The organism is Vibrio injensis, from assembly GCF_001895205.1.
In the GTDB taxonomy this organism is placed as follows: Bacteria; Pseudomonadota; Gammaproteobacteria; order Enterobacterales; family Vibrionaceae; genus Vibrio; species Vibrio injensis.
The window spans coordinates 1-57,671 of record NZ_BDJF01000025.1 but is presented as its reverse complement, the minus strand read 5'-3'; the positions used below and the strand labels follow the sequence as shown (position 1 = coordinate 57,671).

Below are 57,671 nucleotides of genomic sequence, written 5' to 3'. Positions count from 1 at the left end.
TGACGACAAAAATCGAAACGGTCATTAACGCTTGCTCTGCTACGGACATCATTCCCCACAGTTCATGCAGTGCTACACCGGGTAGAATGGCACTTAATGGTTCCGCTCGGTATTGGTTAATTTGTCTTTGGAGTGCAAAGGTTTGAATTTTTGAATGTAAACCGAGTAGCATTGCCGTGATTTGCTGTGGTTCAAATTCACGCTGCTTTAACTCTTCTTTGCTTGGGGTATTACCTAAATTTGCCCCAGACTCCCAGCCAACATGGATTGCTTCAATCGCTTCCAGTGAAACGTGGACGGTTTTATCTACCGGCGTGCCGGTTGGCGCTAAAATGCCGACGACAGTAAAAGGCAGATTATCGTGTCGACTGAAGCCGACATCGCTAATGCCATGAGCGATAATGATCTCACTGCCTAAGTGATAACCGAGTTGTTTGGCGACGTCGGCACCGAGTACGGTCTCAAATAAGCCAGAAAACTCTCTACCTTGAGCAAAAGTAAGTGGTTGCTTACTACCATAACGAAAATGTTCAAAGTAATTATGATTAGTGCCCATAACACGAAAACCACGGTGCGAATCACCTAGCGAAATAGGAATTGCCCACTTTACGGCGCGATGCTGGCTAAATTCTTGATAGCTTTTCCAATCAATATTATTGGTCGCATTACCAATACGAAACACGGAATAAAGCAGAAGGTTCACTTGTCCAGAACGGCCTCCGACAATCAGATCGGTGCCTGAAATAGTATTGGCAAAGCTGCTCTTCGCTTGAGTGCGTATGCGCTCAACCCCCATTAATAGAATGACGGAAATCGCCACAGTAAGAATGGTTAATAAAGCGGTAGTTTTACGATTCAGTAAGCTTTTCCACGCTAACTTGGTGACTACGCTCATGCCACACCTCGTGCTTGATTAATAGTAGGTAAGTACACACTTCGTTCAAAAAGTTTCTCTAAAGTTGGATCATGGCTGACAAACACTAATGTTGAGCCGACACGATTGGCTTCATCTAATAACAGTTCGATAAAGGCACTGCGGTTATCGTAATCGAGTGCGGAAGTTGGCTCATCAGCAATCAGCAGTGGTGGATCGCCAATCAATGCTCTTGCTGCGGCGACGCGTTGTTGTTGACCGATACTTAATTCCGTCACCGGCTTATTAAGCAGTGTGTCACTGAGCTTCAGTTGAGCGAGTAACTGTTTGGCTCGATCGCGGATATCTCCCGAGACGTTAGCGCGGCGATGAGCTGAAAATTGACAGGGTAGGATGACGTTATCAATCACTGACAAGTAAGGTAATAAGTTAAATTGTTGGAAAATATAACCAATATTGTCAGCGCGAAATTTATCTCGTTGGCGAGATTTGAGTTTAGCTAAATCATGACCGAGCAAGTGGACATGGCCTTGAGTGGCGGTATTAATTCCGGTCAGTAAGCTTAGTAAGGTGGATTTACCACAACCACTTGGCCCCTTTACAAAAAGATGTTGCTTGGCAAGCACACTCAAAGCATCAATATGGAGGGTTGGTTGAGGATTATTTGGCCACTGAAATTGTACATCGCTAAGGTCAATTACCGGAGTGGCGCTTGGCAGCGGTTGGCTGTTCATCACTTATCCTTATTTGATGGAAAATCGGGTAAGCCATGCTTACCCGATTGGGGCGTGAACGCTTACATCAGATGATGCATTTACAGTGACAGACGAGTTTGTTGCTTGGTCAGCTCAACGGCAGTTTGTGTACGCTCGGTGAGTAAATTGACCAGCATTTTTTCCGTGCTTGGGAACAAGGCGAACCATTCCGTGTTGATTTGAGTGAGGGCGCCAACATTTTCACATTGATAGTGATACTGCGCAGTAAATTCACCGTGTTGATGATCATGATGCTTATGATCGTGATGGTCATGGTCATGGTCATGTTTATGATCGTGTTTATGATTGTGCCCGTGATCATGATGAGCATGATCGCTGTGGTCGTGGTTATCTTTACCACCGCTTAAGGTGTGGCTAACATGAGTTTCTTCCAATTGGCATTTCGCTGCCGAGCTTAAGGTAAACAATGATTCTGCTTGTCCTAAGATATCTAATGCTCGATTCAGTGCCTGAACTTGGCTTTCGTTTTGTGGCGCGTGCTCAAAACCCACCACATCTGCGCCTGGAGCGGTAATTTCAATCAGCAAATCCGTACCATCTTGAGCGACGTTAAGTTCTACTTGCCCATGAACATGAGCATCGTGTTGACGAAACTCTTGATGAGCAAACGCAGCGGTCGATAATACGGCAGAAATACTTAAGGCAAGCAAAGGTTTAGTTAGCATAATGTTGATTCCATAATCTAGAGAGAGTAAATATAGGGTTAATGAAGATATCGAACTTTTCAACGCTTCGGTGGTGAGCGTGCTACATAAGTAATGTAGTCGAGTATCAAACAAAATGGGCTAACGATGACAGGCATAAAACCCTGTGCTGGCCAGATAGGGATGATCAGAGTGGTATACTCAAGACCATGTTTCACAACAGAAAACAGCTGACAATGATGATCAGTATGTTGAGTTGGATGAATGTCTAATTGATGATTTATCACGGCGATATTGAGCCACAGCACCAACAATACGGCCAGTATACTGACTGTGTTGATCGATAGACGTAAAGGCTGCGGTTTGACCATCATCTTATACCCAATACAACAAGAAGATTGTTATAGTATAACAATCTTCTTGTCTGGCAAGTCTTAAGGTTATTTTTCTAGTTGTTGTTGAATGAGTGATAATACGTTTTGAATAGCATCGTTATTTAAAGCGCCTTCTTGGACAAATTGTACGATCCCCTGTTTATCGAGCACGATGATCGCTGATGAGCGGTTTTGTAACTGCCAACTTTGTGCCACGATACCTGCTTGGTCAAGGACAATCGACGACCAAGGAAAATCGGTTTTGCTGCTTTGAGCTGATGATTTTACAAACGAGCCAGTTCCCCAGACAGCATCATTTTGGTTAATGATCGTCGTCGTTTGATAATCTTCGCTCGGAAAGGCCGCCGCTGTCAGTGCGGTCATCAGTGGTGCATTCATCTCTTTGGCGGCACTTCGTCCGGCTAGAGCTTGAATGACACGAACCTTGCCGGGTAATTGAAGACTACTCCATGGTACAAACTGAGTGTCTTTACCTTCGAGTACCACTTCGCCATATTTTGCAACGTCGACGGCTGGCAGTGGTTGACCCACTACTATGTTGTGGGCTGATGCGATGAAACTGTGAGTGGCGATTAGTAGGGTAAGCAGTATTTTTTTTATCATGGTAAGTCCATTTTAGTAAATAAGTGGTTTAAGTTGATGGTGTACCGATATGCAAGAACCGCATTGTGTTCTTGAAATTGGTAATTGCTGTTATTAACGTATGGACTAAAATTATAGAGCAAGAACGCATGTTTGCCTTTTTTGATCTCTAAATAAACCCCTATCGCCTGACCAAACTCACTAAACTTGATATTTTTTGTCTCGCCAAATTCAGGATGTAAAGGTTGAGTGATTTGATAGTTACCGCTCAGATTAAGATAACCCAGCCCGACACCGATCCCCGTTTTTACTTGCCATTTTTCTGGTTGGTGGCGATTAAAATGGTAAAAAAATAATGGCATTGCATACAGTGCATAGCCTGATATCTTGGTATCAAGATTGGTTAATTGATCGTTTTGATGGAGCGTTTGTCGGTTAACTTTGACTAGGTTACCATCCAGTTGAAATTGTACGCCCAACGAACTTTGCTCTGATAAATAGTAGCCTTTAGATAAAAGAGAGACTGTTGGAGAAAGAGCAAGCTTATTACTCATTTGTGCAATGTTCTGATCGGACTCGTCGCGCACATCAATATTGTTGGTCGTTAATTGTAGGCCCAGATTGAGCTCAATAGCACAAACTGGCAAGCTACAACAAAGAGTAAAAATGATGCTCGTTTTTAAATAATTGATCATAAGAGAATGCTCTTTCATCATTCAATGAGCCAATGATAAGCTCGCTTCGCTTATCGTGCTAAAGCGAGCGTTAAATTAGTCAGTTGGATTATTACTTACAAGAAGCACACTCCTGTACCACCAAGGCCACAATATCCTTGTGGATTTTTAGCCAGATATTGCTGGTGGGAACTTTCTGCAAAATAATAGTCGCCAGCAGGAGTAATCTCGGTGGTGATTTCCGCTTTATTGTGTTCGCTTAGCAAAGCTTGATATTCTGCGCGACTTTGTTCGGCTACTGTTTGTTGTTCATCGGTGTAAGTATAGATCACCGAACGATATTGAGTTCCTAAATCATTACCTTGGCGCATACCTTGGGTTGGGTCGTGATTTTCCCAGAAGGCTTGCAACAATGATCTCAAAGGTAACACCTTAGGATCGTAGATCACTCGAACGACTTCTGCATGACCAGTTTGACCAGTACAAACTTCTTGATAGGTTGGGTTTGGAGTAAAACCACCAGCGTAGCCGACAGAAGTCACAATAACACCTTCTAAACGCCAAAATAAACGCTCAGCTCCCCAAAAACAGCCCATTCCAATCAGTAATTGCTCTTGTCCTAGGCTCGGCTTGATGCTTAGCGGAATATGATAAATAAAATGTTTGTCTTCAAACTCGATCGGAGTCACGCGGCCAGGTAAAGCCTGATCCGCTGATATAAGTGAAGATTTGTTGAGCATAGCCATTCCTTATTAGTAATAGTCAATGGAACGTTGAGTGAAATTCTGTGTCTCATTGATACGATTTTTTATTCCACATCGGATGCGATTGATCCAGAGTATTTCTCTGAGCTATTGGCATTGATGATCGGATAACGTTCGTTGTTCGTCTCGCTTACCGAGATAGATTGACCGCGATATCTGCGTGTAATCTATTGGTGTGTGAGCAATTATCCTACAGACTTCTTATCCTATAGTCGGTATGATTTAAAGTCTATTAACCTGCATTGCGGTAAGGCGCTTAACCACTATTTAACATGAGATCACTCCCATTCTATGTACTATTCGCGACGTTATTCTTTTCCTGCACCGTGCTGGCGAAAGTCGATTTAACCATTCGAGGATTAAGCGGCGACTTAAAAGATAACGTCGATGCTTATCTGTCTTCAATATCGACCAGCGATTACTCGACCCAGTTACGATTTCAGTCACGCCTAGAACAAAGGATAACCGCTGCATTAAATGCACTGGGTTATTATCAACCGACGTTTGTTTTTGAAGTCACGGAACCGGATAAAGCGATGACGGTGCATGTTTCTCCCGGAGAAGTGGTGCGTTTAGCGTTGGTTGAGATTGTGATTGAGGGAGAAGCGCAGCAAGATGCAGATTTTGCTCGAGTGATTGAACGTAGCGGCCTAAAGGTGGGTGAGACACTCAATCACAGCCAATACGACAGCCTTAAATCCTCTTTGCGTAATTTAGCGCTCCAAAAGGGGTATTTCGATGGCGATTTTCAGTTAAGCCGATTGGAAGTGATTCCCGATCTGCATCAAGCGTTTGTTCGTTTACATTTTGATAGTGGCATTCGCTATCATTTTGGCGCTACGTCGATCTCTGGGAGCCAAATTGAAGAGGTTCGTGTGCGCTCACTGCAACCGTTTAAACAAGGTGATCCTTATTTAGTCTCACAAGTTGGTCAATTTAATCTTAACTTAGCCAATACGGATTGGTTTTCATCGGTGTTTGTTAAACCTGATTTAGAGCAGTTAAATCCCGATCAGCGTGAGTTACCTATGGTGGTTGCTTTAGCGCCCAAAGCGCGTAATCAACTAGAAACGGGTATTGGTTATTCAACCGATGTTGGCGTAAGAGGATCATTAAAATGGAAGAAGCCGTGGTTAAATGAATATGGCCATAGTTTTGATAGTAGTCTATCGATATCCGGTCCTGAACAGAGTATTACCGCAGGGTATAAAATTCCTCTCGAAGATGTGCTTCGGCAGTATTATCGTATCCAATATGGGATGAAGCATGTCGATAATCGAGATACCGAGAGTTTAGAATCTAATCTTGCTTTAGAGCGTCATTGGTTACTTGATAGTGGCTGGCATAGGACAGTATTTTTACGTTATCTGATAGAAAGCTATGAGCAGGGCTTACAAGATGACGGGGCGCAATTTTTAATGCCAGGCATCACTTATACGCGTACCCGTACGCGGTTGAATCGCTCGTTATTAACCTGGGGGGATAAGCAAACCATCACCTTAGAATACGCCGATCCTTCAGTGATTTCGGAAACGCGAGTTACGCGAGTGCAAGCTGGTAGCTCTTGGATTCGTAGTTTAGGCGATAATCATCGTGGCCTCTTTAGAATTGACGGCAGTGCCAACTTCGCCGAAGAATTTGATAAACTTTCTCCCTCACTGCGTTTTTTTGCTGGTGGAGACAACAACTTACGTGGCTATGGCTATCAATCTATTTCACCGCGGGATGCCAGTGGCTCGTTAACCGGGGCGAAATACATGGCCACCAGCTCGTTGGAATATCAATATCGGCTAGGTGGTAACTGGTGGGCTGCGCTATTTGTCGATTATGGTGATGCTTTTAATGACACCCCTGATTGGAAAACGGGGACTGGATTTGGTTTGCGTTGGGTATCACCAGTGGGCCCGCTGCGACTTGATTTTGCATGGGGATTAGATTCTGAACCCGGCGACCGATTTAAACTGCACTTTACGTTAGGGCCTGAATTATGATTAAGCGAGCGATGAAATGGACCGGTTGGTTATCCGCAAGCTTGGCAGGCATCGTCACACTTCTGTTGCTGTTATTTGCTGGGTTGTTTTTTACCAACAGTGGCTTAAATGTCTTGGTGTGGGGCGCTCAGAAAGCGTTAGCCGATTTCTCGGTTCAATCGACCCAAGGAGCTATTTTCCCCCGTTTCTCACTGTATGGTGTTGAATATCAAGATCCATCGACTTCCGTTGATTTACAGCTTGAACAACTAACGCTCGCGGTGAATGCGAACTGCTTACTCGAACCGATGATCTGTATTAATGAGGTGATTGTCTCGGGATTGCAGTTTAATTTGGAATCTATTGCCGATTCAACGAATCAATCGGCAGAGACGGCATCAGCGCCAGTGACCACGATTTCTACACCAGTGCCGATCAAATTGGGCCGATTAACCTTGAATAATATTCAGCTTAATCTGCTTGGCAATCAGATTAACTGGCAGCACTTTACGACCAGTGGCGCACTACAAGGCGATCGATTAACGATCGATCGCACGTTATGGCGAGGTGTACGCATTGCGTTGGCTGAGGAACAGGCGGAGCCGTCGGCTGCGACGAGCGCTTCTTCATCCGATGCGCTGCCGATAAGCTTACCTGAGGTTATTATTCCACTGCGAGTTGAGTTGAGTCGCTTTGAGTTACACGATTTTCTCCTCCAGCAAGCCGATCCGATTGCCGTTAATCAACTGGTGGTACAAGCACAAGCATTTCAGTCTCAAGTTAACTTAAAGAACCTAGTTCTTGATATGCCAGAGCTGGACGCATCTTTGACTGGGCGTGCGACTTTGCGCGGTGATTATCCTTTGAATTTCACTCTTCAGTCATTGCTTAAGTTACCAGAGGCTAAGGGACAAACATTACAATTAAAGGCTTCAGGCAGCGTGGCCGATCTCGCTTTGGAGGCGCAACTTGCCGGACTGGCACAGGCTCAGTTGCAGGCGAAATTAAAACCGCTACAACCCGAGCTGCCTTTTGATATCACGGTGCAGCAGCTAAAAGCGCAGTGGCCGCTGGTCGGTGAAGGCGATTATTTTGTGCAAGCGCCTTTACTAAACGCACAAGGTATTCTCGATGATTATCAGCTAGCCATCGATACGACGTTTTCAGGGCTTGATATCCCTGAGATGACGTTGTCAGTACAGGGACAAGGTTCATCAACTCAGATAGCTTTACGCTCACTGCTTTTGAAGACTTTGAATGGTGAGATTGAGGGTGAGTTGCAAGCGCACTGGCAGCCAAGTATTGATTGGCAAGCCAAGCTTAACGTTAGGCAAATTAACCCTGGTTTACAATGGCCTGAAGCATCAGGGACGATCAGCGGTCAACTAGTAACTTCTGGGAAATTGACTGAGCAAGGTGGTTTTGAGATTGCCCTGCCGTTATTGGCTATTCATGGTGATCTTCGTGGTTATCCGTTAGATATTAAAGGACAACTCAACGCCGCTGATCCGCGTGGTAAAGGGGAGTATCGCGTCTCTACCTCTGGATTAACCTTCGCGCACGGACCGAATCTCTTGACCGCCAAAGGTCAATTAGACCAACAGTGGCAAATGGATGTGGCTTTATCGTTAAAAGATTTAGCGAAAACAGTGCCGGATTTATCGGGGCAAGTAGCAGGTCACGTAACGTTACGTGGGCAACTGACAGAGCCAGATATTCAGCTGGATTTGCGCGCAGATCAGCTGGCTTGGTTAAACGAGGCAACGATTCGCGAATTATCGTTAGTTGGCCAGTTAACACCGCTGCCTTTACCACAAGCAGATTTACATCTCTCGATGACGGATGTCCGTTACCAAGAGCAGAGCATAGAATCACTGCTATTGTCGTTGAATGGTCAGCAAGAGCAACATCATTTGACGTTAGAGGTTAAATCTCCCCTTGTGTCTAGCCAACTGGCGATATCAGGACGGCTTACCGAGTCGACCAATTGGCGTTGGGATGGCCAGCTTGAACGTATGAATATCGAGTCCATACAAGGGCCATGGCAGTTGAGTCATGCTACGGATATCAATGTTGACCTCGACCAAGCTCGTGCGATGATAGCGCCGCACTGTTGGTTACAAGCGGATGCCTCTCTGTGTCTTGAAGAAAGCGCCAGTGTAGGGGATAGCGGTGCAGTTCAACTCGCTATCAACCATTTCCAATTCAGTCAAATTCAAGGATTACTGCCACCAGAAACCCAGATAAAGGGGGAACTGAATGGTCAGTTATCGGCTCAGTGGTCAGCACAGGCGGCACCACAAGTAAAACTTTCTGTTACCTTACCAGCAGGTGAAGTCCAGCAGCATTTGTCACAACCGATTATTTTAGGATGGGATGCGATGCAGCTTAATGCTGAATTAGCCAATAATTCCTTACAAGCGGACTGGTCGTTGCAGGTGACAAATAATGGTCAGTTTTCTGGTCATGTACAGATCCCAGATGTCACCGCAGAAGAAAAACAGTGGCAGGCCGGATTAAAATTGACCCCTTTTCATCTTGATTTTCTGCAACCATTCGTCGGTGAATTTAGTCAAGCGGATGCGACGATCACGGCGGATTTAAGTTTGCAAGGAGCCATGCTTCATCCACAGGTGCTGGGTAATATTGAGTTAACAGGGTTGCAGCTTAAAGGTGATATCTCTCCAGTTGATATGGATTCGGGCCAAGTTACGATAGACTTTTCTGGTTACCAAGCGGCGCTGCATGCACAAATTGGTACGCCAGAGGGTTTGCTGAATGTCACCGGTGATGCTGATTGGCACAACATGGCTGAGTGGCGAGTTAACAGTCGAGTGTTTGCTGATTCGCTGTTAGTGGATATGCCGCCGATTGTAAAAATGAAAGTGATCCCTGATTTAACCTTAACCATGCAACCAGATGTGGCACAAGTCTCGGGTTCTATCCATCTTCCTTGGGGACGGATTACGGTCGAAGAGTTACCTCCAAGCGCTATCGAGGTGTCTAAAGATCAAGTCATATTGAGTAAAGATTTACAGCCTTTAAGTGAGCAAAGTCGTTTACCACTGCGCATTGAAACGGATGTTGAGATCGTAATTGGTGACGATGTTCGTCTGAGTGCTTTTGGCTTAGAAGGCGGGCTACGAGGCCGGTTGAATGTCACGCAGCGCGATCGTGGGCCATTGGTGATTGGTGAAGTCAATATTTTACAAGGACAGTATCGCTCATTTGGCCAAGATCTACAGATCCAAGAAGGTAAAATTTTAATGAATGGCCCAGTCGATCAGCCTTTTGTATCGATCAAAGCGATTCGTAATCCAAATAATACCCAAGATGGTGTCATTGCTGGTATCCAAGTAACTGGGCCCGCTGATGAGCCGATGATCACCATTTTCTCTGAGCCCGCGATGCCACAAGCCAATGCTTTATCTTATTTATTGCGCGGGCAAGATATTGATGGTGAAGCTGGCGGTAATGCGATGACCATGACGCTGATTGGGCTAAGCTTAGCTCAAAGCGGTAAAGTGGTAGGTCGAATTGGCGAAGAATTTGGTGTACAAGATCTGCAATTGGATACTGCCGGTTCGGGGGATGATGCACAAATTACGGTGAGTGGCTATATTTTACCTGGTTTACAAGTTAAATATGGGGTAGGAATTTTCAACTCTGTCGGTCAATTTACCATTCGTTATCGTTTAATGAGGGACCTCTATTTGGAAGCGGTCTCTGGAGTCGATAGTGCGATTGATTTGCTCTATCGCTTCGAATTTAACTAAGGAGGGTATGCTATTGTCTCTAGTGTTTGTCTATGGCACCTTACGACAAGGTGAAAGCCATCACGATTATTTAAGCGAAAGTAAGCTCTTAGGCTACTTTGAAACACCGCCAAGCTATGCGTTACACGATCTTGGCCCCTATCCGGGATTGATTGCTGGTCAGCAATCAATCAAAGGGGAAGTGTATCAAGTCGATGAGCGCACATTAGCAAAACTTGATGTATTAGAAGATGTTCCCGTTGAGTATCGACGCGAAACCATTGATACGCCTTATGGCATCGCTTGGATATACATTTATCAAGAGGCTTCGCGGCTTGATTCTGAAATTGAATCTGGCGATTGGTGCCAACGTATTTAAGCCGTGTTTTCTCAATGAAAAAAGCCAGCAATGCTGGCTTTTTGAGCTTATTCATCCTGACTTAATCAGGGAAAATGAGCATTATTTTTGCTGTGCACGCTCGTAAGAAGAAAGGATTTCAGCACGCGCAGAAGCGGCATCTTCCCAACCTTCTACTTTCACCCATTTACCGCTTTCTAGCTCTTTATAACGCTCGAAGAAATGGGTGATCTGAGCTTTCAGCAGTGCTGGAATATCATTCACATCTTGAATGTGGTCGTACTCTTTAGACAGCTTAGAATGTGGAACGGCGATGACTTTGGCATCTTCACCTGACTCATCACTCATCTTCAAAACACCCACTGGACGACAACGAATCACAGAACCTGGGATCAATGGGTAGGGTGTTGGAACCAATACGTCCACTGGGTCACCATCAAGAGATAGCGTGTGGTTCACATAACCGTAGTTACATGGGTAGAACATAGGCGCAGACATGAAACGGTCAACGAATACCGCACCAGAATCTTTATCTACTTCGTATTTGATTGGGTCAGCGTTCGCTGGGATCTCAATCACTACGTAGATATCATCTGGCAGGGATTTTCCTGCTGGCACATTATTTAAGCTCATTACGGTTTCCTTTTTGGTTAGCCGGATTTTAAAAAGTGTCGCTCATTATTATGCAAACTGCACGTCGGTGCAAAACCGACGTGCAGAAAAAGGCGAAGTTTACCTGTAAAAAGCCGGATACCCAAGTAGCAGTGAGTAACTCGATGGGCTTTTAGCGCTTACATACTTTAAGCATCAGCGCTATTGGTTAGATTTGTTCTATGGTTGTTCGATATTTATCGACCACGCTCAGTCCGTTGAGTCTGATTCAGATGACTATTCATCTGGGTAGGTTTCAAGGAACTGAGAGACTTTTTCAACCATCTGTTTTGAACCAACAAAAAACGGCACGCGTTGATGTAACTCGGTAGGTTTGATATCAAGGATACGTTGTCTGCCATCTGTCGCTAAGCCGCCCGCTTGCTCAATCAATAGTGCCATCGGGTTGCATTCATACAGTAAACGCAGCTTGCCGTTGGGGTGGCTTTGAGTACTTGGGTAAAGATAGATACCGCCTTTGAGCAAGTTACGATGAAAGTCGGCGACTAATGAGCCAATATAACGTGAGGTGTAAGGGCGATTATCTTCCGGTACGCTCTCTTGGCAGTATTTAATGTATTTTTTAACGCCGGTTGGAAAACGAATGTAGTTACCTTCGTTGATAGAGTAAATTTTGCCCTGCTCTGGAATACGCATATTTTCATGAGAGAGACAAAATGAACCAATCGAAGGGTCATAAGTAAAACCATTGACACCATTGCCTGTGGTGTACACCAACATGGTTGAGGAGCCATAAATTACATACCCAGCAGCAACCTGTTTATGACCAGGCTGAAGGAAATCTTCTGCGGTTGGTGGTCCACCTACGGGAGAGATACGGCGATAAATTGAGAAAATGGTTCCAACAGAAACGTTGACATCAATATTCGATGAACCATCGAGTGGATCCATTAACACGACATATTTCGCATTTTGGTTAAGCTCTTTATTGAAGGCGACTGCCTCATCTTCTTCTTCACTGGCAACACCGCAGACTTGATCGCGCGCTTCTAAAGCCGCTTTAAACTTATCGTTAGCGTAGACATCCAGTTTTTGTTGCTCTTCACCTTGAATATTATCGTTACCCGATGCGCCAGTAATATCGGCTAATCCAGCTTTGTTGATTTCTCGGTTAACGATTTTGGCTGCAAGACGAATGGACGCAAGTAAAGAGGAGAGTTCACCGCTTGCATGGGGAAAGTCGTGTTGTTTTTCAACAATAAACTCACCAAGGGTGCGCATCTTCGACATGTTATTTCCTTAACACTTATTGGTTCTGGGGGAGAAAGGTAACGCGAAAGAGTAGGGTCATCAGCGTTGGTGTTCTTACTCCTTGAGAAGAAAGCAAATTTAGCTACCTTTTCAAGGTGTTTCGTTATAGCGGTGATTTTAAATCCTAGAACTTTTTACGAGTAATAAACTAACTGCTGAAGATCTCAATTTAGATGTCGACTTTCGATAAATTACATTGTGGCGATTTTCGGTACTCGCTTTTATGGTATGGATCAGGATAATGGTTAGGCAGATAAACAGCACAAGTGAGATCAGGTTGATGCATATTCATATTTTGGGGATTTGTGGCACTTTTATGGGGGGATTGGCGATGCTTGCTCGTCAGTTAGGCCATAAGGTAACGGGCAGTGATGCCAATGTCTATCCACCAATGAGTACGATGTTATTATCCCAAGGAATTGAAATTATTGAAGGTTTTGATCCGAAACAATTAAGTCCACATCCTGATCTGGTGGTGATTGGTAACGCGATGAGTCGTGGAAACCCTTGTGTTGAGTATGTTTTGAATCACAATTTACGTTATACCTCGGGACCGCAATGGCTGCACGACTTCTTATTGCAAGATCGCTGGGTTCTCGCGGTAGCGGGGACGCATGGCAAAACCACGACTGCCAGTATGTTAACGTGGATTTTAGAGCAGTCTGGCTATCAGCCCGGTTTTCTTGTCGGTGGCGTATTAGGCAACTTTGATCTCTCAGCTCGCTTGGGAGAAAGCATGTTTTTTGTGGTTGAAGCCGATGAATATGACAGTGCTTTTTTCGATAAGCGTTCTAAGTTTGTTCATTATCACCCAAGAACGTTGATCCTGAATAACTTAGAGTTTGATCATGCGGATATTTTTGATGATCTTGAAGCGATCAAGCGTCAGTTCCATCACTTAATCCGCACTTTACCGGGTAATGGACGAGTATTGGTTCCCCAGCAAGACTCTGCCTTAGCGGACGTGTTGAGCCGAGGATGCTGGAGTGAACGAGAATTTATTGGTCAACAGGGGCAATGGTTGGCTAAAAAACATAACCCACAAGGCTCACAATTTTCGGTGTATTTTCAAGATCAACGAGTGGGCGACGTCGAGTGGTCATTGATTGGTGATCACAATGTAAATAATGCCTTAATGGCGATTGCCGCCGCGCGACATGTGGGAGTTACACCTGATTTAGCTTGTCAGGCACTAGCAAGCTTTATCAATACCAAGCGGCGTTTAGAGCAAAAAGGACAGGAAAACGGCGTGACCGTCTATGACGATTTTGCTCATCATCCGACGGCGATTGAACTAACTTTGGCTGGCTTACGTAACAAGGTCGGCAGTGAAAAAATTATCGCTGTCGTCGAACCCCGCTCTGCCACTATGAAATTAGGTGTTCATAAGGGCACACTGGCGGCATCACTCGCGCAAGCTGATTCAGTCTATTTTTTTCAGCCTGATGAATTAGCGTGGTCGGTTGATGAAGTTGCGCAGCAATGCACCTCACCCGCTTATGTGAGCAATAACATCGATGACTTAGTTGAGAAAATTTGCGCAGCAGCCAAACCGGGCTCGCACATTTTAGTGATGAGTAATGGTGGTTTTGGCGGTATACATAATAAGTTACTCGCCACGCTTAAAAAGCGAGCTCAGTAACGTTTAGGGTATTCAATAACAGTGACCGATTTAACAACACATAACCAAGCCATTACTTTGGCCTGGACAGGAGCCTCTGGCGCACCCTATGGACTGCGTCTTTTAGAATGTTTACTTGCCAGTGAGCATACCGTGTATTTGCTTATCTCATCCGCTGCCAGAGTGGTATTAGCGACGGAGCATGGTTTGCAATTGTCTAGTCAACCCCAAGCGGCGCAGCAGCAGTTGGTTAAACTGTTTAATTGCGATCCGAATAAACTGATCGTCTGTGGTAAAGAAGAGTGGTTTTCCCCCGTGGCTTCAGGCTCTGCGGCACCGAAAAAAATGGTGGTTTGTCCTTGTTCGGCGGGCAGCGTCGCTGCTATCGCTCATGGCATGTCGGATAATTTGATTGAGCGTGCTGCAGATGTGGTGCTCAAGGAACGAGGGCAACTCCTGTTGGTGGTTCGCGAAACCCCGTTCTCTACCCTGCATTTAGAGAATATGCACAAATTGTCGCAAATGGGCGTTACTATTATGCCAGCAGCGCCCGGTTTTTATCATCAACCTAAATCGATCGATGATTTGGTTGATTTTATGGTAGCCCGCATTCTCGATCATCTAGGAATCGAACAAGGACTGGTGCCGCGCTGGGGTTATGATCAGCGTTAAGTAGCTTCTTTTATGTTTTAGCATTACAATCTTACTCACTCATCGGGGAGCCAACCATTCATAACCGAATGGCGCTGAGATCAAGCCATGCTTGGGACCCGCATTAGTCATTTGACCATTAAGGGATGCTGACTAAACACCTGAACCAGATAATACTGGCGTAGGAATTGAGCAGGAGACTAGAAACAGACTCATGGATGCTGTCTCACTCTTCCTCAAGCCTGTGCCGCTCACCATGGAGCGCAAGCCTTGAATAATCAATACTCTATCATCGCATTAACCAGTCTATTTTTTTCTTCTATTGCGCTTGCCGCGCCAACCACGACGACCGATAAACCGACCTTGACGGTGTATACCTATAGTTCTTTTATCGCTGATTGGGGACCAGGCCCGGTGATTAAAAAAGCGTTTGAAGCCGAGTGTAACTGTCAACTGAACTTAGTTGGTTTGGATGACGGCGTATCGATTTTAAATCGCTTACGTCTTGAAGGTCGTCATACTAAGGCCGATGTTTTGTTGGGTCTGGATAACAACTTGATGACGGAAGCAGAACAAACAGGACTGTTAGCCCCTCATTCCGTCGATTTATCAGCGCTAACGTTGCCGAATGGTTGGAATGATGAGACCTTTATTCCTTATGATTATGGCTATTTTGCGTTTGTGTATAATCAGCAAACCTTAACTCATCCACCGCAGAGCCTAAGAGAACTTGTTGAACAGCGCGATGACTTGACGATTATTTATCAAGATCCACGGACCTCAACCCCAGGTCAGGGATTGCTACTATGGATGAAGTCGGTTTACGGGGATCAAGTGGCCAATGCATGGCAGCAACTGGCGAAAAAAACCGTCACGGTGACCAAAGGGTGGTCGGAAGCTTATTCGATGTTTTTAAAAGGAGAGGCCGATATGGTGCTCTCTTATACGACTTCTCCGGCTTATCATAAGATGGCTGAAAATGATCATCGCTATACCACGGCTAATTTTGCCGAGGGTCATTATATGCAGGTTGAAGTTGCGGCTAAGGTGAAGAGTAGCCCAAATCCAGCGTTGGCGGCTCAATTTATGCAGTTTATTGTCAGTGATGATTTCCAATCAGCTATTCCAACCACCAACTGGATGTATCCAGTGACCAATGTGGCTTTACCGGAAGCTTTTTCTGAGTTACAGCAACCCAGCCAATCATTGACCTTTAGTGCCAAAGAAGTGGCGGCACAGCGTCGTCATTGGATTCGTGAGTGGCAACACGCATTGACTTTTTAATCGATGATCTTATCAACGACACCTAAATTAGGTATAGGGGTCGCAGCGTTGGTTGCGGCCCTCGTTATTAGTGCATTGGCCGCTTTGTTGTGGCAAGCCCCTTCTTTTGCTATTGATCAATTATGGCAGGATGCTTATTACCGACACGTTACTTGGTTTAGCTTCTACCAAGCTTTTTTATCGACGCTACTGAGTGTAGGACTCGCTATTCCTGTCGCCCATGCATTGAATCGTCGCCGTTTTAAAGGCAAAGATTTACTGCTCAAGCTGTTTGCGATGACCTTAGTCTTGCCCGTTTTAGTGGGGGTATTTGGTTTACTCGCGATTTACGGTAATCAAGGATTATTAGCTAAAATACTTGGCTATTGGCAGATCCGTCTGCCTTTTTCGATTTATGGTTTAAACGGAATTTTATTGGCCCATGTGTTTTTTAATTTACCTTACGCCAGTCGATTATTGTTGCAAAGCTTAGTAGCTATTCCACTCGAGCAGCATAAGTTATGTGCTCATTTAGGTATGAACAGTTGGCAAAAATTTAAATGGGTTGAGTGGCCAAGGTTACGCCAGCAATTGCCTCATGTGGCGAGCTTAGTGTTCATGCTCTGTTTCACCAGTTTTGCTACTGTCATGGCCTTGGGGGGCGGACCGAAAGCCACAACGATTGAACTGGCGATTTATCAGGCGATTAAGTTTGATTTTGATTTGGCTACGGGGGCACTGTTAGCTATTTGGCAGATGTTATTGTGTGGATTGTTATACTTTTCGATGCAATGGTTTAGTCGTTGTTTGCCCGCAACTCAAGGAGGGGATTATCCAATTCAAGTCTGGGGTGGTGATACACGACTAAAACAACTCTGGGATGGAATGTGGATCGGTTTGGTGATCCTATTGGTGATTCCTCCGCTATTGATGGTGGTATTGAGCGGTTTAAATACCCACCTATGGCAGGTTTTGAGTAGTCAGGAGTTTTGGCTTGCTACTGCCGCTTCTTTTCAAGTAGCCAGTGTGACGGGAGCGATAGCGTTACTTTCGGGATGTGCAATTGTTATGACAAGTCGTCATTGGCGAATCAATCAACAACCTATTAAAGCCAATAGTATTGAATGGATTGGCACCATTATTCTGGTTACACCTGGCTTGGTGATCAGTACCGGGTTGTTTTTGTTGCTACGTCAAACGGTCGATATCTTTAGCATGGCCTATTGGTTGGTGGTTATCGTCAATAGTGTTATGGCTCTGCCTTATGTGATTAAAACCTTATCACAACCGATGCTGCATCTGGCCCAGCAATATCATTTACTGTGTGCCAGTCTTGGTTTGAGAGGCTGGCAGCGTTTGCGACTGATTGAGTGGCGAGCGCTGAAAAAACCATTTGCCCACGCTTTCATCATTAGCTTTTTAGTGTCAATGGGTGATTTGAGTGCAGTGGCGCTATTTGGTAGTCAGCAGTTTCGCACTCTTCCGTTGTATTTATATCAATTGATGGGCAGCTATCAGATGCAAGCGGCGGCAGTATTATCACTGGCTTTATTAGTTTTTAGTGTCGGACTTTATTACGGCGTTGAGCGGTTATTACAGATTAAACAGAGAGAATAAGTCATGCTAAACGTTGTAAAGCTCACTTACCAATATCAAGATGAGTGTTTCACGTTTGATTTAACCATTAAACAAGGCAGTATTACGGCTTTAATGGGGCCGAGTGGAGCAGGGAAATCAACACTGCTTAGTTTGATTGCCGGTTTTATCGAACCACTGAGTGGTCAGATTGAGGTCGCAGGGGATTCTGTGCTTGGTAAATTACCGCATCAGCGACCTTTCGCAATGTTGTTTCAAGACCACAATTTATTTAATCACCTCACCGTCTGGGACAATATTGCCTTGGGTTTGAACCCGAGTCTTAAATTAACCGATATCGAACAGCAACAAGTGGTTGAGGCAGCAAGGCAAGTGGGGCTTGAGGCACTTGTAACGCGTTTGCCGGAGCAACTTTCTGGTGGACAAAAACAACGGGTAGCCTTGGCTCGATGTTTTGTACAATCTCATCCGATTTGGTTATTGGATGAACCGTTTTCGGCGCTCGACCCGTTATTGCGTGAAGAAATGCTGCAATTAGTTAAATCATTAGCTAAAGCACGAGCGGTCACGATTTTGATGGTAACTCATCATCTCAACGATGCGAAAATGATCGCCAGTGATTTTGCGTTTTTAGCTCAAGGTGAAGTTCAGGTAACCGGCGAGATTGAACAGCTGCATGAGCAGAATATCCACCCATTATTTAGCGAATTTGTCCGTGCAGGAAGTCATCGTTGCTAATTGGTGACGAGTAGTGGTCAGCGGTGACCTTGCACCATTTGGCCTTCAATCCCTTAGCTGGTTGAGGTGATTGAAGGCGAATGGCTTTATGTTGGCAGCTGAGAAGTCTAGCTATCTTGCCCATAAAGGGTTTTGATCATCTGATAAATTTCTCGTGCCGCTTTAGGTGGCTTTTGACCTTGTTTCTCTTTACTGGCTTGACGAGCCAATTGGCGTAAACGCTGTCTATCGGCTTCCGGATAGTGCTCCATTAAAGCTTCGATCGCGCTATCACCTTGTTCAACAATCTTATCGCGCCATTGCTCTATTTTATGCAAGATAGCGGTAGTCTGAGCGTGTTTATTGCGCAGTTTATCCAAAGCAATTTGAATTGGCTCTGGATCAATGTGGCGCATCATTTTACCAATGTACTGTAATTGACGGCGGCGAGCTTCGTTTTTAAAGCGTTGCGCATCTTTTACTGCTTCGGCTAACTCTTCCGGTAGCGGTACTTTTTGCAAGGCGGATGGTTTTAACTCAACCAACTCTTCACCGAGCTTTTGTAGGACGATCATGTCATTTTTCAGCTCAGTCTTACTGACTAAGATGATCTCTTCTTCCTCTTCCCAAGGGGCTTTCTGATTTTTACGCGCCATAGTCTTCACTAATTAGTTATTTATCTCTGCTATTTTAGCAAGAATCGTGGGGAGAAAGCGAAATTCTTGTTATCCTAAGACGATAAAAGCTCAATTAGTTATGGATGAGAGATGGATATTAGACAACAAGTGATGCTCCAGCGTGCCGAACTTGAAGCGGCCGTCGCTAAAGCGCTCGATATGGCCTCTGCTCAAGCAGATGCCGTCGAAGTCGCAATCAGCAAAAGTACCGGATTAAGTGTCTCCACTCATATGTGTGAAGTGGAAAACGTTGAATTTAATAGCGATGGTGCCTTGGGGATCACGGTTTATCGAGGCCAACGTAAAGGCAGCGCCTCAACCTCGGATTTGAGTGAAAAAGCCATTCAGCAGACCGTGTTAGCGGCTTTGGATATCGCTCACTATACCTCAGAGGATCCCTACGCTGGTCCGGCACCCAAAGCGTTGATGGTTAAAGATATCCCAGATTTAGATTTGTTTCATCCTGATGAGCCAAACCCTGATCGCGCTGCTTCGATTGCCATTGCTGCCGAGCGTGAAGCCCTCAATTACAGCAGTAAAATCAAGCAAAGTGATGGTGCGAGTTACGACAGCCATTACGGCGTTAAAGTGTATGGCAATAGTCATGGTTTATTAGCCAGTTATGCTTCAAGCCGCCACAGCATCAGTTGTAGCGTTATCGGTGAAGGCAAAAATGGCGAGATGGAGCGAGATTACAGCTATACGGTGGCACGTCATCGAGACGATTTATGGACGCCTCAGTTTGTTGGTCAGCAAGCGGCAGAAAAAACCATTCAGCGTTTGGATGCTCGTCAACTAAAAACCGGCCAATATCCAGTGATGTTTGCTGCTGATGTCGCCACGGGTTTAATGGGCCACTTAGTGACAGCGATCAGTGGTGGCAGTTTGTACCGTAAATCCTCTTTCTTATTGGATCATTTAGGTCAGCAAATTTTACCGAGTTGGTTCACGATTAATGAGCGTCCTCATTTATTACGTGGTCTTGCATCGACACCTTTTGATAGCGAAGGCGTGGCGACAATTGACCGAGAGATCATCACCGATGGGGTTCTGGCAACGTACTTATTAACCAGCTACGCTGCACGGAAGATGAACATGCAACCAACAGGGCATGCGGGGGGAATCCATAACTGGTTTGTTACCTCTACTGGGCAAGATTTCGATCAGTTACTCAAAACATTAGGTAACGGTTTATTGGTTACTGAAGTGATGGGACAAGGTGTTAATACAGTGACTGGGGATTATTCGCGTGGCGCGGCAGGGTTCTGGGTTGAAAATGGTCAAATTCAGTATCCCGTTTCGGGGGTAACCATTGCTGGTAACTTAAAAACCATGTTTAAGCAATTGCTGGCGGTTGGGACGGACGTCGAAACGCGTTCGCAAATTCAAACAGGTTCGATGTTGATTGAATCAATGAAAGTGGCTGGTGAATAGCCCAATCAATAACCCCTAAAGTGCTGGCGTTGATTAGCGCTTTAGGGGCTCTAATATGACCATGATCGGGTTAAATCAGTAACGTGGCTAAACCCAAGAAAACCGATAAACCGACTACATCGGTCACCGTAGTTAATGCCATACCTCCAGCCAATGCTGGGTCGATATTCATTTTTTTGAGCAAGATTGGAATAGTCACACCCGCAACGCCAGCTATGAATAGGTTGGCCATCATGGCCGCAGAAATAATCCCGCCCAATAGCCATTCTCCTTTCCATAATACGACAATCGCGCCAATGATCAGTGCCCATAATATGCCATTAAAAAAACCGATCGCTGCCTCTTTAAGCAATAGCTCGCGTTTATTACTGTCACCAATATGACCAAGAGCCAATCCACGGATCACCAGTGCTACCGTTTGATTACCAGCCACGCCTCCCATCGAAGGAACGATGGTCATTAGAATCGCGATGGCAGCCATTTGTTCTAATGTTGCTTCAAACATATTTGACACCGAAGCGGCAGTCAGGGCAGCTAGGACGTTAGCACCCAGCCAAACACTGCGTTTTCGAGTCGATTTTAACACCGGAGCAAAGGTGTCTTCATCGTCGTTCATACCCGCCATACTCATCATCGAGTGCTCGGCATCTTCACGAATCACATCCACCACATCATCGATAGTAATTCGGCCGACTAAATGTTGGTTCTCATCGACCACCGGAGCAGAAACCCAGTTGCGGCGTTCAAACAGGCTGGCGACATCTGAGGCTTTGGCATCGACTTTAATTGCCTCATCGGCATCCTCCATCACCTCACTAACTTGAATATCTGGTTGAGTCGTGATTAGCGTAGCTAAAGGCAGATAGCCAATCAGTTGACTCTCTTGATCGATGACGTACAGTGAGTCTGTGGCATAGGGCAGTTGGCCTTTCATGCGTAAATAACGCAGTACAACATCGACATCCACATCACCACGAATGGTGATGACGTCGGTGTTCATTAGACCGCCAGCGGTGTCTTCTGGATAAGATAGCGCTGTTTCAACACGCTGACGCTCGGCAGCGTCCATTTGGGCTAATACTTCACGTGAAACATCATCAGGTAAGCTACGCAGGACGTAAGCTAAATCGTCACTGTGCATCCCTTCGGTTGCTTCGATGAGCATCTCCGGAGCCATCTTTGAGACTAACGCATCTTTGACGTCTTCGTTGAGCTCTTCAAGGATCTCACCGTAATCTTCTGGGTCGGTCAATTGCCACAAAACATCACGAGCTTTGCGGGGAGAGGCTTCTAACAGGTGGGCAATATCTTCAGGTTCCATGTCCTGCAGTTGTCTGCGCACATGAACAAAGCGACCATTTTCGAGGGCTTCGGTAATTTCTTGGAGGGTGTTGTGAGCTTGGTCAAATTCAATCGGTTCGGCCATGCTTCCTCCTCACGGTTATTAAGTTCTGACAATAAACAGAATAGTAACTTAATTTAGGAATCAAGTAACCTGAAGATATTGGAGCCGTCAATGTTAATCTGGTTAGACGCTAATCAAAAAGCGAAGATGGAGATAAGTTAAGGCTAGACAACGAGGTTTATTCGGCCTCATCAAATTTGCTTTCAATCAGTTGGCATACGGCATCGAGAGCGGTACTGGCATCGTCACCATCGGCACAAATAGAGATTCTCTGTCCTTGCGCCGACTCAAGCATCAGTAACCCCATCACACTGTCGGCGGTGGCTTGCTTATCATCTTCACCTTTAATGGTAATTACCGCTTGAAAAGATTGGGCGAGTTCGACCAGTTTAACGGCAGCTCGCGCATGCAGCCCAAGTTTATTTTGAATAAAGACCGTACGATGCTCGTGTGCCATAAGGGGATTATCCTTGGTGTTTCTCTAATGAATGATGGCGTATTTGGACCTGATGACCAAGCTGAGCGAAGTATTCCCCGAGTTGCTGAGTCAGATACACAGAGCGATGCTTGCCGCCCGTACAGCCAATGGCAATGGTTAAATAGCTGCGATTGTTTTTTTCCAACTGCGGCAACCAATATTCAAAAAAATGCTGAATATGCAGTTTTAGCTCAATGACATCATTGTGACTTTCAAGAAATGATTTGATTGGGGCATCAAGTCCAGTAAGGGGGCGTAAATCCGGTTGCCAGTGAGGATTGGGCAAAAAACGCACATCAAACACGTAATCCGCATCGCTTGGAATGCCATATTTAAAGCCGAAGGACTGGAAGACCATGACTAAATCACGCCGTTCCCTTCCTTCAACACGCATACGTACGGTCTCACTCAGCTCATGCAAAGATTGATTACTGCTGTCTAGTAATAAATCCGCTTGCTCTTTTAATGGTGCTAATAAGCATCTTTCCCGCTCGATAGCTTGAGCTAAGATCGGTTTATCATCCTGTAGTGATAAGGGATGAATACGACGTGTTTCACTGTAGCGTTTGAGTAGTGTCTCTTTGCTGGCATCCAGAAAGAGTACACTGACGTCATTATTTTTTTTGAGTTGGTCTAAAACATCTTCTACCAAACTCGGTTCTTTCGGTAAGTTGCGTATATCGATACTCACGGCAACATTCTGCTTGCTGCCTTGTACCGATTGAATGAAGGCATCTAATAAGCTAACGGGCAGGTTATCGACACAATAATAACCTAAGTCTTCAAGGACTCGTAAGGCGACACTTTTTCCCGCGCCAGATTGACCACTCACTACAATTAAACGCATCACAAGACCTACTGAGGTTGATTGAGCATAATATCGTATAGCTCTTGGTCGCTTTCGGCGTGTCTGAGCTGCTTAAGAATTTGCTTATCGTTGAGGCGTTCGGCCATGCAAGATAAGGTCTTCAGATGCTCTTTACACTGTTCTTCTGGAACCAGTAAAGCAAACAGAAGATCAACCGGTCGGTTATCAATAGCATCAAACTCAATCGGTTCTGCGCATTGAATCAACACGGCGACGGCCTTGTCACTGTCAGTCATTCGGGCATGGGGAATTGCAATACCATTACCGATGCCAGTACTGCCCATTTTTTCACGACTGAGCATGCATTCAAACAGCTCAGTGGCATTTTGACCAGTATGTTGAGCCGCGACTTCACTGATGATTTCTAATGCTCGTTTCTTGCTAGAACATTGGACTGCACTTTTGGTGCAGTCCAATGAGAGTACTTCGCTTAATTGCATGTTAATGGCTACTTAGCTTTTCTTTATGCTTGTTGAGTTGACGAGAGAGTTTATCCACTAAACTGTCGATCGCGGCATACATATTTTCATCGTCTGCCGTTGCGTGGATTTCTCCCTGGTTTACGTGGAGCGTAGCTTCGGCGATCTGACGAAGTTTTTCAACCCGTAAAATCACTTGAGTGGTATTGATATGCTCGAAAAAACGCTCAAGCTTTTGAAACTTCGAATGAACATAGTCTTGCATTGCATCGGTAAGATCAATGTGGTGGCCTTGGATATTGATTTGCATAGACATTCCTTCTCTGTTGGGCCTTATAACAGGCGTTTCCGCTGACTCGAGGGCGCAATCGCCAAGGATTCACGGTATTTCGCAATTGTCCGTCTTGCTACCTGAATCCCTTGATCAGCGAGTAGGGCTGCGATTTTGCTATCACTTAATGGTTTCGCTGGGTTTTCTGCCGCCACCAATTTTTTAATCAGGGCGCGAATCGCAGTCGATGAACACTCTCCGCCATTATCGGTACTGACATGACTTGAGAAAAAGTACTTCAGTTCAAAAATACCCCGTGGAGTGTGCATGTACTTCTGAGTTGTTACTCGAGAAATGGTCGATTCATGCATCTCCACAATCAGTGCTACGTCATTCAGTACCATCGGCTTCATCGCTTCTTCGCCATATTCGAAGAAATCGCGCTGATGTTCAACTATGCACTTGGCAACTTTGAGCAAGGTCTCGTTTCGGCTTTCAAGGCTCTTAATTAACCACTTTGCCTCTTGCAAATTAGAACGAATATAGTTGCTATCGGGATTATTACCTCGGGCAAGACTAGCGTATTGCTGATTGATCTTTAATTTCGGGACGCTATCGGGATTAATGCTGACTTGCCATTTGCCTCGATCTTTATAAACCGACACGTCTGGCACAACATATTCCGCTTGCTCTTGAGAGATTCGGTTGCCAGGGCGAGGATCTAACTGTTGAATCAGTTGTAGCGCATCGCGTAAAGCTTCTTCTTTGAGTTTGCTCTCTTTAACAATCAATTTAAAGTCACGATTGCCTAACAGATCGATGTAATCGGTGAGCAACAGCTTAGCTTCATTTAACCAAGGGGTGTCGCTTGGATAGGTTGCCAATTGCAGTAGCAAGCAATCTTGCAGATTGATCGAAGCGACACCAAGAGGATCAAATTGTTGGATACGTTTGCGAACCGCTTCTACTTCGTCCAGCTCGATCTCTTGTTCTGCGAAGTTTTCTAAAATATCACTCAGCGGGACAGTGAGGTAACCGTGATCGTCGATCGCGTCGATTAATGCCCGAGCGATAGTACGATCAGTATCGCTAAAAGGGGTGAGATCGAGTTGCCATAATAAATAATCTTGCAGTGTTTCGGTGGTTTCGCCTTGGTAAATGGGTAAATCATCGTCTAAGGCTAACCCTGTGCTGCCAGTGTTGGCGCTGTAGACGTCATCCCAACTAGCGTCCATTTCTAGCTCGGCGCTGATTTCTGACTTTTCGATTAATTGTGAACTGTCTTCCGGTTCACTGGCCTCTGCACTGGGAGCTGGGTCTTCATTATTGCGCACAGAGTTGTCGTTAGCGGAGAACTCTTCAATGGTCTCTTCAACATCGAGTAGCGGGTTAGAGATCAAAGCTTCTTGGATCTCTTGTTGTAGATCCAAGGTAGAGAGTTGCAGCAAACGGATAGCTTGCTGCAACTGGGGAGTCATGGCTAACTGTTGACCAAGCTTGAGCTGTAATGAAGGTTTCATTCAGTATTAACTACCTTGTCTAGGTGATGCCTTACTTGATGTTTATCCTGTGACGTGAATGCCTATCCTACTGATCATTGTTCAGTAGTCATACTGTAATCATAGACGGAATTGTTCACCAAGATAAACCTGTTTTACTTGTTCATTATTGAGGACTTCATGTGGTGTCCCTTCGGCAATCAAACGGCCTTGACTGACAATATAGGCTTTCTCACACACGTCGAGGGTTTCTCGTACGTTATGGTCAGTGATCAGCACACCCAGTCCACGATCGCGTAGGTGCTCAATGATTTTCTTAATATCAATGACTGAAATCGGATCGACGCCAGCAAATGGCTCATCGAGTAAGATAAATTTCGGATTGGCAGCCAATGCGCGGGCTATTTCTACTCGGCGGCGTTCACCACCTGATAGTGCCATGCCCGCACTGTGACGAATATGTTGAATATGAAACTCTTCGAGAAGATCTTCGAGTTTATCTTGTCGCTCTTCATGGGTCATTTCTTCACGGGTTTGCAGTACCGCCATAATGTTATCTTCAACCGATAATTTACGGAAAATAGAAGCCTCTTGAGGCAGATAACCAATACCTAATCGTGATCGGCTATGCATCGGCAAAATGCTAATGTCTTTATCGTCGATCATGATCGAACCTTCATCACGCGCGACTAAGCCAACGATCATATAAAATGAGGTGGTTTTACCTGCACCATTAGGGCCAAGTAAACCAACAATCTGACCAGATTCGACCTGCAGGCTCACATCGGAGACAACTTTACGTTTTTTATAGCTTTTGGCTAAGTGTTCGGCTTTGAGTATCGACATAATTAATCTTGCTGCACGGCTTGAGGTTGAAGAATGGTAGAGACACGTTCCGTGCCCTGTCCATCAGCGATCAGTTTTTGTGAGGAAATCTGATAGCGAATTCGCTGGCCACGGATCTCGCTGTCATCTTGAGCTAGCATTGCTTGATCAATCATCAGCAGTTCGTCGTCAGCCATTTTGTAATACAACTGCCTTGCTTGACCATGCAAGGTTTTTCCTTCGTCGGTCAACTGAGAAAAGGTAGCAGGATTGCCATAGCTTTCAATTTGTTCGATTTTTCCACTCTCTGGATTACGAATCACGACCAGTCGTTCAGCATTGATGTTGATGCTACCTTGAACAAGTTTAACATTAGAAATATAGGTCACTCGGTTGTTCTTCATATCTAACTGCAGGCTATCTGAGTTGATATGAATAGGCTGTTGGGTATCAGTAGATAGAGCCAATATCGGTGCCGAAGCGAATAAACAAGCTAAAAGACTAAGGTGTGAAAGTTTCATATCTACCTTGTACATGGTTATAGAGAACAGCCGAATGGTCAGACAAATTACCTTTCATCGCCTGCCCGTGGGTTTCAAACTGTGGCCCGATTAACGTAACTTGGCTGTCTGCCCAAAAGTCACGATTATCAAGCTGAATACTAAATTTGCTGGTGGTGAGCCGTTCAAAGCCAGAGTCGGCTAATAAATTATGGGCCACAACGTCATCATACAGGATCAGCACCTGCTGTTTAGTGAGAATTCCGCGCTTCGCGGTCAATTGCCACTCTTGAGTTGTTCCATCTCGATACACTTTAAGAACGGGATATTCAAATGTTGTGTTACCACTTTCCGCATAAAAATCTAAGTGTTGTGAGATTATTTCGTAATTACGTACACCTTGTTGATTATAGGTGACGTTGTTTAAATGCTGGCCGCTAAACATCGGCAGCTCAAAATTTGGGGTCACTTGAATGGCTGTCGATTGATCTTTATCCAGCAGATAATACCCTGACCATGCAGCGACAAAAAATAAACAGAGATAAAGGATACGAGTCAAGCTCATATACTCAGACCTTGATAAGTTTCAAGTTGATCACGAGCTTGTAAAATAAGATCACAGACTTCACGTACCGCTCCGTGTCCTCCCTTAATATGGGTCACATAATTGGCTTTTTGAACCAGTAAAGGGTGTCCATCAGCGACACATACTTTGAGAGCGACTTTGTCCATGACGGGCCAATCGATCAGATCATCGCCAATGTAAGCGGTATGTTCTGGAGCAATGGCTAGCTTTTGACAAATATCGTGATAAGCACTGAGCTTGTCATCTTGCCCTTGATAAATCAGTGAAATGCCTAACGCTTTCATACGATTTTCGACAATTTTTGATTGGCGGCCAGTAATAATTGCAATCTGAACCCCTGCTTTCATCAGCGATTTGATGCCGTAGCCATCACGAGTATGAAAAGTTTTGAACTCTTCCCCTTGGTTACCCATGTAAACCAATCCGTCAGAGAAAACGCCGTCAACATCACAAATCAGTAACCGAATTTGCTTAGCAATCGCGAGTATGCTGGCATCAACCTGACCATATAAAGTGGTAATATGTTGAGTCATTACATGACTCCTGCTTTGAGTAGATCATGCATATTTAAAGCGCCAACCAATTTATGGTTATCGACCAGCATTAAGCCATTAATGCGCTTCTCTTGCATTAAGTTTAGTCCCTCTACTGCCAGTAGGTGTGGCGAGGCAACGGTTGGGTTTTGTGTCATCACTTGTTCGATAGTTGCGCTATGAATATCCACTCGTTTATCGAGAATTCTGCGCAAATCACCATCAGTGAAAATCCCCACTAAGCGATCATCTTCAGTGACGACAGCAGTCATACCTAAGCCTTTTTGACTGATTTCTAATAACGCTTCTCGAATGAGTGCGCTGGGTGAAACTTTGGGGAGCGCTTCCCCTTGGTGCATGATATCCGATAGTTTAAGCAGTAATTTACGGCCAAGGGCGCCCCCAGGGTGTGACAAGGCAAAATCTTCAGCGGTAAAACCACGCGCTTGTAAGAGTGCGACCGCTAATGCATCGCCCATGACTAACGTTGCCGTGGTGCTTGAAGTCGGTGCTAACCCTAGCGGGCAGGCCTCTTCAGGAACGGTGATTTGTAAATGGATATCGGCCAAGTTCGCCATGGTTGAACGGGGGTTACCAGTCATACTGATGATGCGATTATTGAGCCGTTTTAACACTGGAAATAACGCCAAAATTTCAGATGATTCACCGGAGTTAGAGATAGCCAGAACAATATCGCCACGTTCAATCATGCCAAGATCGCCATGCGAGGCTTCGCCTGGATGTACGAAAAAAGCGGAAGTGCCGGTGCTGGCGAGTGTTGCGGCAATTTTTTTACCGATATGTCCCGATTTACCGATTCCCATTACGGCGACTTTACCCTGCTTATTGGCGATAATCATTTCACATGCTTGGGTAAAGTCAGCATTAAAGTACTGTTCTAATTGTTGTAATCCGGCAATTTCGGTGGCTAAAACTTGTTGAGCAACTCGGCGGTAATCAAAGTTTTCAGACATTCTCATTTCCTACATTAAGCAGCCATATTCATCAATAAATATCCTTGATAAGCAAGGAAGATAATAAACAGTACGGCACCTTCGAGACGATTAATACTGCGTGATTTACCAAGGGCCATGATCACTAACAATAATGAGACCGCTAACATGACCCAAAAGTCCCGGCCCATGACGCTATCGCTCAGTATTGATGGGTTTAAAATGCCTGGAATCCCCATCACCGCGAGAATATTAAACACATTCGAGCCGATGATATTGCCGACGGCCATATCGTCTTCGCCTTTTAGTACTCCAGCGAGTGAGGCGGCAAGTTCTGGTAAGCTGGTGCCAACGGCAATGATCGTTAGTCCAATAACTAAATCACTCATACCAAAATACTTAGCAATAATCACCGAGTTATCAACGAGCATACTGGCTGCAAAAGGGAGTAGTATTAAACCAATAATGATCCAGATGATGGCTTTTTTGTTACTAACGTCTGTTGGGATTTCTGATTCACATTCAGACAATAAGGCATCACCATTCTGCTGCTCTTTACGGCTAATATGTAACATTGCCAGAATAAATACGGCAAATAGGGCAAACAGTAGAATACCTTCATAAAAACCTAAATAGCTATTCCAGAGTAGAAGACCGGATAATAAGGTCACGCCAACCATTAGTGGTAGCTCGCGACGTAATACCATTGAACTGATCGATAATGGTTTGATGAGCGCGGTGATACCGAGAATCAGTGCAATATTGGCGATGTTTGATCCGAGTACGTTACCAACGGCGGTATCCGTTTTGCCATCTAAAGCGGCGGTAGCTGAAACCATCATTTCTGGAGCTGATGAGCCCATGGCTAAAATGGTCATACCGATAACTAGAGGAGAAATGCCGATATTGCGTGCGATGGCGGCAGCTCCGAAAACCAGCTTATCGGCACTCCAAACCAGCAGAATAAGGCCGACAATCAATAATCCAATGGCTTCGAGCATGGCGATTCCTAATCTCAATAAAAAATGAATGAGTAACCGCTAATTTTGACGTGTTGGTCACTAAAAGGGAAGTCGAAGATAACATTTATTGTGGCATTTTTATTGAGGATTTTCATGCGTGATTGCGCTTAATTGAGATAAATCGGACGCTTTGCTTACACTTTGTTACCGATTTTTCAGTGTAGTTAAAGGTTAGATGACGTTTTCATCGCTCTTTTTACGCTAAGTGGTGTAAGGTCATTAGATGAAAATAGCGTTGGTCAGAGCCATGGGTTGGCGAATGAGTAATTGAACAGCGCTTTTAATTTAGGCGTAATCTGCTTATGATTGCGCATTCTCTGGATGGAAAACCACAACAGCGAATCGAGAGTATGTCCGAAACTGATCTAGTGACCATCAATAATTTAACCTTTTCCCGAGCCAATCGTCTCATTTTTGATAAAGTGAGTTTGCAGGTGCCGAAAGGGAAAATCACCGCCATCATGGGCCCTTCTGGGATAGGTAAGACAACCTTACTACGTCTGATTGGTGGTCAACTTCTGCCTGAAGCCGGTGAAATCTGGTTCGATGGCGATAATATTCCCCGTTTATCGCGTAAGCAGCTTTATCAAGCTCGTAAAAAGATGAGTATGCTTTTCCAATCGGGGGCTTTATTTACCGACCTTAATGTGTTTGATAATGTGGCTTTTCCACTCCGCGAACATACAAAATTAAACGAGTCGTTGATAAAAACGCTGGTCCTTCTTAAGCTTGAAGCGGTGGGTTTACGCGGAGCGGCCCATTTAATGCCAAGCGAGCTTTCTGGCGGCATGGCACGTCGGGCTGCCTTAGCTCGAGCCATTGCGCTCGATCCAGAGTTGATCATGTACGATGAACCCTTCGTTGGCCAAGACCCTATCACTATGGGGGTTTTGGTTGAGTTGATCCGCAATTTAAACCAAGCACTTGGTTTAACGTCGGTGGTGGTGTCCCATGATGTGCCTGAGGTAATGAGTATTGCTGATTGGGTTTATCTATTAGCGGATGGTAAAGTTATTGCTTTTGGTACGCCACAGGAACTGGAAAATAACCCAGATCCACGAGTGCAACAATTTTTGCGTGGTGAAGCGGATGGGCCAGTTCCTTTTCGTTTTCCTGCGCAGTCGATAGAGAAGGACTTGTTTGATGGCCAATAATTGGGAGCAAGCAATTAGCCGTTTTGGTCGACGCTGTTTAGGTGTCGGCGAGTCTTTTGGGCGAGCGAGCTTAATGCTGTTTGGTGCTCTGGTAGGAAGACCAAGACCGATTCAACATTTACCCTTACTGATTAAACAATTATACAGTGTGGGCGTACAGTCTTTGGCGATTATTATTGTCTCTGGTCTCTTCATTGGTATGGTTCTCAGCCTGCAAGGTTATGTTATTTTAGTCGATTTTGGGGCTGAAACGAGCTTAGGACAAATGGTGGCTTTATCGTTGCTACGTGAGCTTGGCCCAGTGGTGACGGCATTGCTATTTGCAGGACGAGCTGGCTCGGCGTTGACGGCAGAAATTGGCCTAATGAAAGCCACGGAACAAATCTCCAGTTTGGAAATGATGGCCGTTGATCCGCTCAAGCGAATTATTGCGCCACGCCTTTGGGCAGGGCTGATTTCGATGCCTTTATTAGCCATGATTTTTATGGCGGTAGGCATTTGGGGTGGGCATTTAGTCGGCGTTGATTGGAAAGGCATTGATCAAGGGAGTTTTTGGTCAGTAATGCAATCCTCTGTTCAATTAGGTAGAGATATTGGTAACAGCGTAATCAAATGCGTGGTCTTTGCGATTACCGTCACTTGGATCGCGCTGTTTAACGGTTATGACGCTATTCCTACTTCAGAAGGGATTAGCCGAGCGACAACACGCACCGTGGTACACTCGTCTTTGGCAGTGTTAGCACTGGATTTTGTTCTGACCGCATTGATGTTTGGGAATTAAACATGCAGCAAACACGAAAAGTAGAATTTTGGGTAGGAAGTTTTGTGCTAGCAGGAATTTGCGCAATTCTTATTATGATTTTTCACGTTGCTGACGTGAAAGGGTTAGGTTCAAACGATACTTACTCATTAACCGCTGAGTTTGACAATATTGGTAACTTAAAAGTACGCTCACCAGTCAAAGTGGGTGGTGTAGTTGTGGGACGTGTGTCGGATATTCAATTGGACCGTCAGCGTCTGCTGCCTGTTGTCACGATGGCGATTGATAGCCGATACGATCAGTTTTCTGAAAACTCCAGTGTGAAAATACTCACTTCAGGATTAATTGGTGAGCAATACATTGGGTTAGTGCCTGGTTTTGTCTTTGATGATGAGCAAATGCTCAAAGATGGCGACCATATTGAAGACACCAAGTCAGCGTTGGTATTGGAAGACTTGATCGGCCAAGTTCTGTATAGCGTCGGCAGTTCAGACAGTAAAAAACAGGAGTAAATCATGTTGAAACGGTATTGGATTTTAGTGCTTGGCCTGTTTTTTTCATTGGCAATTCAAGCGGAAGTGATTGATAAAACACAGCCTTATCAGATGATGAGACAAGTGGCAGAAAAATCATTTGCTCGCTTAAAAGCGGAGCAACCAAAGATTCGCGACAATCCTGAGTACCTTAAAGTTATCGTTGAAGAAGAGCTGATGCCTTACATCAATGAACAGTATGCAGCCCTGAAACTACTCGGTACTCATTTACAAGGGGCTAATCGTGAAGAGGTTGGGCAGTTTATTACCGCATTTCGCGCTTACATGGTGACAAGCTATGCACAAGCACTTACTCAGTATAATGATCAGCGCATAGAATTTGCTCCGGAAGTTCCGGTTCCTGAAGGAAGACGGATCACCGGTGTACAAGTTGAACTTATCGACCCTCCGAGACCGAATGTGAAAATTGAATTTCGTTTACGTCAGGAGAGAAACGGCGAATGGAAAGGATTTGATATGATTGCGGAAGGGATCAGTTTGTTATCCAGTAAGCAATCTGAGTGGAGCGGCAAAATACGTCAGGATGGCATTCTCGCGGTAGCACAAGAGTTACAACGTATATCAGAGCAACCGATCCGTTTTGAGAGTGAGTCGCAATGAGCGCTGAGCAATGGCAAGTACTCAATCCTGAACAAGCTCGATTAAAAGGTGCACTTGATAGAGAAACCGTTCCTAACTTGTGGCGTCACTTACAAGCTTGGCAACCTACCGCTGCGCAATGCGAGATTTCTTTAGCAGAAGTACAGCGTATCGATTCTGCGGGGATGGTGATGCTCATTCACTTAATAGAGCATGCAAAAACACAAAACTGTCATATAATGCTGAGTTTTGTGCCACAACAACTGCGCACATTATTTCAGTTGAGCAACATCGAAACGATGATGACTCAACATATTCAACCATTAGCAGGGGTGAATTGTGGATAGCACACAAGTACAACAATTATTACAACAAGCGCTCAACCTTGAAGAGTTACATGTCAAAGGTGAAGGTAGCCATTATGAAGTGATCGCTATTGATGCGAGCTTCGAGACGATGAGTCGAGTGAAAAAACAGCAACTGATTTATGCTCCGTTAATGGCGCACATTCAGCGCAATGATATTCACGCGGTATCAATCAAAACGTTCACCCCAGAAGAGTGGGCTCGCAATAAAAAATTGATGTCGCTGTAAGGTTTTTTAATGGAAAAGTTTCGAGTTATTGGGTCAGATAAGCCACTACAAGGTGAAGTGACCATTTCCGGTGCAAAAAATGCTGCACTGCCTATTTTATTTGCGTCGATTTTGGCTGAAGAACCCATTGAAGTCGCCAACGTTCCTCACTTACGCGACATTAATACCACGATGGAACTGCTCAAACGTTTAGGCGCAAAAGTTGAACGTAATGGATCGGTGCATGTTGATGCCAGCCAAATTAATCAATATTGCGCGCCATACGATCTGGTGAAAACCATGCGAGCCTCAATTTGGGCGTTAGGCCCATTGGTTGCTCGCTTTGGTCAAGGCCAAGTTTCACTGCCGGGTGGTTGTGCGATTGGCGCACGTCCTGTTGACCTACATATTCATGGCCTCGAGCAATTGGGCGCGACGATTACGTTAGAAGACGGTTATGTTAAAGCGAGCGTTGATGGACGCTTGCAAGGTGCGCATATTGTCATGGATAAAGTCAGTGTCGGTGCCACGATTACCATCATGTGTGCTGCGACATTGGCAGAAGGTAAAACAGTCTTAGATAATGCTGCCAGAGAGCCGGAAATTGTTGATACTGCTGCCTTTTTAAATAAGCTCGGCGCTAAAATTACTGGTGCAGGTACAGACAGTATCACTATCGAGGGTGTTGAACGTCTTGCTGGTGGCCGCCATGCCGTGGTTGCTGATCGTATTGAAACTGGTACTTTTTTAGTCGCTGCTGCGGTCTCCCGTGGCAAGATCCTCTGTCGCAATACTAAAGCCAGTTTACTGGAAGCGGTGCTTGCCAAGTTGGAAGAAGCTGGCGCAGAAATTGAAACTGGCGATGATTGGATAAGTTTGGACATGACTGGGCGAGAGCTAAAAGCCGTGTCGATTCGTACGGCTCCTCACCCTGGTTTTCCGACTGATATGCAAGCCCAGTTTACTTTACTGAATATGATGGCCAAAGGTGGTGGCAAAATTACCGAAACCATCTTTGAAAACCGCTTTATGCATGTCCCTGAATTGATGCGTATGGGAGCCAAAGCTGAAGTGGAAGGTAATACCGTAATTTGTGGTGATGTGGAATCGCTGAGTGGTGCTCAAGTGATGGCTACGGATCTACGAGCTTCTGCGAGCTTAGTGATCGCGGGTTGCATCGCCAAGGGTGAGACTATCGTTGATCGTATTTATCATATCGATCGTGGTTATGAGCGCATCGAAGATAAATTGTCAGCGTTAGGGGCTCATATCGAACGAATCAGTGAGCCAAACTAACGGGCTCAATAGTTAATGAGCCGAAATTTTAGGATTTCGGCTTTTTTATTTAAGCTCCATTGGAGAATCTGCATGATTGCTGTCTTGCGTCTTTTTGCATTAGCTCTATTTGCTGTGGTGATGTTTGTTTTTGGATGTGCCTATTGTCTACTCAGTCCGCGTAATCCGAAACACGTTTTCACATTTGGCCGTTTATTCGCCAAAATGTCTCGTGTGTTTGGTATTACTTTAGAGCTGCGTATTCCTGATGATGCTTATCATCGTGGTCAGGCGATTTATATTGCTAACCATCAAAATACTTGGGATCTTTTTACCGTCTCTGCGGCGGTGACGCCCAAAGTGGTGACGGTCGGCAAAAAAAGCCTATTATGGACGCCGTTATTTGGCCAATTGTATTGGCTAACGGGTAATATTTTGATTGATCGCAGTAACAAGGCTAAAGCCAAGGGGACGATCGATCAGGTAGTCGAGAGTATGAATAACAGTGATGTTTCGGTCTGGATGTTTCCAGAAGGAACGCGCTCTCGTGGCCGTGGATTATTGCCTTTTAAAGCGGGCGCTTTTCACGCGGCGATAGGTGCAAAGGTGCCGATTATTCCGATCGTCTGTAGTTCTACCGATCACTTACGTTTAAATCGCTGGAATAATGGTCATGTGATTGTCGAGATGCTGCCGCCCGTTAGTACGGAAGGCTTAACTCGAGAACAGGTCCGTGATTTATCTAAGCAGTGTCATCATGATATGCAAATTAAATTAGCAGAACTTGATGCTGAAGTTGCGCGATTAGATGCTCAACCAGCTCGTGGATAGTGGCCTATTATAAAATCACTGAGCTATTAAAATTGCGCTAATAGATCAGAGAAAAGAAAAAGGTTGCTTATCAAGCAACCTTTTTTATCGCGAGAGCGCTTATCGACGAACAGCGATCGCTTCAATTTCAATCCCAACATCTTTCGGTAAACGTGCAACTTCAACGCAAGAACGTGCAGGGTAATTGGCGACGTTATGATCATCAAAAAACTGGCCATAAACCTGATTCACGGTAGCGAAATCGTTGAGATCTTTGACGAAGACGGTCATTTTAACGATATCGCCTACCGTTAATCCCGCCGATTCAACCACCGCTTTAACGTTATCTAAAGATTGTTTTGCTTGAGCAGCGATGTCAGCAGGGACTTCTCCTGTCACTGGGTTTACAGGGATTTGGCCTGAAGTCAGAACCATGTTACCTAAATCAATCCCCTGAATATAAGGACCGATTGCCGCTGGTGCCGATTCGGTATGCAGAACTTTAGTCATGCGAGTTATTCCATAATCTTGATTAAAAATGAGTTTTTAGTGTGCCTCTAAACCCAGTAGAGGTAAAGAGGCAATCGGCAGAACCTTAGCGGTTCGCACTCCGTTTATGGATGTTACGTCGTTAGTACGGATGAACTCTGTTTAGGCTTCGCGTTCGGTGACTACTTCGCGTGAGAAGACTTTCTCACAGTATTTACACTTAAGACGAATTTCATTGGTTTTCTCAAAAATGCGGAAGCTACTCTCAACGGGTTCATTGTGTGAGATACAGTTGCTGTTTGGGCAAGCAAAGACGTTATTGATCTTTTCTGGCAGCGTTAAGGCTAATTTTTTAACGACTTGATAATCTTCTATTTGGTTAACCGTAGCATGGGGGGCATAGAGTGCGAGTTTATTGGCTTGATCTTCGTTGATAAAGACATTCTCTATCTTCAGGAGATCTTTATGGCCGAGTGCTGATGAGGGTAGGTTGAGGCCAATGGTGACGCGTTGGTGAGAGTTGTGCATATCAAATAAGCGCAATACTTTGATCCCAACCTTGGCTGGGATGTGGTCAATAACCGTCCCGTTTTTAATCGCTTCAACTTGCAGTTTAGTCTCTTTATTCATGTTCGGCTCCATTACAGTGACTCATTTAACACAAGGGCGAGCAGTGCTTCACGGGCATAGACCCCATTCTCGGCTTGTTGAAAGAAGTAGGCGTGCGAGGTTTTATCGACATCCGTTGTGATTTCATCAACTCGTGGCAGTGGATGGAGGACTTTCATGTTTGAGCGAGCGTCTTGCAGCATCGCTGCTGTTAATACGAAGGCGGATTTAATATGCGCGTATTCTGATTCATCGAAACGCTCTTTTTGGACTCGTGTCATGTATAAAATGTCGAGTTCAGGGATCACGCTTTCCATATCACTATGTAAACTGTACTGCAGCCCTGCATCATCAAGCTCTTCACAAATATAATCAGGCATCGCCAGAGCTTCTGGTGCGACAAAGAAGAAGCGATTATTGTCAAATTTCGCCAATGCTTGAGTTAAAGAGTGGACGGTACGGCCATATTTCAAATCACCGACAAAGGCGATATTTAAGTTATTTAAACGGCCTTGGGTTTCAAAAATTGAGAATAAATCGAGCAGGGTTTGTGTCGGATGTTGGTTCGAACCATCACCAGCATTGATCACTGGCACACCATTGGAAAATTCAGAAGCAAGACGAGCGGCTCCCTCTTGAGGGTGACGCATAACAAACGCATCGACGTAAGAGGCTATCACCTGAACTGAATCGGCTAAGGTTTCGCCTTTTTTAGCCAGTGACGTATTGCCACCGTTGTCAAAACCAATCACGCTGCCACCGATACGTTGTACTGCCGTTTCAAAAGAGAGTCGCGTTCGAGTTGAGGGTTCGAAAAAACAGCTGGCAATAACCTTATCTTTAATCAGAGTCGGTTTCGGTTCTGCTTTTAATTGACCTGCGGTGCGGACAATCAATTCCAGTTCTGCTCGTGATAGCTCAGAAATGGAGATGATGTGCTTTTGATAAAGCGAATTGGTCATAATTTCTTCCCTTGCTTGGTGTTTCGGCCATAAAAAAGCCCCCCGATCTGGGAGGCTATTTATTATCAATAAAGGGTAACAACGCATTGACTAGTAAGCAAAATTGCTCACCGCAATGAAGCATAGAAACATGGTTGATATCGTTTCTGTTCACAAGCCACCCCTTAGACAAATTGCTGGGCATTATACGCCTAACTTTTCTCAAGGCAAGCGTTTGCTTAGTGAGTTTTTCGTTTATTTATTAACCATTAAATGCATAGTTATCCACCTAAGGTGGCGACCATCACGGCTTTGATGGTATGGAGTCGGTTTTCCGCTTGATCAAACACGATCGCGTGTTCGGACTCAAACACTTCTTCAGTAACCTCTAAGCCTTGCATACCATATTTTTCAGCGACTTGTTTACCAACGGTGGTTTGATCATTATGAAAGGCGGGTAAGCAGTGCATGAATTTAACGCGAGGATTCCCCGTGGCACGAATAGCCGCCATATTAACTTGATAAGGCGTCATGATCGCTACGCGTTCGTCCCACGCTTCGGGTTCTTCACCCATTGAGACCCAAACATCGGTGTAGAGGAAATCGCAGCCTTTGACGCCCTCTGCGACATCTTCGGTCAAGGTAATACTTGCCCCTGTTTGTTGAGCAATCCTTTGACAAGTATCGACCAATTGACGGTCTGGCCAGAAAGCTTTAGGAGCGACTAAGCGAATATCCATGCCCATTTTTGCCGCGCCGACCATGAGCGAATTGCCCATGTTATTGCGCGCATCACCAAGATAAGCAAAGCGGATTTGATCTAGAGTTTTACCATGAGAAAACTCTTGCATGGTTAGGAAATCAGCCAGAATTTGCGTTGGATGAAACTCATCAGTGAGGCCATTCCATACTGGAACCCCAGCATATTGGCCAAGTTCTTCGACGATCGATTGACCATAACCGCGATATTGTATGCCATCGTACATACGGCCCAATACTCGTGCCGTATCTTTCATTGATTCTTTATGGCCAATTTGCGATCCGGAAGGGCCAATATAGGTGACTTGAGCGCCTTGATCAAAGGCAGCAACTTCAAAAGCGCAGCGGGTGCGCGTGGAGGCTTTCTCAAAAATAAGCGCAATATTTTTACCCAGTAAGTTTTTTTGCTCGGTGCCTGCGTATTTGGCTCGCTTTAAGTCCGCCGCTAGACTCAATAAAAATTGAATTTCTTGGGGAGTGAAATCAAGTAATTTTAGAAAATTACGTTGACGCAAATTAAAAGCCATATCGAGTCCTTAACCATAAAAAAGAATAGGACTAGTTAAACATATAAATGCTATAAAAGTGAATAATTATTTTTGTTGGCGGTGAGTCATGTGAAATAACTCACCGCATTGGGTTATAAGTTTTCTTCCGCAAATTCAGCTAAGCGGCTACGAACGACACCATTGAGGTGAATGTTGGCACTGCCTTCGAAGTTTTTGAAACGCTCAACCATGTAGGTGAGCCCGGAGGTGACAGGCGTGAGATAGTGGGAATCAATTTGTGCCAAGTTACCGGAACAGACAATTTTGGTTCCTTCTCCACAGCGAGTAATGATGGTTTTAATTTGTGATGCGGTTAAGTTTTGGCACTCATCCAATAAGACAAAGGCATTTTGTATTGAGCGACCACGCATAAAGTTGATGGATTTAAATTGAATATTCGCTTTATCACAGATGTATTTGAGCGAGCCCTCGGTACAGTGATCGTGCTTGTGCAGCGCTTCTAAAGTATCGGTGATGGCGGCTAACCAAGGCATCATTTTCTCTTCTTCACTACCCGGTAAAAAGCCGATCGACTCACCAATATCGGGTGTGTTGCGAGTAACAATGATTTTATCGAACATTTTGCGTTCGATGGTTTGGTCTAAGGCGGCGGCCATAGCCAGTAACGTTTTACCACTACCGGCCGCGCCGGTGAGAATGACTAAATCAATCTCAGGATCGAGCAAGGCATCTAATGCCATGGCCTGATAAATGTTTTTTGGCATGATGTCCCAGACTTTACGGTGCATGAGCCGCTCACGTCCAAGATCACGTAGGGTTATTGAGTCATCGCTGAGGGTTTCGACTCGAGCGGTGAAGTCACTTTCTTCATCCAATACATATTGATTAATGTAGGTGGGCTCGAAAGGTTTGCGATCCAATTTATGGAAGGTTTTGCCTCCCAAAGTATAACTGTCCACACTATCGACATTATCCCAAAAATTACCGGGACGGGTCTGGAAGCCTTTTGTTAGGTATTGTACATCGTCAATTAATTGGTCAGTTCGGTAATCTTCAACAAAGCGTACTCCCGCTCCCTTCGCACGTAAACGCATGTTGATGTCTTTGGTGATTAATACCACCGAACGTGGTGCGCGCTTGTTTTGTAGGTGCAATACGGCATTCAGGATCCGGTTGTCCCCCTCTTTGTCGGTAAACGCTTTAACCGTTTCATGCACTTCGTAATCGGCCAAAATGGCAATCGTTCCTTTATTGCCACCTGAATTTTTTAAGGGGATACCTTCAGAAATCTCATCCGGTGTTGCATCGTGGAAAATGTTTTCCAAGGCACGAATGGCGACTCGTGCGTCTCGGGCCACATCGCGTTTGCTGTCTTTAATTCTGTCGAGTTCTTCGAGGACGGTCATCGGGATGACGACGTCATGTTCTTGGAAGGAGTAAATTGCAAGCGGTTCATGCAATAGTATGTTGGTGTCTAGGACAAACAGTTTCCGGTCAGTATCGCCCATAAGCGTCTCCTTGCTATGTGATAGCGGGTATAATGAAGGTCTGCATTCTCGTGCTTACGATCGATTCTACGCTGTCGCCAGGTTGTCGATCACTGCGGATAGAAGGCAAACTGGTATGGATACTCTCTGTTTGAACAAGCATATCGTATGCCAACAAACCTTACGTCGATGTAAGGTGATACTGGTTTAGTATCGTTTGGCAACCTGCTGGTCTTTTTCAGTATAGCAACCTATTGAATTAGCATTGACATTAAAATGTGACACTTTGATGTCAGCCAGCCACTGAAGAAAAAAAGCGTGGAATGGACGTGACCTGTATCACGCCATCAAGTAAGATTAGCGACCTTTTTCTGCACCATAACGGTAGGACAAGTAGACTTTTTCTTGGCACCGGTGCAGTCACGGTAACGGATAATGTTTAATCCCAATAGATGAGGTAGTCTTGATGACTTTTGCTTTAGGGCAACGCTGGATAAGTGATACAGAAAGTGATTTAGGGTTGGGTACAGTGGTCGCGATGGACGCTCGTACGGTGACGTTAATGTTTGCTGCATCCGAAGAGAACCGAGTGTATGCGCGTCATGATGCGCCAGTCACACGGGTGGCTTTTAATGTCGGTGATACGGTTGATAGTCAAGAAGGTTGGTCACTCAATGTTGAACAAGTGGTAGAAGATCAGGGCGTACTCACCTATTTAGGGACTCGTGAAGATACTCAACAAGCAGGCATTGCGTTGCGAGAGATTTTTCTGAGTAACCAAATCCGCTTCAATAAACCACAAGATAAGCTGTTTGCTGGGCAAATTGATCGGATGGATAACTTTGTATTGCGTTATCGTGCGCTGACCAATCAATATCAGCAACATAAAAGCCCAATGCGCGGCCTATGTGGTATGCGTGCGGGGTTAATTCCTCATCAATTATACATTGCCTATGAAGTGGGTCGCCGTTATGCGCCTCGTGTCTTGTTAGCTGATGAAGTGGGTCTTGGTAAAACCATCGAAGCGGGGATGATCATTCATCAGCAAGTGCTATCTGGACGCGCAGAGCGGATTTTAATTGTGGTGCCTGAAACATTGCAGCATCAGTGGCTGGTAGAAATGCTGCGCCGCTTTAACTTGCACTTTTCGGTATTCGATGAAGAGCGCTGTGTTGAGGCCTATGCTGAAGCGGATAATCCGTTTGAAACCCAGCAATATGTCTTGTGTTCATTAGATTTCTTACGTAAAAGCCGACAACGTTTTGAACAAGCGCTCGAAGCGGAATGGGATCTGTTAGTTGTTGATGAGGCGCACCATTTACAATGGAGCCAAGATAAACCGAGTCGTGAATATCAAGTTATTGAAGGATTAGCAGAACGCACACCCGCGGTATTATTGTTAACCGCGACGCCAGAGCAATTGGGACGCGAAAGTCATTTTGCTCGTTTACGCTTGCTGGATGCGGATCGTTTTTATGACTATGACGCGTTTGTTAAAGAAGAAGAGCAATATGCGCCTGTCGCTGATGCCGTGAGCGCGTTGTTATCTGGTCTTGCATTGACTGATACCGCAAAAAATCAAATCGCAGAATTATTATCCGAGCAGGACGTCGAGCCCTTACTGCGGGTATTAGATAGTCAAGCTGATGAACAGGAAAAAGCTGCGGCCCGTGATGAGTTGATCAGCAATCTTATGGATCGCCATGGTACAGGACGTGTTCTATTTAGAAATACGCGCGCTGCGATTAAAGGTTTTCCTAAGCGGAACGTGCATTTATTGCCGATGGAGATTCCAGCGCAGTACAGTACGTCAATGCGCGTCGCGGGGATGATTGGTGGTAAGCTAAGTCCACAAGCGCGAGCGATGAAAATGCTCTATCCAGAAGAAATCTTCCAAGAGTTTGAAGGCGATGATGCGAGCTGGTGGCAGTTTGATTCACGAGTCAATTGGTTGATTGATAAGGTTAAAGCCAAACGTAGCGAAAAGATTTTAGTCATTGCATCTCGCTCAAGTACCGCGTTGCAATTAGAGCAAGCTCTTCGTGAGCGAGAAGGGATCCGTGCGACGGTGTTCCATGAAGGAATGTCAATCATTGATCGCGATAAAGCGGCGGCTTATTTTGCTCAAGAAGAGGGCGGAGCTCAGGTACTGATTTGTAGTGAGATTGGCTCTGAAGGACGTAACTTCCAGTTTGCTCACCAACTGGTTATGTTTGATCTGCCGTTTAACCCTGATTTGCTTGAGCAGCGGATTGGTCGCTTAGATCGTATTGGTCAAGAAAATGACATCGATATTTATGTACCTTATTTGCAAGGGACGTCACAAGGGATTCTGGCTCGCTGGTTTAATGAAGGATTGAATGCTTTTGCGGAAACATGCCCAACCGGGCGTGCGGTTTACGACCAATTTTCTGAAGCTTTGATCGCAATGCTAGCCACGGCAGACAGCAGTGAATTGGAGAGCGTGATCGAGGCTTCAGCTAAGCTCAATCAAACCCTAAAAAGCCAATTGGAACAAGGGCGTGACCGTTTATTGGAAATGCACTCGAATGGTGGAGAAAAAGCGCTGCAGATCGCTCAGTCGATTGCAGAAACCGATGGTGATACCAATCTGGTTTCTTTCGCATTAAGTCTGTTTGATACCGTTGGGTTAAATCAAGATGACCGTGGTGACAATGCTTTAGTGGTCACGCCCTCTGAACATATGATGGTTTCGAGTTATCCCGGTTTGCCTTATGAAGGGGCGACGATTACTTTTGACCGTAATACAGCGCTCTCTCGTGAAGATATGCACTTTATCAGTTGGGAGCACCCGATGATTCAAGGTGGGATTGATCTTCTAATGAGTGAAGGAGTTGGCGTTTGTGCGGTATCTTTGTTGAAAAATAAAGCGCTGCCAGTGGGGACGATTCTATTAGAGATGGTCTATTTGGTGGATGCTCAAGCGCCTAAGAGCAGTGGTATCAGCCGCTTCTTACCCGCAACACCAATCCGTATTCTGATGGATGGCCGCGGCAATGATTTATCAGCGCAAGTCGATTTTGAAAGTTTTAATCGTCAGTTAAGCCCGGTTAATCGTCATTTAGCCAGTAAATTGGTGGCTTCTGTACAGGCTGAAATTCATCGTTTAATTGTCGCCAGCGATCCTGCGGTTAGTACGAAAGTACACGCTATTCGTGAGCAGGCCAAGCAGGAGATGGAGCATAATTTGCACGTAGAGTTAGCGCGTTTATTGGCACTGAAAGCGGTTAACCCGAATATCCGTGATGAAGAGATCAGCGCATTAGAGCAGCAGATAAGTGCATTAAGTGGGTATATTTCTCAAGCGCAATACCAACTTGATTCACTGCGTTTGATTGTGGTTTCACATAACTAACGTTATATCCCGTTCGTTTTAATGTAAAAAGGCTTTGTCCAATGACAAAGCCTTTTTTGATCCGCTTGAATCGGATGCGAAATAGAGCACCCGCTTTCACGATTAGACTAGCCATTTCCACCAAATAAACAGCGCTAAGAAACCGAAGAGATAAATCAATCCCACGATCGATAACGCTCGCGTTTTTTTACCAAGTGCTAATTCGGCTGGTAAAGGGGTCTTAGTGACTAATATGTAATTGAGTAGGGCAAAAAATGGCGTGGTCATAAATGCCATCACCATGGCAAAGTTGAGCATTGGCATCAAGGCAAACGCCCAAAAGACAATGATGGCCAACGCCAGCGCTGAAACGATAAACAGCCATGTTTGAAACAAACGAGGTGAAGCGTGAGTTTTATGTTGCAGTAAACGCTGTGCTTCGGCAATGACACGTGAATAGCCATCAATCACCGTAATTGTGCTGCCAAAAATACAGAAAAAGGCGATAACAGCAATCAAATAGCGCGACCATTCACCAATGGTGGAAGCGTACAAACCGACCAGTTGATGAGAAAATCCAATGCCTGATTGTGCTAGCTCAACCCCTGTACCGTGTAGCACCAAACTGCCCAGTGCAAGAAATACAATAGCGAGTAAGGCTGTACCAATATAGCCGACATTGAAATCAAACAGTGCCGATTGTGCAGTCACATTTTGTTGGCGGCGCTGACTCTTTAGCCACATTGAGGTTAAGCTCGAAATTTCAATTGGTGCCGGCATCCAGCCCATTGTCACGACGATAAAACCGATTGCAGCGAATGTCCAAGGTGAGGGCGTTTCGCTGACAACGGTTAATGGGGCGGGCCCAGTCGCGGCAATGAAGACCGCAGTGAGAGTCGCTAGGGTGAGCACTGCCATGATGGTTTTGGAGAGAACATCCAAAGCTTTGTAGTGCCCTGCGATCAAAATAATCAAACAAGTCACTAAAATGAGGCCGCTAAGTACGCTGGTCGCTATTTCAAATGGGATGAAGTAACCCAGTAAACTGGCACTGAATAACAGTAACGCAGCCGTATTAACAATCGCGGAGAAAATACTTAAGAGAGTGAATCCCCACAGGTAGGTTTTTCCTAGCTTAGCGTAACCTTCAACGAGACTTTCTCCGGTTCCCATGGTGTATTGAACACCTGCTTTAAAGAAAGGGTATTTGAATAAATTCACCAGTAAAATCAATGCCGCTAATTGCCAGCCATAAATTGCGCCAGCTTGAGTGGAAGCGACAAGATGGGAGCCTCCGACTGCCGCTGCAGCCATCATGATCCCCGGACCAAGTGAGCGAACTAATTGTTTTAACCTGAGTTTTTCGGTGTTTGAATAAGGGACACTGTTTTCCATTCTCGATCCTTTTTCTACCTTTGACTTACGTTTGCGGTCACTTGGTTTTAGGCCATGATTGAGCAATCTTCAATGCCAGAGGTATGATTGATAGTTGTGTTTGATTTATTGTTATGGTCATAGTCACTATCCCCTTCCTACTTGAAGCTGCAGCGGTGTTGGCTACGTTGGTTCACCTCAATCAGATAGTCTGGCTATGATTGTGGTGATGAACCCACTTGCCGCTTACCTGTCACTCCAAGTGATTTTGGCATATGACTTATTGATCTTATGTCAATATATCGTATCAATATCACAGGTTAATATTCTGTCAACTTTTAGTTACGTTTTCGGTAGGGCTACTAAGCACAAGCGATGCATAAAGCGCCGATCATCCCTCTTACCATCAATCTGCAACTTGACCCTATTTAAGTATATAATGCGGCGTTTTTTCCTGATGAGACAATAATAATGGCGATGATTGAATACCATCCCCCCACCGATCCGTGGATAGATGTGGTGTATGAAGATGAGTATATTTTGGCGGTCAATAAACCGTCAGGATTACTCTCTGTGCCCGGCAAACACATTGAGCACTATGACAGTATGTGGAGTCGCTTGGTGGCTGAGCATTCGGAAATCCAAGTCGTGCATCGTTTAGATATGTCGACCTCAGGTTTAATGCTGTTTGCTAAGAATAAATACATGGAAGCGGCGCTGAAAAAGCAGTTTCAGTATCGATTAACCCATAAAGTCTACTATGCGCGAGTATGGGGCAAGCTTGAGCAGCAGCAAGGTGAAGTTGATTTACCATTAATCTGCGATTGGCCGAATCGTCCGCGACAAAAAGTCTGTTTTGAGCACGGTAAAGCATCGAAAACCTTGTATCAGGTGGTTAAGCAAGAGGATCAGACAACGATTGTTCGTTTGTTTCCTGTCACTGGGCGTTCTCATCAGTTACGAGTACATATGTTAGCGATTGGGCATCCGATAGTCGGTGACGAGTTTTATGCTTCTCCGGAGGCATTAGCCTTTTCTGATCGATTAGCCCTGCACGCTGCAGAACTCAGCTTTTATCATCCACGCAGTCATTGGCTGCGCACCATTTTTGTACCGTGTGATTTCTATCCCGAAGCTGAGGCGGTGATCTTGGATCATTTTGATCCAGAAAGAAAACTACCGGATTATAAAACTCTGCCTCGTCCTTAATGTGATTGAACGAGACTCAGCGAAGTAATCAATGTGCGATTAAAGTGATTTTATAGGGAGTGGTTTATGTCATTACTTAACATTGTGTTTTTGGATCGAGCGACGATCCCTCGTCATATTGATCTTCCCGATCTGAGCGTTGCTCACCAGTGGCGAGAGTATGATTTTACGACTCCTGAGCAGGTGCTTGAGCGCATCGGTGACGCTGATATCGTGATCACTAATAAAGTGGTACTCACTCGCGAGATACTGGCTCAACTGCCGAAACTCAAGTTGGTCGCGATTTCTGCTACGGGCACGAATAATGTTGATTTACCGGCGTGTCGCGATCTGAATATTGCAGTGTGTAATGTGCAGGGCTATGCCACTCAATCGGTACCTGAACATGTCATTGCGATGATGTTTGCCTTAAGACGCAATCTCTTTGGGTATCATCAAGATATTGCTGCTGGAGAGTGGCAACGCAATAAGCAGTTTTGTTTCTTTACTCATCCGATTGGTGATATTGCCGGTAGTGTGATGGGTATTATTGGTGGTGGATCGCTCGGCAAAGCAACGGCTGCCCTAGCTCAAGCATTAGGGATGCAAGTGGTCTTTGCAGAACACAAAGGTGCTGAGTCTTGCCGTGAAGGGTATGTTCATTTTGAGCAGGTATTAACGACGGCTGATGTATTAACACTGCATTGCCCTTTAACGGCAGCGACCACCCATTTAATCAGTCAGCCAGAGTTGGCGTTAATGAAACCGAATGCGCTGGTTATTAATACTGGTCGAGGAGGATTAATTGATGAAGTGGCTCTGGTGGATGTGTTAAAGCAACGTCGTATTGCTGGAGCTGGAGTGGATGTGTTTACTCAAGAGCCTGCTGACATGGGAAATCCACTGATTGCCAATATGGACTTACCGAATTTATTACTCACGCCACATGTTGCTTGGGGAAGCGATAGTGCCATTCAACGTCTGGTGACGATACTAATCGCGAATATCGAGGCATTTATTGCTGGAAAGTCGCAAAATAGGTTGGTTTAGTTGCAGGTTATAAAGAGAAAGGCAGCTTTATTGCTGCCTTTCTTATTAGGTAAAGATGAAATTTATAAAGCGCTGATAGTGGCTTTTTGTTCGATTAACTTCACCAGGGTTTCTTGATAGCCATTGAGTTTGTCACGCTCGACAGCAACCACCGCTTCTGGGGCTTTGGCAATAAAACCTTGATTGCTCAACTTGCCTTCAATACGCTTGATTTCGCCTTCGGTTTTGGCGATTTCTTTCGCTAGACGCTCAAGTTCGGCTTGTTTATCAATCAATCCTGCCATCGGGATCATCAATTCCGATTTGCCGACCAGTGCGGTAGCGCAAGCTGGCGTAACTTCATTGCTTTCAATCACTCGTACGGACTCAAGTTTGGCGAGAGAAATCAGCACAGGTTTATTGGTTTCAACGCGCGCGGCATCTTCTTCATTAGCAACTTTCAACATTACCGATAAAGGTTTACCCGGATTGATATCATACTCAGCACGTAGGTTACGAATACTGGTAATAAAGGCTTTTACCCATTCAATATCATCCAGTGCCTTTTGATTAAAGTTTTCTGGATTATATTGAGGCAGTGCTTGCAGCATGATGGTCTCGCCCTCAACCCCGTCAACCAGAGGCTTGATGCTTTGCCAGATGGTTTCGGTAATATAAGGGATCACCGGGTGAGCCAAACGCAGTGTTTTTTCGAGAACGGTAATAAGGGTGCGACGCGTACCGCGTTGCTGAGCTTCAGACCCTTTCCAAAGAATGGGTTTGGTTAGCTCTAGATACCAGTCACAGAATTGGTTCCAGATAAACTCGTATAAGGTATTTGCAGCCATATCTAATCGGAAGTTATTGATATGGTTGTTAAACTCTTTAGCTGCTAGTTCAAACTGGGATTCAATCCACTTGTCGGCCAGTGAGTACTCGATCTCACCAGCAATAAAGCCACAGTCTTGCTCTTCGGTATTCATCAACACGTAACGGCTGGCATTCCACAACTTATTACAGAAGTTGCGGTAGCCCTCTAAGCGTTTCATATCCCAATTAATATCACGACCAGTTGAAGCCATGGCTGCTAGAGTGAAGCGCAGTGCGTCGGTTCCATAAGGTTCGATACCGTTTTCAAACGTTTTACGCGTGTTTTTCTCGATTTTAGCGGCAAGTTGAGGCTGCATCATGTTGCCACAACGTTTCTCAACTAATGACTCAAGATCGATACCGTCGATCATATCGATAGGATCAAGGACGTTACCTTTCGATTTTGACATTTTATCGCCATTTTCATCACGGATAAGGCCGGTGACATAAACGGTTTTAAATGGGACTTGAGGTTTGCCATGCTCATCTTTACAGAAATGCATGGTCATCATGATCATCCGTGCTACCCAGAAGAAAATAATGTCAAAGCCTGTCACCAACACATCCGATGGATGGAAGGTTTTTAGTGCATCGGTATTTTCTGGCCAGCCTTGAGTACCAAACGTCCAGAGGGCAGAGGAGAACCACGTATCTAACACATCGTTATCTTGCTTAAGCACCACGACTGGCGCAAGGTTGTGTTTAGTACGCACTTCTTGTTCATCACGACCGACATAAACGTTGCCATCATTATCATACCAAGCCGGAATACGATGTCCCCACCAGAGCTGACGAGAAATACACCAATCTTGTACGTCGCGCATCCAAGAGAAGTACATGTTTTCGTACTGCTTAGGAACAAACTGAATGTCACCGTTTTCTACGGCTTCGACCGCTGTTTTTGCTAACGGAGCAGTGCGCACATACCATTGATCGGTCAGCATCGGTTCAATCACGACACCACCACGATCACCATACGGTACGGTCAGATCGTGATCTTTGATTTCATCCAGTAAGCCCAGTTCAGTAAATTCTGCAACGATTGCCTTGCGTGCGGCAAAACGCTCCATACCGTGGTATTTTTCTGGAAGTTCACTGCTGTACACATCACTTGATTCACCATTACTATTAAACACTTCGGCGGCATCACGAATGTTGGCATCAAAGGTGAGAATGTTGATCATCGGTAATTGATGGCGTTTACCCACTTCGTAGTCATTGAAGTCGTGAGCCGGGGTGATTTTTACACAACCCGTGCCTTTTTCCATATCGGCGTGCTCATCGGCAACGATAGGAATGCGGCGATTAACGATAGGGAGTAGGATTTCTTTACCGATCAATGCTTGGTAACGAGGATCTTCAGGGTTAACCGCGACACCAGTATCACCGAGCATAGTTTCAGGACGAGTGGTGGCGACGACGATGTAATCTTTACCGTCCGCGGTTGTAATACCATCGGCTAACGGGTAGCGGAAGTGCCACATGTGGCCTTTGATATCTTTATTTTCAACTTCAAGATCGGAAATCGCGGTGTGCAGTTTTGGATCCCAGTTAACCAGACGTTTGCCACGATAGATCAAATCATCTTCATACAAACGAACAAAGACCTCTTGCACGGCATTTGATAAACCTTCATCCATGGTAAAGCGTTCACGGTCCCAATCAACTGAGGCCCCTAGGCGACGTAACTGTTGAGTAATCGTACCGCCAGATTCAGCCTTCCACTCCCAAATTTTGTCGATAAACGCTTCACGACCATAATCGTGCTTCGTTTTGCCTTCTTCAGCAGCAATTTTGCGTTCAACAACCATTTGGGTGGCGATACCAGCGTGGTCTGTTCCGACTTGCCATAAGGTATTTTTACCTTTCATACGTTCGCAACGGATCAAAGTATCCATGATGGTATCTTGGAAAGCGTGACCCATATGAAGGCTACCAGTGACGTTCGGTGGCGGAATCATAATGCTGTACGCTGGCTTTGAGGTGTCACCGTGTGGCTTAAAGTAGCCGTTCTCTTCCCAAGTCTGATAGAGAGCTTGTTCGATTGCTGTTGGGTTATATGTCTTTTCCATAGTGCTCTTAAATGGATACTGTGAATGGTTAATCTTAGTCAAACTTCATAAGTGAAGGATCTTGGTCAAGATCGCCTTAACTATAAGGTTTGACCTACGGATGCTGTAGCTCGATCGTTTGTAACTGATAGCCTGCTTGACGATAGATTTTATATCGTTCACGTGCCAGCTGCTTGGTTTTTTCTTCGCAGGGGACGAAGTCTACCACCTCTCTAAAGGCGTTCGCAAAGGTTGTATGATTATCGGCCAGATTTATTACCAATTGGCGATTGTAGGTTGGCTTCACTCCTTGATAGCCAATTTCAATCGGAGTTCCATATTTGGGACCTTCACCGATCAGGTTATGAGCGATAAACTGAGTGGGCTCAACTTGCCAAAAGCGTTCCGCTAACTGTTCTGCATGACGTTTATCTTGGCAATGCACGTACACCTTGGCACCTTGTCGAGCAAAATGGTGTGCTAGGTAAACAATATAGTGCTCAAACCCTGTAATGGTTGCTTGAGGGCTATCATTAGCAATTAAATAAAAGGTTGCGGTTGCCATTGGTTACCTCACATTGATTGCAATAAAAAAGGGCCGTTTGGCCCTTTTTTGAGGTTTATTCCTCGCTATCGTGGCCACTACGATTGAGGAGAAATTGCACTAACATCGAGACTGGACGTCCAGTCGAACCTTTGGCGGCACCCGATTTCCAAGCTGTACCAGCCACATCAATATGTGCCCAATTATATTTCTTGGTAAACTTCGATAAGAAACATCCTGCGGTGATGGCACCACCTGGACGACCGCCGATATTCGCCATATCAGCAAACGGGCTCTTTAATTGCTCATGATATTCATCTGCTAACGGTAAACGCCAAGCACGATCACTCGATTGCTCAGAGGCGTTGATCAACTCATGAGCTAGAGGGTTATGGTTCGACATAACGGCACTGATGTGATGACCAAGAGCAATGACGCAAGCTCCCGTTAAGGTTGCGACATCAATGACGCAATCGGGTTCAAAACGCTCAACATAAGTCAGAGCATCACACAGTACTAATCGCCCTTCAGCATCGGTATTCAATACTTCAACGGTTTGGCCTGACATGGTGGTAAGGATATCGCCTGGGCGATAGGCATTACTGCCGGGCATATTTTCACAACCCGCCAAAATACCCACCACATTAATGGGTAGATTCAGCTTGGCTAATGCTTTCATTGCACCGAACACTGAAGCTGCGCCACACATGTCGTATTTCATCTCATCCATGGCTTCGCCTGGTTTGAGTGAGATACCGCCTGAATCAAAGGTTAAGCCTTTACCAACCAGCACAATCGGTTTTGCTGTTGGGTCTGCGTGTCCTTTATATTCGATCACCGACATCATGGATTCATTTTTCGAACCTCGGCCTACCGCTAAGTAAGACGTCATACCGAGTTTTTCCATCTCTTCTTCACCAATGATTTTGGTGGTGATGGTCGGATAATCGTCCGCTAAACGACGGGCTTGAGAGGCCAAATAGGCTGGGTTGGCGATATTCGGTGGCATATTACCAAGATCTTTACTGGCTTTCACACCAGAAGCAATGGCTAAACCATGGTTGATGGCTCGTTCACCTAAGCTTAATTCTCGGCGAGTTGGAACATTAAATACCAGCTTACGCAGTGGGCGACGAGTTTCTGGCTTAACACTTTTAAATTGATCAAAGGTATACAAACCATCTTTGGTTGCTTCTACGGCTTGACGAACTTTCCAGTAGGTGTCGCGGCCTTTAACGTGTAACTCAGTTAAGAAGCATACAGCTTCCATTGAGCCAGTTTCGTTAAGAGTGCTAATGGTTTTTTGGATGATCTCTTTATATTGACGTTCACCCAGTTCACGCTCTTTACCACAACCAACCAGTAATACTCGTTCAGATAAGACTCCCGGAACTTGATGCAACAGCAGCATCTGGCCCGGTTTTCCTTCTAGATCACCGCGACGCAGTAGTGAACTGATGTAGCCATCACTGATTTTATCAAGTTGTTCTGCTACTGGAGAAAGTCGGCGTGGTTCAAAAACCCCCACCACAATGCATGCACTGCGTTGTTTTTCTGGGCTACCACTTTTAACACTGAACTCCATGCGTACTCCTACATCCTAAAGACAAATAGAACTAAATGTTAGATAATGCATTCTTACTTGATGAATCCGTTAATGGATCGACCTATAGTTTAGGTGTTCTAACAGATAGCGAAATTTTAAAAAAATAAAAGGTTCAACGGGAAATTATAGTGATTCAATCAAAAAAACAAGTTTTGCATAGGTTATTTCAGCGTGATTATTGTTAGATATTTGATCCGAGAGACATTAAAGAGCCAGTTTGCGATCTTTTTCGTACTGTTTTTAGTGTTTTTGAGCCAAAAATTCATTCGTGTTCTCGCTGATGCTTCGGATGGTGAAATTCCTGCGCGAATGATCCTATCAATCGTCGCGTTAAATATGCCAGCGATGGGATTGCTCATGCTGCCGCTGAGCTTATACATCGGTATTCTGCTGACCTTTGGTCGCTTGTACGCAGAAAGCGAAATCACTGTAATGAACGCAACGGGTATCGGAAATAAGTTTCTGATCCGCGCCGCGCTTTACTTAGCGATCATTACCTCAAGTGCCGCGGCTTTTAATGCTTTTTGGTTATCGCCATGGAGCCAAGATAAAGAAGCTCAACTCATTGAACAGTTAGCGGCTGAAAGTAGCGTTGATTTATTACAAAAAGGTCAATTTCAGCGTTCGCCAGATGGTTCATCAGTAGTTTTTATTGATAACATCGAAAATAGAAAGTTACAGAATGTTTTTGTCGCACAGCTTGCCCCTCGTCAATCGATTTTACCTAGCGTGATGTTTTCTGATTCTGGCGAAGTCAAAGAGTTGAGTGATGGGCGACAGATGATCACTATGCATAATGGGGTTCGTTATGAAGGAGTTCCGACGCGATTAGACTATATGATCACGCGTTTTGATCAATACGAAGGTCTCATTGGTCAACGCTCGGTCAAGGCTAAAGGACGTGATTGGCAAGAGACGCCGACTTTAGCTTTGATTCGGAATCCGGATCCGCGTGCGCAAGCAGAGCTGCAATGGCGTATTTCATTGGTGTTGTGTATTCCACTACTGACGATGTTGGTGGTGCCACTGTCGGCAGTCAATCCGAGGCAGGGACGATTTGCCAAAATGGGTCCTGCCATTTTGATTTATTTAACTTATTTCTTAACCATCAGCGCCATGAAATCTGCTTTAGAAGATGGAACGATTCCGATTGAAATTGGCATGTGGCCCATCAACGCTGCCCTATTATTTGCTGCGATTATTGCAAATACCTTGGATAGCGTATGGGTAAGAAAGATAAAAGACAAATTCAGACCAAAGCGCAAGGTGGCCTAATTCGTGTTTAAAATTTTAGATTGGTATATCGGGCGAACCATTATTGCTACCACAAGTCTTGTCCTAGTGACCTTCGTGGGCTTGTCCGGCATTATTAAATATGTTGAGCAGTTAAGAAAAGTTGGCGATGGCAGCTATGATCTTTTGCAAGCTTTGTTTTTTGTACTGTTAAGTGTACCGCGCGATGTGGAAATGTTTTTTCCAATGGCGGCGCTACTGGGTGCGCTTATCGGTTTGGGAGCCCTAGCCGCCAGTTCAGAATTAGTGGTGATGCAAGCCTCTGGCTTTTCTAAATTAGATATCGGTTTATCGGTGCTCAAAACCGCGATTCCCTTAATGATTATTGTTACTTTACTGGGTGAATGGGGCGCCCCTCAAGCTCAAAAAATGGCTCGTGATATGCGAGCTTTTGCAACCTCTGGTGGTAATATCCTTTCTGTAAGGACAGGTGTATGGGCCAGAGACGCCAATGATTTTATCTTTGTCGCGAAGATTGATAATGAGCGTCTCTATGGTTTGAATATGTGGCGTTTTGATGAGCAAAAACAGCTTCGTCATGTGGTATTTGCTGAGCAGGTGGATTATTTAGGTGACAACCATTGGTTAATGAAGCAAGTTCAGATCACCGATTTACAAGATAATGTGGTTCTGACCAAACAGTATTTAGATGTCTACCAATGGCGTACGGCTTTAGCACCCGATAAATTAGCTGTTGTGACTGTTAAGCCTGAAGAGCTCGCCTTAAGTGGCCTTTATGATTATGTGCATTATTTGAAAGCCTCTGAGCAAGATGCCTCTCGTTATGAATTAGCTTTATGGCGAAAATTGACGCAACCGTTCTCAATCGGTGTGATGATGTTGATGGCACTGTCATTTATTTTTGGTCCACTGCGCAGCGTAACTATGGGAGCAAGAATTCTTTCTGGAGTGATTGCGGGTTTCACTTTTTACATTTCCAGTGAATTTTTTGGTCCATTAAGTTTAGTTTACGGTTTTCCACCTGTTTTTGGCGCGATTGCACCTAGTCTAGTCTTTCTTAGTATTGCCGTTATGTTATTACGTCGTAAGTTGTAGAATGAAACCAATAATAGGAGGGGAGATGATTTATCTCCCCTCCTATTATTTTCGAGCAAGATACCTTTCCTTTCTACAGCTCAACGTCGTTTGGTTATACGTTTCAACGAGATTGACTGACCACAACCACTTCTGTTTTAGCCCATATATCTTGAAAACTGCGTTTTTGTGGGTCAATCAGTACCGTTAAGTTCCCTAATCCTAACCCTGCGGTTGCAAGCCGAATAAGAGCTTGTGTGGTAGTGATTAAGCTACCGTCTTGATTACGGACCAGGATCTTCGATGCTTTCATGCCTAGGGTTTGCCCGTGCTTGGTCCAACAATAAACAAAAAAGTAAATCCAAATGGTAGCCAAATACAAGGTATAGGCTGGACTGACAGTGGGATGACGAGTTAAAAATTGGCTGACATTTTGATAAGGACCATAGCTTAGAAAACCAATCGTGACTAAGGCCTCTAATATCACCATGATCATGCCGCCCGCTACAAACAATAGAAAAACAACAATCAATGAATCATAGAGTAGTGCGGTCAATCGGCGAAAAAATCCAGCTGACAGTAAGGGCGAGGTCTTATTCATAGTAGTCTGTATAAAGGAGATGAATGACTATCAGCATATCGACAGTTTACTATCCTGAAAAGAGAGTCAGAAAAAGAAGGGGACTTGTGGCGAAATATTCAGCAAACGATTTGTTTTTCAATATTTTGTTATTGCGCTACCGTCGTTCTTACGTATAATGCCCGACATCAGATGGCAACAGCCTAGATGCCGATGTGGTGAAATTGGTAGACACGACGGATTCAAAATCCGTTTCCTTCGGGAGTGGCGGTTCAAGTCCGCCCATCGGTACCATAATTTATACAACAAAGCCTCGACGAAAGTCGGGGCTTTGTTGTTTCTGAACCAACCACATCAATATTTTCAATTTCATGCCGCTAATATGTTAACCGTAAGCACAGTTACCGAGTACTGAGCGTGATTTTGCCACGTCTATCTCCTACACTAGACAAAAATCCTATTTTGTTGGTCCTGATCGTGGCAAGTACAAGCATAAAGATTACCGTCGATAGATTGCAGCCAGGTTTACATATTCGCTTACCAGTGAAATGGAATGAGCATCCTTTTTTATTCAATAGCTTTAAAATTCAGTCTGTTGAACAAATTCAGTTGATTAAGCATTTGGGTATACAGCATGTCTTCTTAAATCCCGCACAAAGTGATACATCGCCTTTACCTCTCGATAGTGAGCCTCAAACAGTAGCAGAACCGACGAATCTTGATGAACAGGCGGATAAACTCTGGCAGGAGAAAGAACAACGGATAGAGAAACTCAATTGTTATCGTCGTCAGGTATTAGAGTGTGAAAAAGAGTTCGAGCGTTCTTTAGCGCGGATGCGAGCGATTATGAATAAAATTCGTAGCCGCCCGACTGATGCTATTGATGAAGCTAGCGCCTTAGTAGAAGAGATCGTTGATAAATTATTGAGTGATGAAAATGTTACTTTGCATCTAATGAATAGTAAGAGTGAATTTGAAGATATCTATTTTCATTCACTGAATGTTTCGGTGATCTCAATGATGATCGCTAAAGCTAAAGGACTCTCTGAGTTACAAATCAAACAAATAGCCTTTGCGGCACTATTTCACGATATTGGTAAAATAAGAGTGCCGAGTGCAATCGTGCGTAAAACGACGCCACTCACTGAACCAGAAAAAAATTATCTTAAGTTACACACAAAATATGGCTTAGAAATGGTGAGTAATTTTGACGCTTTCCCGGAAAGCGCAAAAATTGTTATTGAGCAGCACCATGAGTTAAGCGATGGTTCTGGGTATCCCAAGGGTCTTAAAGAAGCCGATATTGATGAGTTAACTCAAGTCATTTCGGTTGCGAATGCATTTGATAATCTTTGTCATCCTGCGATTGCTAGCGAGCAAAAAATTCCTTATATCGCTCTCTCTTATCTATATAAAAATGCCAAGCATCTCTATAACCAAGAAAACTTAAGTATTTTAGTTAAATTTATGGGGGTGTACCCACCGGGTACGGTAGTTCAATTATCGAATAATGCTATTGGCTTGGTGATATCCGTCAATGCTAAGCAGCTATTATCCCCGAATGTATTGATTTATGATCCCTCGGTCCCTAGAACACAAGCACCGATTATTGATCTTGCTGATAAAGAGATAAAAATCCTTAGTGCAATTTTGCCAAATAAGCTTCCTGATAAGATTCGTGATTACTTAAATCCAAGGGCGCGAATTTCCTATTTCTTTGATAGTGATGACTAGTTATCCACAGGTGAATGTGGGTAATATGTTGGCTATCTGATGATAAGTGGTAGGTAAATAATGGTTTGCTGGTTATTTGCGCAAACGGTGTTTTTTTTCGAAAAAATCTAAAATTTACACTTGCCAAGTCAATCGAACTCCCTATAATGCGCCCTCACTGACACGGCAGACGCCACAAGGCTTCAGGCAGTGTTGGTTGAGGGAAAGCTTCTAAAAAAGAAAATTTGAAAAAGTGTTTGACTCTTCAAATTAACTCGCTAGAATTCACCTCCGCTTCGAAGCTCAGTGAGCCTCGCAAGCAACGCTCTTTAACAATTTAAACCAATCAATCTGTGTGGGCACTCGTTGATGATAATCAAAATGCTTAGCAATAAGCACTTCGGTATCAATGAACTGAGTGACCAATTGATAGCGCTTTTAGCACTATCGGCATAGTCAATTCATTATCGTTCTGTTGGAACGATAATAGCTTTGAATTAC

General features: G+C 44.8%; 55 protein-coding genes and 1 tRNA gene (1 of these 56 running past the window's edge). 24 read left to right on the top strand and 32 right to left on the bottom strand.

Features of this window, described 5'->3' with window-relative positions; genetic code table 11:
* From BSR11_RS10930 to msrA, 7 genes are all read right to left on the bottom strand, one after another.
* Positions 1-895, bottom strand: partial view of an ABC transporter permease gene (locus BSR11_RS10930; protein ID WP_072670417.1) — the 5' portion only. 365 nt of this gene lie to the left of the window's left edge; 895 of the gene's 1,260 nt are visible here — the first part of the coding sequence; its start codon is at positions 893-895; its stop codon lies off the left edge, out of view.
* Complete coding sequence (locus BSR11_RS10925) at positions 892-1,608, bottom strand: ABC transporter ATP-binding protein (protein WP_072670416.1); 717 nt, start codon at positions 1,606-1,608, stop codon at positions 892-894. The genes BSR11_RS10930 and BSR11_RS10925 overlap by 4 nt, the downstream gene beginning before the upstream one ends.
* Positions 1,609-1,688: 80 nt before the next feature.
* Positions 1,689-2,315 carry a zinc uptake protein ZrgA gene (zrgA, locus tag BSR11_RS10920; RefSeq protein WP_072670415.1) on the bottom strand — a complete coding sequence of 209 codons (627 nt, stop codon included), beginning with the start codon at positions 2,313-2,315 and terminating at the stop codon, positions 1,689-1,691.
* Positions 2,316-2,374: 59 nt separating this feature from the next.
* Positions 2,375-2,668, bottom strand: a complete 294-nt coding sequence (locus tag BSR11_RS10915; protein ID WP_072670414.1) for a DUF2607 family protein — start codon at positions 2,666-2,668, stop codon at positions 2,375-2,377.
* A 66-nt stretch (positions 2,669-2,734) separates the two neighbouring features.
* A complete protein-coding gene (locus BSR11_RS10910; protein ID WP_072670413.1) occupies positions 2,735-3,292 on the bottom strand; it encodes a YtfJ family protein in 558 nt (185 codons plus the stop codon).
* A complete protein-coding gene (locus tag BSR11_RS10905) occupies positions 3,289-3,966 on the bottom strand; it encodes a hypothetical protein (protein WP_072670412.1) in 678 nt (225 codons plus the stop codon). Before BSR11_RS10905 ends, BSR11_RS10910 begins: the two co-directional genes overlap by 4 nt.
* Before the next feature lie 95 nt (positions 3,967-4,061).
* The gene (msrA, locus tag BSR11_RS10900) at positions 4,062-4,685 is read right to left on the bottom strand and encodes a peptide-methionine (S)-S-oxide reductase MsrA (protein ID WP_072670411.1); all 624 of its coding nucleotides are present in this window, start codon (positions 4,683-4,685) and stop codon (positions 4,062-4,064) included.
* 296 nt (positions 4,686-4,981) lie between these two features.
* On the opposite strand from msrA, the gene tamA reads away from it, so the two are divergent.
* Genes tamA through BSR11_RS10885 form a run of 3 tightly spaced genes read left to right on the top strand, consistent with a single transcriptional unit; the run spans position 4,982 to position 10,813 of the window.
* Positions 4,982-6,700 (top strand): autotransporter assembly complex protein TamA, encoded by a 1,719-nt coding sequence (gene tamA / locus BSR11_RS10895; RefSeq protein ID WP_072670410.1) that lies wholly within the window; start codon positions 4,982-4,984, stop codon positions 6,698-6,700.
* Entirely contained in the window at positions 6,697-10,455 is a 3,759-nt protein-coding gene (gene tamB, locus BSR11_RS10890; protein ID WP_072670409.1) for an autotransporter assembly complex protein TamB, read from the top strand. The genes tamA and tamB overlap by 4 nt, the downstream gene beginning before the upstream one ends.
* A 7-nt stretch (positions 10,456-10,462) precedes the next feature.
* Positions 10,463-10,813 carry a gamma-glutamylcyclotransferase family protein gene (locus tag BSR11_RS10885; RefSeq protein ID WP_072670408.1) on the top strand — a complete coding sequence of 117 codons (351 nt, stop codon included), beginning with the start codon at positions 10,463-10,465 and terminating at the stop codon, positions 10,811-10,813.
* Between the two features lie 81 nt (positions 10,814-10,894).
* On the opposite strand, the gene ppa is transcribed toward BSR11_RS10885, so the two are convergent.
* Both ppa and fbp read right to left on the bottom strand, forming a co-directional pair.
* Entirely contained in the window at positions 10,895-11,425 is a 531-nt protein-coding gene (ppa, locus tag BSR11_RS10880; protein WP_004394570.1) for an inorganic diphosphatase, read from the bottom strand.
* Between the two features lie 255 nt (positions 11,426-11,680).
* Complete coding sequence (gene fbp / locus BSR11_RS10875) at positions 11,681-12,694, bottom strand: class 1 fructose-bisphosphatase (protein WP_004394571.1); 1,014 nt, start codon at positions 12,692-12,694, stop codon at positions 11,681-11,683.
* A gap of 301 nt (positions 12,695-12,995) precedes the next feature.
* Between fbp and mpl the strand changes: the two genes are divergently transcribed.
* From mpl to thiQ, 5 genes are all read left to right on the top strand, one after another.
* Positions 12,996-14,357, top strand: a complete 1,362-nt coding sequence (mpl, locus tag BSR11_RS10870; protein ID WP_072670407.1) for a UDP-N-acetylmuramate:L-alanyl-gamma-D-glutamyl-meso-diaminopimelate ligase — start codon at positions 12,996-12,998, stop codon at positions 14,355-14,357.
* 21 nt (positions 14,358-14,378) lie between these two features.
* Entirely contained in the window at positions 14,379-15,008 is a 630-nt protein-coding gene (locus BSR11_RS10865) for a flavin prenyltransferase UbiX (protein ID WP_072670406.1), read from the top strand.
* A 249-nt stretch (positions 15,009-15,257) separates the two neighbouring features.
* Positions 15,258-16,271: a thiamine ABC transporter substrate binding subunit gene (thiB, locus tag BSR11_RS10860; RefSeq protein WP_072670405.1), complete on the top strand. Its 1,014-nt coding sequence runs from the start codon at positions 15,258-15,260 to the stop codon at positions 16,269-16,271.
* 3 nt (positions 16,272-16,274) lie between these two features.
* Entirely contained in the window at positions 16,275-17,867 is a 1,593-nt protein-coding gene (gene thiP / locus BSR11_RS10855) for a thiamine/thiamine pyrophosphate ABC transporter permease ThiP (RefSeq protein ID WP_072670404.1), read from the top strand.
* A 3-nt stretch (positions 17,868-17,870) separates the two neighbouring features.
* Complete coding sequence (thiQ, locus tag BSR11_RS10850; RefSeq protein ID WP_072670403.1) at positions 17,871-18,584, top strand: thiamine ABC transporter ATP-binding protein; 714 nt, start codon at positions 17,871-17,873, stop codon at positions 18,582-18,584.
* 107 nt (positions 18,585-18,691) lie between these two features.
* On the opposite strand, the gene yjgA is transcribed toward thiQ, so the two are convergent.
* Positions 18,692-19,219 carry a ribosome biogenesis factor YjgA gene (gene yjgA, locus BSR11_RS10845; protein WP_072670402.1) on the bottom strand — a complete coding sequence of 176 codons (528 nt, stop codon included), beginning with the start codon at positions 19,217-19,219 and terminating at the stop codon, positions 18,692-18,694.
* Positions 19,220-19,330: 111 nt separating this feature from the next.
* Here yjgA and pmbA point away from each other — a divergent pair, with 111 nt between their 5' ends.
* Positions 19,331-20,674: a metalloprotease PmbA gene (pmbA, locus tag BSR11_RS10840; protein WP_072670401.1), complete on the top strand. Its 1,344-nt coding sequence runs from the start codon at positions 19,331-19,333 to the stop codon at positions 20,672-20,674.
* Between the two features lie 70 nt (positions 20,675-20,744).
* Here pmbA and mgtE read toward each other — a convergent pair whose 3' ends face one another.
* From mgtE to BSR11_RS10780, 12 genes are all read right to left on the bottom strand, one after another.
* Positions 20,745-22,100, bottom strand: a complete 1,356-nt coding sequence (gene mgtE, locus BSR11_RS10835; protein ID WP_072670400.1) for a magnesium transporter — start codon at positions 22,098-22,100, stop codon at positions 20,745-20,747.
* Positions 22,101-22,257: 157 nt separating this feature from the next.
* The gene (locus tag BSR11_RS10830) at positions 22,258-22,536 is read right to left on the bottom strand and encodes an HPr family phosphocarrier protein (protein ID WP_072670399.1); all 279 of its coding nucleotides are present in this window, start codon (positions 22,534-22,536) and stop codon (positions 22,258-22,260) included.
* A 7-nt stretch (positions 22,537-22,543) separates the two neighbouring features.
* On the bottom strand, positions 22,544-23,404 hold the full coding sequence (gene rapZ, locus BSR11_RS10825) for an RNase adapter RapZ (RefSeq protein ID WP_072670398.1): 861 nt from the start codon (positions 23,402-23,404) through the stop codon (positions 22,544-22,546).
* Positions 23,405-23,412: 8 nt separating this feature from the next.
* Positions 23,413-23,865: a PTS IIA-like nitrogen regulatory protein PtsN gene (ptsN, locus tag BSR11_RS10820; protein WP_072670397.1), complete on the bottom strand. Its 453-nt coding sequence runs from the start codon at positions 23,863-23,865 to the stop codon at positions 23,413-23,415.
* A 1-nt stretch (position 23,866) separates the two neighbouring features.
* Complete coding sequence (gene hpf, locus BSR11_RS10815; RefSeq protein ID WP_004394583.1) at positions 23,867-24,154, bottom strand: ribosome hibernation promoting factor; 288 nt, start codon at positions 24,152-24,154, stop codon at positions 23,867-23,869.
* Between the two features lie 23 nt (positions 24,155-24,177).
* Positions 24,178-25,635, bottom strand: coding sequence for an RNA polymerase factor sigma-54 (locus BSR11_RS10810; protein ID WP_072670396.1), 1,458 nt, complete (start codon positions 25,633-25,635; stop codon positions 24,178-24,180).
* A 99-nt stretch (positions 25,636-25,734) separates the two neighbouring features.
* A complete protein-coding gene (lptB, locus tag BSR11_RS10805) occupies positions 25,735-26,460 on the bottom strand; it encodes an LPS export ABC transporter ATP-binding protein (RefSeq protein WP_004394585.1) in 726 nt (241 codons plus the stop codon).
* Between the two features lie 2 nt (positions 26,461-26,462).
* Positions 26,463-26,960 carry a lipopolysaccharide transport periplasmic protein LptA gene (lptA, locus tag BSR11_RS10800; RefSeq protein ID WP_072670395.1) on the bottom strand — a complete coding sequence of 166 codons (498 nt, stop codon included), beginning with the start codon at positions 26,958-26,960 and terminating at the stop codon, positions 26,463-26,465.
* Positions 26,941-27,504, bottom strand: a complete 564-nt coding sequence (gene lptC, locus BSR11_RS10795) for an LPS export ABC transporter periplasmic protein LptC (protein WP_072670394.1) — start codon at positions 27,502-27,504, stop codon at positions 26,941-26,943. The genes lptA and lptC overlap by 20 nt, the downstream gene beginning before the upstream one ends.
* Positions 27,501-28,058 (bottom strand): 3-deoxy-manno-octulosonate-8-phosphatase KdsC, encoded by a 558-nt coding sequence (gene kdsC / locus BSR11_RS10790; RefSeq protein ID WP_072670393.1) that lies wholly within the window; start codon positions 28,056-28,058, stop codon positions 27,501-27,503. Before kdsC ends, lptC begins: the two co-directional genes overlap by 4 nt.
* The gene (locus tag BSR11_RS10785) at positions 28,058-29,032 is read right to left on the bottom strand and encodes a KpsF/GutQ family sugar-phosphate isomerase (RefSeq protein ID WP_072670392.1); all 975 of its coding nucleotides are present in this window, start codon (positions 29,030-29,032) and stop codon (positions 28,058-28,060) included. The genes kdsC and BSR11_RS10785 overlap by 1 nt, the downstream gene beginning before the upstream one ends.
* Positions 29,033-29,046: 14 nt before the next feature.
* The gene (locus BSR11_RS10780; protein WP_072670391.1) at positions 29,047-30,012 is read right to left on the bottom strand and encodes a calcium/sodium antiporter; all 966 of its coding nucleotides are present in this window, start codon (positions 30,010-30,012) and stop codon (positions 29,047-29,049) included.
* A 371-nt stretch (positions 30,013-30,383) separates the two neighbouring features.
* Between BSR11_RS10780 and mlaF the strand changes: the two genes are divergently transcribed.
* The 8 genes from mlaF to BSR11_RS10740 all read left to right on the top strand — a co-directional run bounded on the left by mlaF (position 30,384) and on the right by BSR11_RS10740 (position 35,759).
* Positions 30,384-31,187, top strand: coding sequence for a phospholipid ABC transporter ATP-binding protein MlaF (mlaF, locus tag BSR11_RS10775; protein ID WP_072670613.1), 804 nt, complete (start codon positions 30,384-30,386; stop codon positions 31,185-31,187).
* The gene (gene mlaE, locus BSR11_RS10770; RefSeq protein ID WP_072670390.1) at positions 31,177-31,968 is read left to right on the top strand and encodes a lipid asymmetry maintenance ABC transporter permease subunit MlaE; all 792 of its coding nucleotides are present in this window, start codon (positions 31,177-31,179) and stop codon (positions 31,966-31,968) included. Before mlaF ends, mlaE begins: the two co-directional genes overlap by 11 nt.
* A gap of 2 nt (positions 31,969-31,970) precedes the next feature.
* Entirely contained in the window at positions 31,971-32,459 is a 489-nt protein-coding gene (gene mlaD / locus BSR11_RS10765) for an outer membrane lipid asymmetry maintenance protein MlaD (protein ID WP_072670389.1), read from the top strand.
* 3 nt (positions 32,460-32,462) lie between these two features.
* Positions 32,463-33,101 (top strand): MlaC/ttg2D family ABC transporter substrate-binding protein, encoded by a 639-nt coding sequence (locus BSR11_RS10760; RefSeq protein ID WP_110167677.1) that lies wholly within the window; start codon positions 32,463-32,465, stop codon positions 33,099-33,101.
* A complete protein-coding gene (locus BSR11_RS10755) occupies positions 33,098-33,427 on the top strand; it encodes an STAS domain-containing protein (protein ID WP_072670388.1) in 330 nt (109 codons plus the stop codon). The genes BSR11_RS10760 and BSR11_RS10755 overlap by 4 nt, the downstream gene beginning before the upstream one ends.
* Positions 33,420-33,674: a BolA family iron metabolism protein IbaG gene (gene ibaG / locus BSR11_RS10750; RefSeq protein WP_072670387.1), complete on the top strand. Its 255-nt coding sequence runs from the start codon at positions 33,420-33,422 to the stop codon at positions 33,672-33,674. The genes BSR11_RS10755 and ibaG overlap by 8 nt, the downstream gene beginning before the upstream one ends.
* Positions 33,675-33,683: 9 nt before the next feature.
* A complete protein-coding gene (murA, locus tag BSR11_RS10745) occupies positions 33,684-34,949 on the top strand; it encodes a UDP-N-acetylglucosamine 1-carboxyvinyltransferase (protein ID WP_072670386.1) in 1,266 nt (421 codons plus the stop codon).
* Between the two features lie 72 nt (positions 34,950-35,021).
* Complete coding sequence (locus tag BSR11_RS10740) at positions 35,022-35,759, top strand: 1-acylglycerol-3-phosphate O-acyltransferase (RefSeq protein ID WP_072670385.1); 738 nt, start codon at positions 35,022-35,024, stop codon at positions 35,757-35,759.
* A gap of 99 nt (positions 35,760-35,858) precedes the next feature.
* Here BSR11_RS10740 and BSR11_RS10735 read toward each other — a convergent pair whose 3' ends face one another.
* The 5 genes from BSR11_RS10735 to BSR11_RS10715 form a co-directional block, all read right to left on the bottom strand.
* Complete coding sequence (locus BSR11_RS10735; RefSeq protein ID WP_004394597.1) at positions 35,859-36,248, bottom strand: RidA family protein; 390 nt, start codon at positions 36,246-36,248, stop codon at positions 35,859-35,861.
* A 141-nt stretch (positions 36,249-36,389) separates the two neighbouring features.
* Positions 36,390-36,857 (bottom strand): aspartate carbamoyltransferase regulatory subunit, encoded by a 468-nt coding sequence (gene pyrI / locus BSR11_RS10730; RefSeq protein ID WP_040904035.1) that lies wholly within the window; start codon positions 36,855-36,857, stop codon positions 36,390-36,392.
* Between the two features lie 11 nt (positions 36,858-36,868).
* On the bottom strand, positions 36,869-37,798 hold the full coding sequence (pyrB, locus tag BSR11_RS10725; protein WP_072670384.1) for an aspartate carbamoyltransferase: 930 nt from the start codon (positions 37,796-37,798) through the stop codon (positions 36,869-36,871).
* A 260-nt stretch (positions 37,799-38,058) separates the two neighbouring features.
* The gene (argF, locus tag BSR11_RS10720) at positions 38,059-39,063 is read right to left on the bottom strand and encodes an ornithine carbamoyltransferase (protein ID WP_072670383.1); all 1,005 of its coding nucleotides are present in this window, start codon (positions 39,061-39,063) and stop codon (positions 38,059-38,061) included.
* A gap of 113 nt (positions 39,064-39,176) precedes the next feature.
* Positions 39,177-40,553, bottom strand: a complete 1,377-nt coding sequence (locus BSR11_RS10715; RefSeq protein WP_004394601.1) for a PhoH family protein — start codon at positions 40,551-40,553, stop codon at positions 39,177-39,179.
* 445 nt (positions 40,554-40,998) lie between these two features.
* Between BSR11_RS10715 and rapA the strand changes: the two genes are divergently transcribed.
* Positions 40,999-43,908 (top strand): RNA polymerase-associated protein RapA, encoded by a 2,910-nt coding sequence (gene rapA / locus BSR11_RS10710; RefSeq protein ID WP_072670382.1) that lies wholly within the window; start codon positions 40,999-41,001, stop codon positions 43,906-43,908.
* Between the two features lie 102 nt (positions 43,909-44,010).
* On the opposite strand, the gene BSR11_RS10705 is transcribed toward rapA, so the two are convergent.
* Positions 44,011-45,282 (bottom strand): NRAMP family divalent metal transporter, encoded by a 1,272-nt coding sequence (locus BSR11_RS10705; RefSeq protein ID WP_072670381.1) that lies wholly within the window; start codon positions 45,280-45,282, stop codon positions 44,011-44,013.
* Between the two features lie 450 nt (positions 45,283-45,732).
* On the opposite strand from BSR11_RS10705, the gene BSR11_RS10700 reads away from it, so the two are divergent.
* Positions 45,733-46,470, top strand: coding sequence for a pseudouridine synthase (locus tag BSR11_RS10700; protein ID WP_072670380.1), 738 nt, complete (start codon positions 45,733-45,735; stop codon positions 46,468-46,470).
* A gap of 66 nt (positions 46,471-46,536) precedes the next feature.
* Complete coding sequence (locus tag BSR11_RS10695) at positions 46,537-47,499, top strand: D-2-hydroxyacid dehydrogenase (protein ID WP_072670379.1); 963 nt, start codon at positions 46,537-46,539, stop codon at positions 47,497-47,499.
* Between the two features lie 62 nt (positions 47,500-47,561).
* Here BSR11_RS10695 and BSR11_RS10690 read toward each other — a convergent pair whose 3' ends face one another.
* From BSR11_RS10690 to pepA, 3 genes are all read right to left on the bottom strand, one after another.
* Positions 47,562-50,420 (bottom strand): valine--tRNA ligase, encoded by a 2,859-nt coding sequence (locus tag BSR11_RS10690; protein WP_072670378.1) that lies wholly within the window; start codon positions 50,418-50,420, stop codon positions 47,562-47,564.
* A gap of 94 nt (positions 50,421-50,514) precedes the next feature.
* Positions 50,515-50,964 carry a DNA polymerase III subunit chi gene (locus BSR11_RS10685; RefSeq protein ID WP_072670377.1) on the bottom strand — a complete coding sequence of 150 codons (450 nt, stop codon included), beginning with the start codon at positions 50,962-50,964 and terminating at the stop codon, positions 50,515-50,517.
* A 55-nt stretch (positions 50,965-51,019) separates the two neighbouring features.
* Complete coding sequence (gene pepA / locus BSR11_RS10680; protein ID WP_004394608.1) at positions 51,020-52,528, bottom strand: leucyl aminopeptidase; 1,509 nt, start codon at positions 52,526-52,528, stop codon at positions 51,020-51,022.
* Between the two features lie 192 nt (positions 52,529-52,720).
* Here pepA and lptF point away from each other — a divergent pair, with 192 nt between their 5' ends.
* Entirely contained in the window at positions 52,721-53,824 is a 1,104-nt protein-coding gene (gene lptF, locus BSR11_RS10675; protein WP_072670376.1) for an LPS export ABC transporter permease LptF, read from the top strand.
* Positions 53,825-53,827: 3 nt separating this feature from the next.
* Positions 53,828-54,898, top strand: coding sequence for an LPS export ABC transporter permease LptG (gene lptG / locus BSR11_RS10670; protein WP_072670375.1), 1,071 nt, complete (start codon positions 53,828-53,830; stop codon positions 54,896-54,898).
* Between the two features lie 103 nt (positions 54,899-55,001).
* On the opposite strand, the gene BSR11_RS10665 is transcribed toward lptG, so the two are convergent.
* Positions 55,002-55,478, bottom strand: coding sequence for an RDD family protein (locus BSR11_RS10665; RefSeq protein WP_072670374.1), 477 nt, complete (start codon positions 55,476-55,478; stop codon positions 55,002-55,004).
* Positions 55,479-55,666: 188 nt separating this feature from the next.
* Between BSR11_RS10665 and BSR11_RS10660 the strand changes: the two genes are divergently transcribed.
* Positions 55,667-55,751, top strand: a tRNA-Leu gene (locus BSR11_RS10660).
* Positions 55,752-55,934: 183 nt separating this feature from the next.
* On the top strand, positions 55,935-57,191 hold the full coding sequence (locus BSR11_RS10655) for a cyclic di-GMP phosphodiesterase (RefSeq protein ID WP_072670611.1): 1,257 nt from the start codon (positions 55,935-55,937) through the stop codon (positions 57,189-57,191).
* Positions 57,192-57,671: the final 480 nt, after the last annotated feature.

What these genes read in the sequence shown, in the direction of transcription:
- BSR11_RS10925 (WP_072670416.1), bottom strand. Translation starts at nt 1,608, where the DNA reads ATGAACAGCCAACCGCTGCCAAGCGCCACTCCGGTAATTGACCTTAGC.
- zrgA (WP_072670415.1), bottom strand. Translation starts at nt 2,315, where the DNA reads ATGCTAACTAAACCTTTGCTTGCCTTAAGTATTTCTGCCGTATTATCG.
- BSR11_RS10915 (WP_072670414.1), bottom strand. Translation starts at nt 2,668, where the DNA reads ATGATGGTCAAACCGCAGCCTTTACGTCTATCGATCAACACAGTCAGT.
- BSR11_RS10910 (WP_072670413.1), bottom strand. Translation starts at nt 3,292, where the DNA reads ATGATAAAAAAAATACTGCTTACCCTACTAATCGCCACTCACAGTTTC.
- BSR11_RS10905 (WP_072670412.1), bottom strand. Translation starts at nt 3,966, where the DNA reads ATGATCAATTATTTAAAAACGAGCATCATTTTTACTCTTTGTTGTAGC.
- msrA (WP_072670411.1), bottom strand. Translation starts at nt 4,685, where the DNA reads ATGCTCAACAAATCTTCACTTATATCAGCGGATCAGGCTTTACCTGGC.
- tamA (WP_072670410.1), top strand. Translation starts at nt 4,982, where the DNA reads ATGAGATCACTCCCATTCTATGTACTATTCGCGACGTTATTCTTTTCC.
- tamB (WP_072670409.1), top strand. Translation starts at nt 6,697, where the DNA reads ATGATTAAGCGAGCGATGAAATGGACCGGTTGGTTATCCGCAAGCTTG.
- BSR11_RS10885 (WP_072670408.1), top strand. Translation starts at nt 10,463, where the DNA reads ATGCTATTGTCTCTAGTGTTTGTCTATGGCACCTTACGACAAGGTGAA.
- ppa (WP_004394570.1), bottom strand. Translation starts at nt 11,425, where the DNA reads ATGAGCTTAAATAATGTGCCAGCAGGAAAATCCCTGCCAGATGATATC.
- fbp (WP_004394571.1), bottom strand. Translation starts at nt 12,694, where the DNA reads ATGTCGAAGATGCGCACCCTTGGTGAGTTTATTGTTGAAAAACAACAC.
- mpl (WP_072670407.1), top strand. Translation starts at nt 12,996, where the DNA reads ATGCATATTCATATTTTGGGGATTTGTGGCACTTTTATGGGGGGATTG.
- thiP (WP_072670404.1), top strand. Translation starts at nt 16,275, where the DNA reads ATGATCTTATCAACGACACCTAAATTAGGTATAGGGGTCGCAGCGTTG.
- thiQ (WP_072670403.1), top strand. Translation starts at nt 17,871, where the DNA reads ATGCTAAACGTTGTAAAGCTCACTTACCAATATCAAGATGAGTGTTTC.
- yjgA (WP_072670402.1), bottom strand. Translation starts at nt 19,219, where the DNA reads ATGGCGCGTAAAAATCAGAAAGCCCCTTGGGAAGAGGAAGAAGAGATC.
- pmbA (WP_072670401.1), top strand. Translation starts at nt 19,331, where the DNA reads ATGGATATTAGACAACAAGTGATGCTCCAGCGTGCCGAACTTGAAGCG.
- mgtE (WP_072670400.1), bottom strand. Translation starts at nt 22,100, where the DNA reads ATGGCCGAACCGATTGAATTTGACCAAGCTCACAACACCCTCCAAGAA.
- BSR11_RS10830 (WP_072670399.1), bottom strand. Translation starts at nt 22,536, where the DNA reads ATGGCACACGAGCATCGTACGGTCTTTATTCAAAATAAACTTGGGCTG.
- rapZ (WP_072670398.1), bottom strand. Translation starts at nt 23,404, where the DNA reads ATGCGTTTAATTGTAGTGAGTGGTCAATCTGGCGCGGGAAAAAGTGTC.
- ptsN (WP_072670397.1), bottom strand. Translation starts at nt 23,865, where the DNA reads ATGCAATTAAGCGAAGTACTCTCATTGGACTGCACCAAAAGTGCAGTC.
- hpf (WP_004394583.1), bottom strand. Translation starts at nt 24,154, where the DNA reads ATGCAAATCAATATCCAAGGCCACCACATTGATCTTACCGATGCAATG.
- BSR11_RS10810 (WP_072670396.1), bottom strand. Translation starts at nt 25,635, where the DNA reads ATGAAACCTTCATTACAGCTCAAGCTTGGTCAACAGTTAGCCATGACT.
- lptB (WP_004394585.1), bottom strand. Translation starts at nt 26,460, where the DNA reads ATGTCGATACTCAAAGCCGAACACTTAGCCAAAAGCTATAAAAAACGT.
- lptA (WP_072670395.1), bottom strand. Translation starts at nt 26,960, where the DNA reads ATGAAACTTTCACACCTTAGTCTTTTAGCTTGTTTATTCGCTTCGGCA.
- lptC (WP_072670394.1), bottom strand. Translation starts at nt 27,504, where the DNA reads ATGAGCTTGACTCGTATCCTTTATCTCTGTTTATTTTTTGTCGCTGCA.
- kdsC (WP_072670393.1), bottom strand. Translation starts at nt 28,058, where the DNA reads ATGACTCAACATATTACCACTTTATATGGTCAGGTTGATGCCAGCATA.
- BSR11_RS10785 (WP_072670392.1), bottom strand. Translation starts at nt 29,032, where the DNA reads ATGTCTGAAAACTTTGATTACCGCCGAGTTGCTCAACAAGTTTTAGCC.
- BSR11_RS10780 (WP_072670391.1), bottom strand. Translation starts at nt 30,012, where the DNA reads ATGCTCGAAGCCATTGGATTATTGATTGTCGGCCTTATTCTGCTGGTT.
- mlaF (WP_072670613.1), top strand. Translation starts at nt 30,384, where the DNA reads ATGTCCGAAACTGATCTAGTGACCATCAATAATTTAACCTTTTCCCGA.
- mlaE (WP_072670390.1), top strand. Translation starts at nt 31,177, where the DNA reads ATGGCCAATAATTGGGAGCAAGCAATTAGCCGTTTTGGTCGACGCTGT.
- mlaD (WP_072670389.1), top strand. Translation starts at nt 31,971, where the DNA reads ATGCAGCAAACACGAAAAGTAGAATTTTGGGTAGGAAGTTTTGTGCTA.
- BSR11_RS10760 (WP_110167677.1), top strand. Translation starts at nt 32,463, where the DNA reads ATGTTGAAACGGTATTGGATTTTAGTGCTTGGCCTGTTTTTTTCATTG.
- BSR11_RS10755 (WP_072670388.1), top strand. Translation starts at nt 33,098, where the DNA reads ATGAGCGCTGAGCAATGGCAAGTACTCAATCCTGAACAAGCTCGATTA.
- murA (WP_072670386.1), top strand. Translation starts at nt 33,684, where the DNA reads ATGGAAAAGTTTCGAGTTATTGGGTCAGATAAGCCACTACAAGGTGAA.
- BSR11_RS10740 (WP_072670385.1), top strand. Translation starts at nt 35,022, where the DNA reads ATGATTGCTGTCTTGCGTCTTTTTGCATTAGCTCTATTTGCTGTGGTG.
- BSR11_RS10735 (WP_004394597.1), bottom strand. Translation starts at nt 36,248, where the DNA reads ATGACTAAAGTTCTGCATACCGAATCGGCACCAGCGGCAATCGGTCCT.
- pyrI (WP_040904035.1), bottom strand. Translation starts at nt 36,857, where the DNA reads ATGAATAAAGAGACTAAACTGCAAGTTGAAGCGATTAAAAACGGGACG.
- pyrB (WP_072670384.1), bottom strand. Translation starts at nt 37,798, where the DNA reads ATGACCAATTCGCTTTATCAAAAGCACATCATCTCCATTTCTGAGCTA.
- argF (WP_072670383.1), bottom strand. Translation starts at nt 39,063, where the DNA reads ATGGCTTTTAATTTGCGTCAACGTAATTTTCTAAAATTACTTGATTTC.
- BSR11_RS10715 (WP_004394601.1), bottom strand. Translation starts at nt 40,553, where the DNA reads ATGGGCGATACTGACCGGAAACTGTTTGTCCTAGACACCAACATACTA.
- rapA (WP_072670382.1), top strand. Translation starts at nt 40,999, where the DNA reads ATGACTTTTGCTTTAGGGCAACGCTGGATAAGTGATACAGAAAGTGAT.
- BSR11_RS10705 (WP_072670381.1), bottom strand. Translation starts at nt 45,282, where the DNA reads ATGGAAAACAGTGTCCCTTATTCAAACACCGAAAAACTCAGGTTAAAA.
- BSR11_RS10700 (WP_072670380.1), top strand. Translation starts at nt 45,733, where the DNA reads ATGGCGATGATTGAATACCATCCCCCCACCGATCCGTGGATAGATGTG.
- BSR11_RS10695 (WP_072670379.1), top strand. Translation starts at nt 46,537, where the DNA reads ATGTCATTACTTAACATTGTGTTTTTGGATCGAGCGACGATCCCTCGT.
- BSR11_RS10690 (WP_072670378.1), bottom strand. Translation starts at nt 50,420, where the DNA reads ATGGAAAAGACATATAACCCAACAGCAATCGAACAAGCTCTCTATCAG.
- BSR11_RS10685 (WP_072670377.1), bottom strand. Translation starts at nt 50,964, where the DNA reads ATGGCAACCGCAACCTTTTATTTAATTGCTAATGATAGCCCTCAAGCA.
- pepA (WP_004394608.1), bottom strand. Translation starts at nt 52,528, where the DNA reads ATGGAGTTCAGTGTTAAAAGTGGTAGCCCAGAAAAACAACGCAGTGCA.
- BSR11_RS10665 (WP_072670374.1), bottom strand. Translation starts at nt 55,478, where the DNA reads ATGAATAAGACCTCGCCCTTACTGTCAGCTGGATTTTTTCGCCGATTG.